This window comes from Pseudoalteromonas sp. P1-8 (assembly GCF_001399985.1).
In the GTDB taxonomy this organism is placed as follows: domain Bacteria; phylum Pseudomonadota; class Gammaproteobacteria; order Enterobacterales; family Alteromonadaceae; genus Pseudoalteromonas.
In genome coordinates, this window is sequence record NZ_LJSO01000001.1 from 603630 (window position 1) to 661300 (window position 57671).

Annotated in this window: 40 protein-coding genes (2 of these 40 cut by a window edge); 21 read left to right on the forward strand and 19 right to left on the reverse strand. The window is 41.1% G+C overall.

From position 1 onward, the window contains the following. The 3 genes in view from lpxK to AN213_RS02755 are tightly spaced (at most 59 nt apart) and all read right to left on the reverse strand, a layout consistent with a single transcriptional unit that may run on beyond the window. Positions 1–712 carry the 5' portion of a tetraacyldisaccharide 4'-kinase gene (gene lpxK, locus AN213_RS02745; RefSeq protein WP_055197257.1) on the reverse strand. Its footprint begins 266 nt before the window's first position, so 712 of the gene's 978 nt are visible here — the first part of the coding sequence; the start codon lies at positions 710–712; its stop codon lies off the left edge, out of view. Beyond that, a complete protein-coding gene (msbA, locus tag AN213_RS02750) occupies positions 712–2454 on the reverse strand; it encodes a lipid A export permease/ATP-binding protein MsbA (protein ID WP_055197259.1) in 1743 nt (580 codons plus the stop codon). Before msbA ends, lpxK begins: the two co-directional genes overlap by 1 nt. A gap of 59 nt (positions 2455–2513) precedes the next feature. Then, positions 2514–4667: a DNA internalization-related competence protein ComEC/Rec2 gene (locus tag AN213_RS02755; protein WP_055197261.1), complete on the reverse strand. Its 2154-nt coding sequence runs from the start codon at positions 4665–4667 to the stop codon at positions 2514–2516. A 96-nt stretch (positions 4668–4763) separates the two neighbouring features. Here AN213_RS02755 and AN213_RS02760 point away from each other — a divergent pair, with 96 nt between their 5' ends. After that, positions 4764–5273, forward strand: a complete 510-nt coding sequence (locus AN213_RS02760; protein ID WP_054561579.1) for a DUF2062 domain-containing protein — start codon at positions 4764–4766, stop codon at positions 5271–5273. 92 nt (positions 5274–5365) lie between these two features. On the opposite strand, the gene AN213_RS02765 is transcribed toward AN213_RS02760, so the two are convergent. The 4 genes from AN213_RS02765 to rlmKL are packed head-to-tail and all read right to left on the reverse strand — an operon-like array spanning position 5366 to position 11394. Then, positions 5366–7114, reverse strand: coding sequence for a DUF3466 family protein (locus tag AN213_RS02765; RefSeq protein WP_055197263.1), 1749 nt, complete (start codon positions 7112–7114; stop codon positions 5366–5368). 11 nt (positions 7115–7125) lie between these two features. Then, positions 7126–9036 (reverse strand): ABC transporter ATP-binding protein, encoded by a 1911-nt coding sequence (locus AN213_RS02770; protein WP_055197265.1) that lies wholly within the window; start codon positions 9034–9036, stop codon positions 7126–7128. Between the two features lie 14 nt (positions 9037–9050). After that, complete coding sequence (locus AN213_RS02775) at positions 9051–9284, reverse strand: glutaredoxin family protein (protein WP_054561582.1); 234 nt, start codon at positions 9282–9284, stop codon at positions 9051–9053. After that, a complete protein-coding gene (gene rlmKL / locus AN213_RS02780; protein WP_055197267.1) occupies positions 9277–11394 on the reverse strand; it encodes a bifunctional 23S rRNA (guanine(2069)-N(7))-methyltransferase RlmK/23S rRNA (guanine(2445)-N(2))-methyltransferase RlmL in 2118 nt (705 codons plus the stop codon). Before rlmKL ends, AN213_RS02775 begins: the two co-directional genes overlap by 8 nt. Before the next feature lie 384 nt (positions 11395–11778). On the opposite strand from rlmKL, the gene AN213_RS02785 reads away from it, so the two are divergent. The 5 genes from AN213_RS02785 to AN213_RS02805 all read left to right on the forward strand — a co-directional run bounded on the left by AN213_RS02785 (position 11779) and on the right by AN213_RS02805 (position 16255). Then, positions 11779–12198 carry a DUF3429 domain-containing protein gene (locus AN213_RS02785; protein ID WP_055197269.1) on the forward strand — a complete coding sequence of 140 codons (420 nt, stop codon included), beginning with the start codon at positions 11779–11781 and terminating at the stop codon, positions 12196–12198. A 54-nt stretch (positions 12199–12252) separates the two neighbouring features. Further along, a complete protein-coding gene (locus tag AN213_RS02790) occupies positions 12253–12624 on the forward strand; it encodes a hypothetical protein (protein ID WP_054562486.1) in 372 nt (123 codons plus the stop codon). Positions 12625–12628: 4 nt separating this feature from the next. Then, entirely contained in the window at positions 12629–13429 is an 801-nt protein-coding gene (locus AN213_RS02795; protein ID WP_054562487.1) for a class I SAM-dependent methyltransferase, read from the forward strand. Between the two features lie 2 nt (positions 13430–13431). Next, a complete protein-coding gene (locus AN213_RS02800) occupies positions 13432–14418 on the forward strand; it encodes a Gfo/Idh/MocA family protein (protein WP_054562488.1) in 987 nt (328 codons plus the stop codon). A gap of 160 nt (positions 14419–14578) precedes the next feature. Beyond that, entirely contained in the window at positions 14579–16255 is a 1677-nt protein-coding gene (locus AN213_RS02805) for a methyl-accepting chemotaxis protein (RefSeq protein ID WP_054562489.1), read from the forward strand. A gap of 32 nt (positions 16256–16287) precedes the next feature. Here AN213_RS02805 and AN213_RS02810 read toward each other — a convergent pair whose 3' ends face one another. Then, positions 16288–18303 carry a TonB-dependent receptor gene (locus AN213_RS02810; protein WP_055197455.1) on the reverse strand — a complete coding sequence of 672 codons (2016 nt, stop codon included), beginning with the start codon at positions 18301–18303 and terminating at the stop codon, positions 16288–16290. A gap of 444 nt (positions 18304–18747) precedes the next feature. Between AN213_RS02810 and AN213_RS02815 the strand changes: the two genes are divergently transcribed. The 4 genes from AN213_RS02815 (at position 18748) to AN213_RS02830 (ending at position 23923) form a co-directional block, all read left to right on the forward strand. Further along, a complete protein-coding gene (locus AN213_RS02815) occupies positions 18748–19038 on the forward strand; it encodes a hypothetical protein (protein WP_054562490.1) in 291 nt (96 codons plus the stop codon). Further along, complete coding sequence (locus AN213_RS02820) at positions 19035–20606, forward strand: PepSY domain-containing protein (RefSeq protein WP_054562491.1); 1572 nt, start codon at positions 19035–19037, stop codon at positions 20604–20606. The genes AN213_RS02815 and AN213_RS02820 overlap by 4 nt, the downstream gene beginning before the upstream one ends. A 150-nt stretch (positions 20607–20756) precedes the next feature. Then, a complete protein-coding gene (locus AN213_RS02825) occupies positions 20757–21614 on the forward strand; it encodes a DMT family transporter (RefSeq protein ID WP_055197271.1) in 858 nt (285 codons plus the stop codon). Positions 21615–21844: 230 nt separating this feature from the next. After that, positions 21845–23923: a TonB-dependent siderophore receptor gene (locus tag AN213_RS02830; protein WP_055197273.1), complete on the forward strand. Its 2079-nt coding sequence runs from the start codon at positions 21845–21847 to the stop codon at positions 23921–23923. A gap of 46 nt (positions 23924–23969) precedes the next feature. Here the strand turns inward: AN213_RS02830 and AN213_RS02835 are convergent, their stop codons facing one another. After that, complete coding sequence (locus tag AN213_RS02835) at positions 23970–26150, reverse strand: PHB depolymerase family esterase (protein ID WP_055197275.1); 2181 nt, start codon at positions 26148–26150, stop codon at positions 23970–23972. Between the two features lie 218 nt (positions 26151–26368). Beyond that, the gene (locus AN213_RS02840) at positions 26369–29323 is read right to left on the reverse strand and encodes a glycoside hydrolase family 2 (protein ID WP_055197277.1); all 2955 of its coding nucleotides are present in this window, start codon (positions 29321–29323) and stop codon (positions 26369–26371) included. 708 nt (positions 29324–30031) lie between these two features. Between AN213_RS02840 and AN213_RS02845 the strand changes: the two genes are divergently transcribed. Beyond that, positions 30032–32812 (forward strand): TonB-dependent receptor, encoded by a 2781-nt coding sequence (locus AN213_RS02845; protein WP_055197278.1) that lies wholly within the window; start codon positions 30032–30034, stop codon positions 32810–32812. A gap of 288 nt (positions 32813–33100) precedes the next feature. Further along, positions 33101–34543 carry a glucuronate isomerase gene (gene uxaC / locus AN213_RS02850; protein ID WP_055197281.1) on the forward strand — a complete coding sequence of 481 codons (1443 nt, stop codon included), beginning with the start codon at positions 33101–33103 and terminating at the stop codon, positions 34541–34543. A gap of 35 nt (positions 34544–34578) precedes the next feature. Here uxaC and AN213_RS02855 read toward each other — a convergent pair whose 3' ends face one another. From AN213_RS02855 to AN213_RS02870, 4 genes are all read right to left on the reverse strand, one after another. Beyond that, on the reverse strand, positions 34579–35595 hold the full coding sequence (locus AN213_RS02855) for a LacI family DNA-binding transcriptional regulator (RefSeq protein WP_054562498.1): 1017 nt from the start codon (positions 35593–35595) through the stop codon (positions 34579–34581). An 88-nt stretch (positions 35596–35683) separates the two neighbouring features. After that, positions 35684–36985, reverse strand: a complete 1302-nt coding sequence (locus AN213_RS02860; RefSeq protein WP_054562499.1) for a TRAP transporter large permease — start codon at positions 36983–36985, stop codon at positions 35684–35686. Further along, positions 36985–37470, reverse strand: a complete 486-nt coding sequence (locus AN213_RS02865; RefSeq protein WP_054562500.1) for a TRAP transporter small permease — start codon at positions 37468–37470, stop codon at positions 36985–36987. Before AN213_RS02865 ends, AN213_RS02860 begins: the two co-directional genes overlap by 1 nt. After that, positions 37467–38456, reverse strand: coding sequence for a TRAP transporter substrate-binding protein (locus tag AN213_RS02870; RefSeq protein ID WP_055021415.1), 990 nt, complete (start codon positions 38454–38456; stop codon positions 37467–37469). Before AN213_RS02870 ends, AN213_RS02865 begins: the two co-directional genes overlap by 4 nt. 274 nt (positions 38457–38730) lie before the next feature. On the opposite strand from AN213_RS02870, the gene AN213_RS02875 reads away from it, so the two are divergent. Genes AN213_RS02875 through AN213_RS02885 form a run of 3 tightly spaced genes read left to right on the forward strand, consistent with a single transcriptional unit; the run spans position 38731 to position 42598 of the window. Beyond that, the gene (locus AN213_RS02875; RefSeq protein ID WP_055197283.1) at positions 38731–40188 is read left to right on the forward strand and encodes a tagaturonate reductase; all 1458 of its coding nucleotides are present in this window, start codon (positions 38731–38733) and stop codon (positions 40186–40188) included. A gap of 2 nt (positions 40189–40190) precedes the next feature. Then, positions 40191–41678, forward strand: a complete 1488-nt coding sequence (locus AN213_RS02880) for a UxaA family hydrolase (protein WP_054562503.1) — start codon at positions 40191–40193, stop codon at positions 41676–41678. Beyond that, positions 41678–42598 carry a sugar kinase gene (locus tag AN213_RS02885; RefSeq protein WP_054562504.1) on the forward strand — a complete coding sequence of 307 codons (921 nt, stop codon included), beginning with the start codon at positions 41678–41680 and terminating at the stop codon, positions 42596–42598. Before AN213_RS02880 ends, AN213_RS02885 begins: the two co-directional genes overlap by 1 nt. A gap of 75 nt (positions 42599–42673) precedes the next feature. On the opposite strand, the gene AN213_RS02890 is transcribed toward AN213_RS02885, so the two are convergent. Further along, entirely contained in the window at positions 42674–44650 is a 1977-nt protein-coding gene (locus AN213_RS02890) for a ligand-gated channel protein (RefSeq protein ID WP_054562505.1), read from the reverse strand. A 118-nt stretch (positions 44651–44768) separates the two neighbouring features. Here AN213_RS02890 and AN213_RS02895 point away from each other — a divergent pair, with 118 nt between their 5' ends. Beyond that, complete coding sequence (locus tag AN213_RS02895) at positions 44769–45677, forward strand: LysR family transcriptional regulator (protein ID WP_054562506.1); 909 nt, start codon at positions 44769–44771, stop codon at positions 45675–45677. A 58-nt stretch (positions 45678–45735) separates the two neighbouring features. Here the strand turns inward: AN213_RS02895 and AN213_RS02900 are convergent, their stop codons facing one another. Next, entirely contained in the window at positions 45736–46353 is a 618-nt protein-coding gene (locus tag AN213_RS02900) for a LysE family translocator (protein ID WP_054562642.1), read from the reverse strand. A 91-nt stretch (positions 46354–46444) separates the two neighbouring features. Next, complete coding sequence (locus AN213_RS02905) at positions 46445–47203, reverse strand: SDR family NAD(P)-dependent oxidoreductase (protein ID WP_055197286.1); 759 nt, start codon at positions 47201–47203, stop codon at positions 46445–46447. A gap of 110 nt (positions 47204–47313) precedes the next feature. On the opposite strand from AN213_RS02905, the gene AN213_RS02910 reads away from it, so the two are divergent. Then, positions 47314–48219 (forward strand): LysR family transcriptional regulator, encoded by a 906-nt coding sequence (locus tag AN213_RS02910; RefSeq protein WP_095209691.1) that lies wholly within the window; start codon positions 47314–47316, stop codon positions 48217–48219. Between the two features lie 24 nt (positions 48220–48243). Here AN213_RS02910 and AN213_RS02915 read toward each other — a convergent pair whose 3' ends face one another. Then, on the reverse strand, positions 48244–49341 hold the full coding sequence (locus tag AN213_RS02915; protein WP_236702879.1) for a serine hydrolase: 1098 nt from the start codon (positions 49339–49341) through the stop codon (positions 48244–48246). Between the two features lie 142 nt (positions 49342–49483). Further along, entirely contained in the window at positions 49484–51937 is a 2454-nt protein-coding gene (locus AN213_RS02920) for a prolyl oligopeptidase family serine peptidase (protein WP_055197292.1), read from the reverse strand. A 162-nt stretch (positions 51938–52099) separates the two neighbouring features. Here AN213_RS02920 and AN213_RS02925 point away from each other — a divergent pair, with 162 nt between their 5' ends. The 4 genes from AN213_RS02925 to AN213_RS02940 all read left to right on the forward strand — a co-directional run. Continuing rightward, complete coding sequence (locus AN213_RS02925; protein WP_054562511.1) at positions 52100–53107, forward strand: LacI family DNA-binding transcriptional regulator; 1008 nt, start codon at positions 52100–52102, stop codon at positions 53105–53107. Next, positions 53104–54324, forward strand: a complete 1221-nt coding sequence (locus tag AN213_RS02930; protein ID WP_054562512.1) for a glycosyltransferase — start codon at positions 53104–53106, stop codon at positions 54322–54324. The genes AN213_RS02925 and AN213_RS02930 overlap by 4 nt, the downstream gene beginning before the upstream one ends. A gap of 149 nt (positions 54325–54473) precedes the next feature. Beyond that, complete coding sequence (locus tag AN213_RS02935; RefSeq protein WP_082401625.1) at positions 54474–55700, forward strand: threonine/serine exporter ThrE family protein; 1227 nt, start codon at positions 54474–54476, stop codon at positions 55698–55700. A 125-nt stretch (positions 55701–55825) separates the two neighbouring features. Further along, a protein-coding gene (locus AN213_RS02940; protein WP_055197294.1) for a tetratricopeptide repeat protein crosses the window boundary here: on the forward strand, positions 55826–57671 show its 5' portion. The gene runs 395 nt beyond the window's last position; the window shows 1846 of its 2241 coding nt (coding positions 1–1846); it begins with the start codon at positions 55826–55828; its stop codon lies off the right edge, out of view.

Genomic DNA, 57671 nt, shown 5'->3' on the forward strand with positions numbered 1-57671 from the left:
GGTTACCAATAGCACTGACCGCATGGCCTTTATCTTGAACTGAATTGACAAGTTCTGAATTACTTACGGTTCGAAATGGGCTTGATGCTAAATCATAGCGGCTTTGAGCGTTGCCACCATTTTCTATGACTAAATCAACCGATTTTAAGCGCGCTTTGGTTTCACGAAGTGGACCTGCAGGCATTAATAAACCGTTACCAAATTGGCGTTCACTATCAACGATACAACATTCGATATCACGCGCCATTTTATAATGCTGCATGCCATCATCAGAAATAATGACATCGATATCATGTTGCTCTAATTTTTTTATACTCGCTTGTCGGTCAGGGCCAACCATTACAACACAACCTAGGCGGCGTTTAATAAGTACAGGTTCGTCACCAGCTTGCGCTGTACTCGTATGTTCAGTCACTAACAAAGGATACGAATCAGACTGACCACCATAGCCACGACTGATCACCGCCACTTTTAAACCTTGCTGCTGTAAGTACTCAGCGAGCCAAATAACAAATGGCGTTTTGCCGTTTCCACCCACACTAATGTTACCAACAACAATGACAGGAAGATGCGCTTTAAATGCTTTTAGAATATTAAGCTTATAAAACAAAGCGCGAAGTGTTGAGATAAGCCAAAAAAGCACACTGAAAGGAAACAGTAAAACACTGATTAAACCTGGCTTTTTATACCAGCTTTTTTCAATAACACTCACTATTGCTCACCAAACTGCATTTTACATAACGCACTATAGGTACCGTCTTTTTCAAGCAGCTCGCTATGCGTGCCCTTTTCGATAACTTGACCATGGTCGATAACATAAATGCAATCACTGTTTTCTATTGTTGATAAACGGTGTGCTATCACAATCGATGTTTTTTCTTTCATTAAGCTATCAAGTGCTTGCTGGATTAGTTTTTCAGATTCAGTATCAAGTGCAGATGTCGCCTCATCTAGAATCAAAATAGGGGCATCTTTTAATATTGCACGTGCAATGGCTATTCGCTGACGCTGGCCGCCTGACAACATAACGCCGTTTTCACCCACCATGGTATCTAAACCTTCTGGTAAGTCTTTAACAAACTCCCAAACATGGGCTTGCTTGGCAACGGCCATTAAATCCTCGTTTGTTAATTCGCGGTCGAGGCCATAGCAAATGTTATTCGTTATGGTGTCATTAAATAAAACCACTTGCTGTGAAACGAGTGCAAATTGCTTACGTAAGTCTGTCAGTTTGTAATCAGCGATGTTGACGCCATCAAGCAAAATTTCACTGTCACCTTCAAGCTCATAATAACGCGGTAATAAATTTGAGATGGTCGATTTACCTGAGCCAGAACGGCCAACCAATGCGATGCTTTCGCCGGCATTAATCGAAAGTGATAAATTCTTTAATACAGGCTCATCTTTCGTTGGGTATTTAAAGGTCACATTGTTCACTTCAATTTTCCCAGTTACTTTGTCAACGCTGTAAGTGCCAGTGTCTTTTTCTACTTCTTCATCAAGTACTAAAAAGATACTTTGCGCTGCCGAAATACCACGTTGTAAATCGCTATTAACGTTAGAAAGTTGCTTCAGTGGGCGTAATAACATCATCATTGATGAAATAAGTAATACGAAGTCACCTGAACTGATGGTATCAATCATCGACGGCATAGACACAACCCATAAAATCACGGCCATCGCGCTTGCTGCCAAAATTTGGATAACAGAAACGCTTAACGCTTTAGTTGCATCCATTTTAATGCGCTGCTGACGATTATGATTATTAATAGCCGAGAATTGTGATATCTCTTGCTGTTGACCACCAAAACCATGAATCACCTTGTGACCAGATAGCATTTGCTCTGAGCTGCGAGTTACTTGTCCCATAGCAGATTGGATTTTTTTCGAAATCATACGAAAACGTTTCGATACAAAGGCAACGATCACGGCCACCAGCGGAATAATGACTAAAAATATTAGTGATAGCTTCCAACTGGTATAAAACATATTAAATAGTAAGAAAACAACAAAGGCCCCTTCTCTAACAACAATTAATAGGGCTTTAGTAATGGCTTGTTGAACCTGCTCAGTATCAAAGGTGATTTTAGAGATTAAATCGCCATTTGAATTTTTATCATGAAAGGACACCGGCAGATGTAAAATATGTTCGAATAATTGTTGGCGCAACGTTCTTACAACTTGAGAGCCTACATAACTTAAACAGTACGACGACATATAGTTAAACATGCCACGACCTAATACCAATGCAATTACAACAAATGGTGCATAAGTTAAAACATCAGTGTTACGATCATTTAAACCTTCATCAATGAAGGGCTTCATTAAATTGATAAACAATGCATCCATGGCTGAATAGCCAATCATGCCTACAATGGCGAAAAACGCGATTAACTTATAATCACCCACATAACTGATTAATCGCTTATAGATTTGGGATGTAGTTTGATCCATAACACTCTCTTATTCATAGACTTCGACTATTGTAGCCTTTAGGGGGTAAAAACAAAACGTCAATCTTGTTCGAACCAATAACTTTCCTGCTCTCGCGCAAATTCTAAGCGATATTTATCTTCGTAAAATTTTATGCGTATATGGCCATATTCTGCCGTCGATAACTGCTTTATATGGTGTTGGTTATAACGATTTACAACCTCAGGATGAGGAAAGTGCCATTGCCCTTGATAAGCAGATGAATGGATGACCACTTCAGGGTTTACTGCACCTATAAATTCATAACTTGAAGAGGTATTACTACCATGATGCGGGCTTATTAAAATAGTCGCTCCTAAATCCATCCCCTCTTCAACAAGCTTAGTTTCTGCCGCTGCAGATATATCCCCAGTCAATAACACTGAATAATTAAAACCCGTTACTTTTAATAAACACGACTGATCATTACGGCTAGCGTTTTCTATCTTTGCTGTAAAACTTCTGATATTAAGCTCATCAAGCTTGAGTGTTGTTGTTTTGCACTTATTTCCAAGCCCCTGAGGATGAAAAGTAGCTAAGGTCTGTTGATAGCCTGCCATTTGCCAACTTGTTAAACCGCCAGAATGGTCGTTATCTAAGTGGCTTATTATTGTTGCAATAATAGATAACTGTTGTTTATTGATGTTGTTGAGTAATACACGGCGTACGTAATCATAACGGCCAAAGTACTGTGGCCCTAAATCATAAATTATCGCTTTGTTTTTGTGGCTTACCATCACCATTAATCCATGCCCTACATCAAACACATCTAAGTGAAACTTAGCTTCTGGCTGTAATTCACTATCAACGGCATATACACAAACAGGAATTAAGCACACATATTTATTTGGGCTAAAGTACAACAGCAGAAGTGTTATGTAACTTATGATCAATAATGAAAAACTAAACTCATTGAGCGAGAACCAACGCCAGTCATTAGGGATAGAAAGTAGTAATTGATAGCCATAATACAGCGCACTGTCGACGAGTGATAACAAACCAGAAATATCCAGTAGGCTAGAAACCAAACTATAAAAAATTAAGAAAGGCAATAACAGCACACCAACCAAAGGCACAGCAATAAGGTTAATCAATAAACCTATGACACTAGTGCCTGAGAAGTAATATAAGGATAGAGGCAGTAAACCGACAAATAAAGCGCACTGAACTTGCAGTAGCTGTGCAAATCGCTTTAAAAAACCAAGTGACAAATTAACTGTGTTTTTAGTCAGTAGAAAGATGATCGTAACGGCCAAAAAACTGAAATAGAGCCCGGGGTTCAAAAGTGCAAATGGGTCTATAAACAACACAACACTCAAGGCGTACAAAATTGAACGCCAACGCACTGGGTTTTTCCCTAGGTTATAAATAACAAGGTAACAGCCTAACATCAGCAGCGCTCGGCTTGCGGAAACTATAAAATCACTTAAGTAGACATAGACGAACGAGCAACAGAACCCTACAAAAACAAATAACTTATTTAATTGAATTGATTGTCTTACGCGTAAATGACTCACTCTTAACAGCCACTTACTACTATAAAAGCCGACTGCAAAGATAAGTCCGATATGAAGGCCTGAAATAGCAAGCAGATGCGACAAACCTAATTCACGTAAGTGTTTTCTATCTTCATAGCTTATTTTACTTTTGTCACCGGTTAAAAGCGCATAATAAAGCCATTGTAATTGGGTGCTTGCCGTCACTTTTTCAATATATGTGCGGTAGCTCACTCGAAGGGAGTCATATCGATGATGATTTAAATAGCTTATCTCCCCTACGCTTCGGCCTTTATAAAATACTCGCTCAAGTAATGCTTGCCGTTCTCTATCAAAACTATAGAAATTTTTTACCGATCTGTAAGGTTTAAGTTTGAGTTCTGCGCTTAATTCATCTCCACTAGTAACAGGTTTATCTGAAGTAATGCTTAGCATCGCATTAGGAGCAGGTCGCATACCTGTAGAGCAAAATTCAATATTTTTTAGACTTGCTTTAATGTAATAAGGGCTTTGTTCACTGTAAGTTTCAACTACCTCAAATCGAACTAATCGGCTTTGTTGATAATCGATTTGACAGTTAGAGATAGAGTAAAAGATGATGTAATGAAAAATCACTACTAAAATAGCGCAAATAAACCCTGACAATAGAGTTAAAAAAGGCTTAAAATAGGCACCTGCTAGCAATACAGCAAAACTCATTATATAAAACGCCGCAGTGCCAAATGTATATAGGGTGAAAAAACAGCCTATGACAAAGCCGCTGCATAACCAAATAGATGTAAATGGTTGCTTTAAATGGCTAAGAAAACGATCCAACGCTTTTTACCTGATCATAACAAGGTAAAAGAACACAAGTATTTAAGAATTTTTGGTCGTTTATTGCATGATGCCAATTTATGGCACTTAAATAGACGCTCAGCACGCGGTGCATTTGCTGTTGGTTTATTTTTTGCGTTCATCCCTGTTCCTTTTCAAATGGTTCTTGCAGCCGCCCTGGCTATTCCATTTCGAGTGAATTTACCGATTTCTGTTGCAACAGTGTGGATCACTAACCCACTAACCATGCCTCCTATTTTCTATTGTTCATATATTGTAGGCACGATTGCCCTTGCTCAACCACAACAGCACTTTCAATTTGAACCAAGCTGGCAATGGTTTATAGATAGCCTTACAACAATTGGCCCAGCATTTTTAGTTGGCTCATTTATTTGTGCAACAGCTGCGGCAATCATTGGTTATTTTGGTACCGACATGCTTTGGAAACGCTCAGTCCGTAAAGCATGGATACACCGCCATAAAAAATAACTGATTTCAGTATAGACAAAAAACCCAGCTTGAAGCTGGGTTTTTTATTTTTGGTTAAAAAGCTATTTGCTTTGCATAAAGCTCTCTAATTATTACTTCTCACGAAATACACGACGTGCTGCTGCAAATGGTAATAGCAATAATGCATACCAAGGGAAGCTTGCTGATTGACGCTCGTATTGTTCAATCTCTTCTGCAGGACATTCTTCAACAGAGCCATCAATTGGTGTTAACTTAACAGCCACTGCGACACTTTCATATTCGATATTGCCATCAACATCTACCGTTACATTGCCAAATGTATCGGTCTTTTCGACTGTTTTAGTAGCAACCCCAAAAATCTCATTATCGTTATTAATAGCTTTAGCTTCAGCTATTGTGTATTTAAAACGAGTCTCACCATCGTCTTCATAACAAGGTAATAAGTCGTTTAAGTTAACAATTGAGTCTTCACCAATGGTGTACATGAAACCTTCACGACGACGTGATGATGTATTATAAATGTCAGTTTCCCCCTGACCAACTACAATACCATTATCATTAATATCATTTGCAACTGAACTAGAGCTTGAGAAGAAATCAGTTGGAAAAACTACACTTCCACTTTTTTTATCATAGTAGTAAAACTTAGTTCTGTAGCCACCTTCAATAATTTTGTTAGCGTAGCCAACTATTACATCGTCATTATTAAGAGCGAAAGCCTGACCAGAATCCCAGCCATCTTCTTGGTCTAAGAACTCTTTAATTTCACCATTCTCAAAAACAACTGGCATGGTTACTACTGTATCAGTATCCTTGTAGCGAACATCTGATGTACCGGCAATTAATCCATTTTCATTAATAAGATAAGCACTACTTCTAAATGCGATACCTTCATCATCTTCTGGTGTTAATCCAAGGCCATAAAATTCTGTATTAGTTACATTTAAATTGCTATCCAGTGACCACTTAACAGCTCGTTTGTTAAAAATACCACTGCTGTAACTTCTATTATAAACCTCGACACAATCCGATACAGGTTCATCTTCACCATCACATTTTTCTTCAATATCCTCTAAAGGATCCTCTGCAATATCCACTGAAACAGTGCCTACAACATCATAGCCACTATTTGTTTGAATTATGTCGTATGCAGCACTAAAACCACCATACTCATCAAATTCTGGTGCTAGTGGCACTTTATCACCTGATGCTGAGATCACTATTGCTCGACTGAGAAAGTCTCTTAAAAAATGAGTCTCTTCTTCATCTTCATCAGTTTGAGTAAAAGACGTTTTCTCATAAGGATCGCTTCCCCAACCAACCATAACACCATCTTCAGAAACAGCAGTTAGAAGGTTTGTCGTTGAACGTGTTAATCCATCATAATCAAGTGATTGTTCATCAAATATTACTTGTTCTGATGAGCCTTCACTCGTATATACAGTGGCAACACCATTGGATACTTTCTGATATTCAGAATCAGTTAGACGCCCAGGATTTGAACTCGTGATATAACTAAGCATAAATGCATGAGCATCAGCATTCGTATGAACCGCATCATTATTTTCAATATCATCAAGTGTAAAGGTAATTTCTTTGCCTATCCTTTCGTACGCATCTTTTGTTGCATTATAAGCACTCTCAAAAGATGAATCTGTGAAATCGAGATAAGAGATATCTATTGGGAAATTATATAACCCATTAGCTAAGCCTATAATATGACCATTCTCACTGACATCTGTTACATAATTATGTTTTGCGCCATCTAGACCACCTAATTCTTCTAATTTATAGGTTGCGCTCATCGCTGAGGTACTTAGGGTGGCTAAAATACTGGCAGCGAGTAATTTGTATTTCATTTTAATCCTTACTACTGATTCTTTAAATCTTCGAGTTCTTCCCAGCGCTCAAAAGCGACTTCAAGCTCAGACTCTAACTCGGCTAAATGGTTCAATGCTTCTGTTGTAATTGCAGCATCTTGCTTAAAAAAGTCAGGGTCATTAACCACAACTTGCTGAGCGTCTAACGCTTTTTCAAGTTGTTCCACTTTACTGGGTAATTCTTCTAATTCAAGTTTTAATTTGTAAGAGAGTTTATTACTTTTCTTTGGTGTTTTATCTTGGCTAACAACGGCCGGCTTTTCTTGCTTAATTTGTTGCTGTTGTTGTTTTTCTTGCTCAGCTAAATGAGCTGCATACGCTTCATAGTCGCTATAGCCTCCGACAATATCGGTGATCTTGCCGTTACCTTCAAATGCCCATACAGAATTACAGGTATTATCAATAAATTCACGGTCATGGCTTACAATCAGTACAGTGCCCTGATATTGGTTAATGATCTCTTCTAAAAGCTCTAAAGTTTCAATATCGAGGTCATTGGTTGGCTCATCGAGAACAATAATGTTAGATGGCTTTAAAAATAACTTTGCTAATAATAAGCGGTTTTTCTCACCACCTGAAAGCGCTTTTACTGGCGTACGCGCTCTTGCCGGTGGAAATAAGAAGTCTTGTAAGTAACCTAGTACATGACGTGAGCGCCCGCCCATCATCACTTCTTGCTTACCTTCAGCTACGTTATCTTGTACTGTGGCTTCTTCATCAAGCTTTTGACGATACTGGTCAAAATAAGCAAACTCTAAGTTAACACCTTGCTTAACACTGCCGCTATCAGGTGTTAAGTCACCAAATAAAATTTTAAGCAGTGTTGTTTTACCAATACCATTTGGCCCAACAAGGCCAACACGATCGCCACGCATAACAAGGGTTGAAAAGTCTTTTGCGATGACTTTATCTTTAAATGCATGACAGATGTTTTTCGCTTCGAATACTAATTTACCCGAACGATCCGCTGTTTCAATATTGAAATCAGTTTTACCGACTTGATCAACACGCTGCTTACGCTCTTTACGTAACTCTTTTAAAGCACGTACACGGCCTTCATTACGCGTTCTACGTGCTTTAATACCTTGGCGGATCCACGCTTCTTCTTCTGCTAAGCGCTTATCAAATAATGCGTTTTGTGTTTCTTCTACTTTTAGATCATGCGCTTTTTGTTCAAGATATGTCGCATAATCGCCAGGGTATGAAACCAGCTTACCACGGTCTAAATCAAGAATACGGGTTGCAACTGCTCGAATGAATGCACGGTCGTGAGAAATAAAAACGATGCCGCCTTTAAACTCTTTTAAAAATTGCTCAAGCCAAATAACACTACTCATATCTAAGTGGTTGGTAGGCTCATCAAGTAGCAGTAAATCAGGTTCACTAACCAAGGCTCGTGCAAGAGCAACTTTACGTAGCCAACCACCCGATAATGATTCAAGCTTGGCCTCTGGGTCTAGCTCTAAGCGAGATAAAACGAGCTGAATACGGGTATCAAAACGCCAGCCATCAACGGTTTCTAATTGATTAGATAAACGCTCTAATTTGTTAAGCAATTTATCGTTATAGTCTGTTTGCATTTGATTACTAACTTGGTGATATTCTATCAGTAAGTTAGCAATGTCAGGCATGCCCTGCGCGACATAATCAAATACTGAGCCTGCCGCCCCTTTTGGTGGATCTTGCTCTAAACGTGAAATGCGAATACCGCCTAATTGGTTGATTTCACCATCATCCAATGTCACTTGGCCATCAAGCACTTTTAATAGTGTTGATTTACCTGCACCGTTTCGACCAACGATACAAACGCGCTCACCTGACTCAATAACGGCATCGGCATCATCTAGTAGCGGATGCGTACCATAAGCGAGTTGAGCTTTGGCTATTCTGATTAAATCCATCGTGATTACTACTCTTATTCTTTATTATCAGCAATAAATTGCGCTAATTGCTCAGCATCAAAAGGCCAAAATAATTTCTTGCCTTGATGAGATTCCACAACCGGAATACTGGTTTGGTAAAGTTCAATCAGCTGTTCACTGTCCATAATATCTTTTGCTACAAACGAAGCGTTTGTAGCAATTAATAATTCATCGGCCATTTCACACAGATGACAGCCATCAGTGTGGTACAGGGTAAAGTTAGCCATGGGTAATAAGCCAGCTATTATGAATTTGCTTATTACGTTTAAAATCTGGTGATAAAGTCTTGTCAGAAATGTTTTCTGCTTTTAAACCCAGACCCATTAGCCCTACTTCATCTATGCTAAAGCCACGCTTATTATTTGAGAATATAAGCGTACCGTTAGGGCTTAAAATTTTCTTAACCCAGGTAAGTAGTTTGATATGGTCGCGCTGTACATCAAACGCATCTTTCATACGTTTTGAGTTTGAGAACGTCGGTGGATCTAAGAAAATTAAATCATATTGGCCTTGTGCATACTCAAGCCAGTTCAAGCAGTCTGCTTGCTCAAAACGATAACGGGTATTACTGATATCATTCAGAGCAAAGTTTTCTTGCGCCCACTTTAAGTAGGTTTTTGACATATCAACCGTGGTAATGGCTTTAGCACCACCCACAGCAGCATGCACAGATGCGCTGCCTGTATAAGCAAACAAGTTTAAGAAACGTTTGCCTTGTGCGTTTTGTTGGATATAACGACGAGCTAATCGGTGATCTAAGAACAAACCAGTATCTAAATAATCAAATAAGTTTACTTTGAATTTAGCGCCAAACTCTTCCACTACTTGAGTACGATTTTGTTTTGCTACCTTGGTATATTGCTCTTCACCTTTTTGCTTTTTACGCACTTTAACTGCAATATTTTCTGGTGCTATATTTAACTGCTCAGCGGTCAAGCTGATCACATCTTGCAAACGTTTTTGAGCCGTATTGTCATCGATTTCTTTCGGTGCAGCATATTCAAAAATAACCGCTGAATCATCGTATACATCTACAGCTACGTTATATTCTGGAATATCCGCATCATAAACACGGTAGCAGCTTACTTCATTTTGCTTTAACCAGTTCTTTAAATTTTGCTTATTTTTCTTTAAACGGTTTGCAAAGGCTGTTGAACCTTCAAAATTAAGAGCCGGCTTATCTTCTTTGCTAAGTTCTACTTGTTTATCGTCAAGTTGGTAAAGATTTAATACAACATCTAACGGGCCATTTTTAAACTTATAGCGTTTTAACTTAACTAACTTTAATAACTTAAATAAGCTTTCGTCAGTGCCAAGTAAAGCAAGTTTCCAATGATTAAAGTGCTTTTTGAAGCCAACACCTAAGCTACGGTGTAAGTTAACCAGCTCAGCCATTGAGCCTAAACGTTCACCATAAGGTAAGTTTGAAATCACCACACCAGGTAGTTTCGCAACTGGGGTTAACTTAGTGGCATCGCTTTGTTTAAACTTAATCACATTACCAAGGTCAGCACGCTCTGCGTTTTCTTGAGCTTTCGAAATCACACTGGCGTCAATATCATGGCCAATAAGCCAAAGTTTAGGATCTGTAATTTGTGCAGTTAGTTCTGCTTTTAATTCTTTGTATTTTTGAATTCGGAAACTAGGCAGGCGCTCAAAGGCAAAACCTTCACGGAATAAGCCCGGCGCTTCATTGCGTGCCATGCTTGCAGCTTCAATTAAAATGGTACCAGAGCCACAACATGGATCGAATAAAGGTTGCTGTACGTTTTCAAGCCAACCACTTCGTTTCACAAGGGCTGCAGCTAAATGCTCTTTAATCGGCGCTTTGCCTTGATCTTGACGATAACCACGCTCAGATAAACGCGGGCCAGAATAATCGATATAAAGCGCAACACCTTGACGGTTCAACCTTGCTACAACACGTACATTGGCATTGTATTTATCAACATCAGGACGTTGCTCGAATAAATCCGCGAAGTAATCAACAATCGCATCTTTTACAACTAGACCTGAAAATTGCGTATTTTTTAAATCGTTATTAGTACCAGTAAAATCAACAGCAAAGGTTTGTTTAGGACCAAACCACTCCTGCCAAGGCTGTAAGCGTGCAAATTGATAAAGGCTGTCTTTGTCTTTTACGCCTTCTTTTTCTTCTATCAGCATCATGATACGAGTCGCAAAACGGCTCGATAAACAAATCTTTTGTGCTAATAAGCTATCTGCTTCAAAACGTACAGAGCCCACGGTTTGTTTTGAGACTTCTGCACCGAGTGCTGTAAGCTCATCAACAAGTAAATTTTCTATTCCGATAGAAGTAAGTGCGATAAATTGCAAAGTAAAAACCCTTAAATGCTAATTGCGCAGGATTATAGCATAGCTTGGCGAACAAAAACGCCAACATTTGCAGGGATAGTAGGGCGGGTTGACTTTTTTTGATTAATTTTGCAGCAGTGTGTTTGGTATTTTGGCAAGGCAGAGCCTATGTAGTGTGATTGTTTCCCATAAATATGCGATAACGCAGCATAAATGCCAAACACGCGCTGCCCTTCGGGTTCTTCCTAGGGGCGATTAACTCTTTGTTGCTCGGTTTTTACTTAGCCCACTAGGTTACAAATCTCGCGCCGCGATTAAATCGCCCCTAGAGTGAACAAATTTTTTCAATCTACAAAGGTCAACACGCCCTATTTGCTTTTTAATTTAAGCGGTTTAAAGGTCATTATGGAAAAGTTTATTAATCACATTCAACTTGGTTACTTAGGTTTACTACCGTTTTTAGGCTGCGTAGGTTGGCCACTTATTGCAGGAAGTAATGCCGTCAACTTAGACTTTTTCACTTTTTATAGCATCGCTATTTTAGCCTTTATGGCTGGCAATTTATGGCATGCAGGACAGCAAACGCATGCTGATGCTATAAAAGCAATTGTTCCTATCTTACCGATTGGCTTTTTAAGCTTTTTACCAGCAACTTGGACACTGGCTTGGCTCGCAGCAAGTTTTTGGTTAGTGCTGTTATTTGAAAAAAGCTCACCGCAGTGGCAAACCTATCACGTTGATTATCAAAAAATGCGTTTTGTTTTAACGTCAGTGGTGTTTGTATGCCACATATTTGTAATTGGCATGAATATCTACCCTGAGTAGCCCTTTTCTTGCGTTTGCGGTAACATCCGCGGCTCAGTTTTTTAAGGACTTGCTATGATAGATCAACTGCGCGCTAAACTAGACCACCTTGGCGAAAATTACGTAGAAAAAAACGCTCACTTTAAAATAAAAGTGATCCCGTTTTTTTGTGCGATTCACATTAAAAAAGATCATAAAAACCAAGGCAATTTAAAGCTATATTCTAATCAGTTGATTGAAATATTTTTAGCTACCATGTTCTTGTTATTCGGCTTAATGCTTTTTGACACAGACGCGGGTTTTACCCATGGTCCTATTCATATCGTTATTGCCGTATTGATTAGTTTTAACTTAATCTTTAAGCAAATAGCCATTGAAGGGCTTAAAACTCGCTTAGCCCTTTGCCCTGAAATCGCGCAAGAAACAACGCCAGCACAAGGCAAATAGCAACATGTTTTTAGACCCTAGTTGGCGCATATTAACGGTTGGCGATGGTGATTTATCATTTTCACACTCTGTTGCTCGTTATATAAAACCTGCCAAGCTTGTTGCTTCAACTTATGATGATGCAAACACCATAGAACAAAAATATGCCGACAATGCACTTAGCGTCTTGCAACAACTTAACATTGAAACACTCACCGAGTTTGATGTCACAAAGCCAGACTCGTGGCAGCGCTTAGATGGCGCCTATTTCGATGTGGTTATTTTTCAATTTCCACTTATACCAGCGTTTAAAGGTGAAGCTGCATTTAAAGCACATACCCAACAAGGTGGTATGAATGTTTTAAACCGTGCTTTGTTGCATCGCTACCTAGACTACGCAAGCCAGTTCGCATTAGATAAAAACGGCCCGATGCTCTGCTACATCACCTCTAAAGATGTAAAACCATACCGCGAATGGAATATTGAAGGCAGCTTAAATCAAGGGCTGACTTGCCAATATCTAGGGCAAATGCCATTCGATATTAATTTATTCCCAGGCTATAAAATTCGCAATGTTGATCGCGATAAACACGTTAAAGACACCAGTGGCATTACCTATGTATTTAGCGAAAAAACTGACAATAGCATTACTGAAAAGCTGACTTTACCCGCTTATTTAGGTGATAAACACTGTGCATTATGCCGAGTAGGCCCTTATATGGCACAAGAAGATGAAGACAAACATTTGTTAAGCAAAAAACATAAACAAATGGAAAAGTTTGAACAGGATTGGCAAGCATGGCTTGCACAAAACAACGAGGAGTAACCATGAACTTTGTGATTGTAGGTACCAATTTTATAAGCGATACACTACTGAGTGCAGCTAAACAAATTGAACAATTCTCCTTATATGGTGTGTGCTCTCGAGAGCAGCAAACAGGCGAGGCTTTCCTTGCAAAGCACGATGCTCAAAAGGCTAAGGTGTTTACCAATATTGAGCAAGTATGCGAAGACCCATTAGTCGATGCCGTCTACATTGCTGCGCCAAATAGCTTACACAAAGACTATGCTGTAATGTGTTTAAAAGCCGGTAAACATGTTTTAGGTGAAAAGCCTTCGGCTGCTAATAGTAAAGAACTAGAGGCCATCATTCAGGCGGCCAAAACACATCAACGCTTATACATGGAAGCGATGATGACCACCCATTTACCAAACTTCGCACGCTTAAAAAATGCAATTGCAAAGATTGGCACACCCCGCAAATATATTGGTCAATATAGTCAGTACTCATCACGTTACGATAAATATAAAAATGGCGAGCGACCAAATACTTTCTTGCCAGAATTTGCTAACGGTGCATTAGTCGATTTAGGTATCTATCCGCTGTATATTTTGCTCGGATTATGGGGCGCGCCTCAGAGTGTAAAAGCCAGCGGCGTGTTACTTGAGACCGGCGTTGATGGCGCTGGCGATGTATTATTAAATTACGCAGATAAGCAAGCGGTGATCAGCTATTCGAAAATCTCGCAAGGCGATAATTTTACTGAGATCCAAGGTGAAAAAGGCCGTATTCGTATCGAAGCAGTCTCTTTATTAAAGCGTATGCAATATATCGGTAACGATGGCACGGTTGAAGAACTCTCTGAGCCATTTGATGAACACTTTATGCGCCATGAAGTAAACCACTTTATTCAAGCAGCGAATGCCGGACAAATTGAGTCATCAGTTAATACTCATACACTGTCAAAACAAGTTATGGCAGTGCTCGATGAGGCGCGAAGCCAACTTGGCGTTGTGTACCCCGCCGACCAATAAATGCATTATTCAAGGGCAGTTGACACTGCCCTTGTTTTTTTTAGCCCCCTTCATACAAGCTTAAATGACGACCTCTAATTAACTTACTTGTAATTTTTATTGAAATTAGATTTTTGTACTATGGTTAATAATATTTACTTTCAATGAGAAGGGTAATATTTTGACTATTCGCTTTTTACTCAGATCCGTTTTTGCAGCAACTATTACCCTTGCAGCAGGTCTACTCCTCATTATTCTATTTTTGCAATCAGGCCAAGATGAAAGTATGGAGTCGGCTCAACAGCGCTATGAGCTAAGTCACCTTGCTAAGTTTTCATCTTCAAATTCGATTCACCTTACAGAACTTGCTCGTCAACATGTTGTAACCTTAGAAAACCGCTATAAAGAAGAATACCAAGAGCTTGTTAACCAAATTCAAGGTAAAGCAGCTTGGCTAAATGGCGAAAAGAAAAGCTATGTGCAGCGTTTAAAGGCCTTTAATGTGGCTGCTGATGATTTAGCTCTCTTGCAAAAATCCAACGACTTATCACTCAAACTAGTTGAAACAGAAGAAAGAGCGTTTAGCTTAGTCAATGATTTACTTGGCCGTGATACAAATAACTTAACCACAAGCGAGCACAAAAGATGGGTACAAGCTATTACGCTTTTAACCAACGATGCTTACATGGCCGAAGTTGAGAAAATTCAGCAACCCGTAAAAGCATTTTTAAGTTCAATCGAGGAAAAAAGTGCTGCGGATGTTAAAAGCAATCATGATCATGTTGTCACTCTAAGTTTAATTAGCACAGCTTTAGTCCTGACAATTATTGCTACCTTGATAGTGTGTTACTGGCAATTAGAGAAAAAAGTGATTAAAGCAACTCATGCCTTAATTGATGAAGCAAAGCGTATCTCTGAAGGTGATTTATCTTGTTATATTGATCACAAAGCTGATGACGAAATAGGCCAGCTTGCGAGCAGCTTTAATATTATGGTTGATAAGCTATCTCAGCTACTTAAAGAAATACATGATCAATCAGAGCAAGCGCAAGTGGCAGCAAAAAGCCTAGATGAAATTTCACAGCAAGCTAAAACGCTAAATGATATTCAAAGCCAAGCGATTGAGGTGATTTCAAGCTCAGTCTATGAAAACTCAACGGCCGTTAAAGAAGTCTCTCAAAACTGTGCAGAAGCGGCAAGCAGTGCCACCGCAGCTAATCAGAAAACCCAAGAAGGTCTACAGGTTGTACAACAAGGAGTTAGCTCTGTTGAGTCAGTGGCCGATACACTCACCAAATCACTAACAGACCTTAACCAATTAGAAGCATCAGTAAATGAAGTCACGGTTATTTTAAGTGTTATCAGTAATATAGCCGAACAAACTAATTTATTGGCACTCAATGCCGCAATCGAAGCTGCAAGAGCAGGTGAACAAGGCCGAGGTTTTGCCGTTGTAGCTGATGAGGTAAGAACTTTAGCTAGTCGCACACAAAGCTCTACTCTTGAGATCCAAGATAAAATTGACTCATTGCAATCTGCAACCAATGCTGTAACGCAGAGGATACGCTCTAGCGATAATCAAATTAAAGAAGCGGTGATAAACTCAGAAAAAGTGGGCCTTATGCTCGATGAAATTAGCGTACAAGCAAAAGCCATTTCTGATGCCAATATGACCATAGCTTCTGCATCTGAGCAGCAATCTCAAGTGACCGAAGAAATCGCCCAGCGCTTAAACGAAGTACAAGATACCAGTCGAAAGTCGCAGCAACAAACGCAAAGCATTTCGGACTCATCGAGTAAGCTGGCTAACTTGGCGAATAACTTAAACGGGCAAATTAATCGCTTTAAATTAAGCTAGTCGCTGATCCAGCTCAGCGACTAGCGATTAGTTTAAAATCGATAAGTAACAGATGCACCGATAGTTTGCGGGTTAACCACTGCCACATAGCCTTGTGGGTAACGACCACTGACAGGTTCTTGTGAGGTATATGCTTCTTCATCTAAGGCGTTGTTGATGAAGGCACTTATCAACCATTGTTCAGTATCATAAGTTATCGATAAACGCGTAATAGTGTAATCACCCGCAACACGCTCTTCTGTGTTTGTTAAGTCACCATAAAATTCATCAACATAATTGGCACTTAAATTCACTTTTAAACTATCGGTAAACCAATGCGACAGACCTAAACTTGCCGTTAACTCCGGTGCAGAGTTTAAATCATTGCCTACGGCATCAGGAAAGGCTGATGATTCATCAATTTTAGTTTTCAATAAACCGAAACCGCCATGTAACTGCCACTGATCGCCCAGCATGCTGTAGGCTTCTACTTCTAAACCATAGCTATGAGCATCTTCAATATTAGTGATTTTACGCTCAGAGCTTAGCGCTTGATAACCGTTGAAGTTATTGTAAAACACATTAGCACTAATATTCATGTCGCCATTATTTAAAACGCTGCGCGAACCTACTTCATAGGTATTAACGGTTTCTTCGTCGTAATAGTAATAATCTTCAGCGGTAAAATCGAGTGCGCCACCACCCGCGTTGTAGCCACGACGTGCACTGGCAAATAAAGTCGTTTCGTCACTAATATCATATTGAATCGCAAGCTTTGGTAAACGTAGTGTGTGTGAATTATCAAGTTGCTCAACGAGCATATCACCACGAAATGCCATATTGAAATTACGTAATTGTTCTTCACGCTCAATACGCAGACCCGCTGTTAATGTTAATTCGCGGCTTAGGTTAAAGCTTGTTTCACCATAAACAGCGGTCGATTTACTGCTATCGTCGCCGTAATAGTTGGTTGCTCCCACACTTTCAAAGTCTTGGTCACGATCAAAGTAAGCAAGACCAACAAAGCCTGAGTAAAAATCATTGCTTAAACCAAAGTTAAGTTTGGAATCTACAGTGATATTACTCTCATCCATTGATACGTCAGATTCTGCGCTTTCAAGTGGCTCGTATGCCTCAAAGCCCCATTTGTAATCCATGTAAGCAACTAAAACATCTAACGAGAAATCATCGTTAATTTTGTAATCAACATTCACTTGCGTGGTATCAGATTCAGTATCCATAATACGTTGATAAAGCGGCTCATAATCAAATGGCTCATCCGCTAAAAAGTATTTGCGACCCGAATTACCTTCTTCACTGTAAGTTGAATAAGTTAGCTGTACAGCAAGATCTTCATTTGGTGTGTAAAGTAATTTAGCGCGTGTGCTGCTGGTATTTAACTTGTTTAATTCACGAACAGTTGGATTCGTTTCGTATACCGGTGGATTCGAAAACGTTTCGCCATCAACATACTGAGTTGATAACCGAAATGCTAATACATCTTCAACTAACGCCCCTGATACCACTGCGGCAGTATCTAGGTAGCTATCTTGGTTCCGATAACCGACGCGCACTGCCCCTTCAAATTCTTGAGTAGGTGCTTTGGTTGTCATGTAGACAGCACCCGCAATACTGTTACGACCATTACTGGTTGATTGCGGCCCTCGGTAAATTTCAATTTGTTCTACATCCCACAGACCCGTATCACCGGTTAAATCGGCTACAAACGGTTGGCTAACACCATCAATCAAGGTTGAAACACGAGCCTTTGAGCCACCACTAAATGAGTTAAAACCCGTTGCACCACCATTACCTGATACGCCTCGCATATCTGGCACCGAGCCCGTTAACACAACGACGTTCGCCATTTCTGACAGTGCTTCAGATATCGAAGCAAGTTGGCCGTTTTCTAGTAAAGACTTATCAACAACCGCCACTGACGACATGGTCTCTTTAAGTGATTTCTCTGTTTTTTCACCTGTAACAACAATGGTATCCATGGATTTTCGACTGTTTTGGTCGTCGTCAGCCCATGCTGAGCCTTGCGTAACAAGTAATGATGCAAGCATAACTTTGGTGAGTGAATTAAGTTTAAATGCAGTAGCCAATGTCCTTTCCCCGTAAGAGATTATTAGAATTAAACAAATTGAGTTTGATAGAAAAGCGCTAGGAAATTAACACAAGCTTAATGATATTGCAATTGAGTTTAGTTATCATTTACAATGAGATTTAACATCAACTACAACTATAATCTTATGCTCATTTTTACCGTTACCCTGCTTGTCGTTTTCGCTGTCAGTATTTTCTACTGCACCAGAAAGCAGCAGCGATTCTTAAAAAAACCAATTAAAAAACAATGGCGATTACTTTCAATTACGTTAACCGTTTGCGCACTAATACTTGCCCTTCAACAGTTTTCAACCACGGCAACCGTGTTCTTCATCATCTTTAGCATCATGCTAATGTTGATGCTGATCCCTTTTACTAGCCTGCTGCAAAGAAAAGGATAATTCATGACAAGCTCATCTAAACGCCAGCCGACTTGGTTAGGAAAAACCCTAGCAGGTGTATTTTTAGGGCTGGCACTCTCATTTATTTTCGTTGCTTTTTTTGCTTGGTATGGCCCAGGAGGCATTGATGCTCGCGATAAAGTGCAATTTAACATGTGGATGATCACGCCTGTTTGGCTAACCATTTTTAGTTTTAGTTATTTATTCAACTCAGCAAAACAAGCGTGGCTTGTCCTTGGCAGCTTAACTGTGCTGCTTTATGGCGTGTTTTTTATGCTAAGGAGTGCATCATGAAAGTAAGATCGGATATTCTTCGCACCTATCAAGGTGTACACACATGGACAGGCATCATTGCAGGTTTAGTGCTGTTTATTGGTTTTTATGCGGGCAGTTTGACCATGTTCAAGCATGAAATCCAGCAATGGGCAGCACCTATTCAAGCTCCTAAAATCACCAGCTCTAATTATGACTACCAAACGCTGGTAGATACTGCGATTAATGAGCGAGGCGAGCAACTTGCCAAAGGCTTTAACCTTGATTTACATACCCAAGATGCACCTCTTTCGTGGTATATCAAAGGCAATGCCCGAGGCATGGAGCTTGATAAACAACTTAACTTCGCACACCTAAATGCTGATGGCACATTAAACGTCAGCGCACAAACCGAAAACGAACTTGCCGATTTAATTGATTATTTACACCGTACAGCAGGCTTTATAGGCGAAATTGGCCATGACCAATCTGGTGTTTATATTCTTGGCATTGCCTGTGTTTTGTACTTTTTAGCTTTGGTCTCTGGGGTAATTATTTTACTGCCGACATTAGTTAAAACCTTTTTTGCACTGCGTAAGGAAAAAGGGCCTAGTCGATTCTGGCTCGATAGCCATAACCTTATCGGTATCGCCAGTTTACCATTTCACTTAGTCATTGCATTTACTGTGGTAGTGTTTGCGTTTCATGATTTTATTTATGGTGGTTTAGCGCAATTTTATGATGGTAAGCCATTGTTTCAGCGCCCTACACCTGCCGCGCAAAGTTTTCATATTGAGAACTTACCACGTATTGATGAGCAATTACTCGCAGCGAAAAGCTATGCCCCCGGCTATGAGCCAATCCACATTCGCTATAGTAATTTAAATTCAGCATCACCTTCTGCGGTGTTTATGATGAGTAACAATAATGCGGTAGTACGTGGCCCGGATACCGATTACTTATTTATGAACCCATACACGCTAGAAGTGGTTAACTCAAGCTACCCGCAAGGCGAAGATGCGGTGTGGGGTAACATGGTTGCCAGTATTTTCTCACTCCATTTTGGCACCTATGGTGGAGATTGGGGTCGTTGGGGCTACTTTATTATGGGGTTACTAGGCGCCTTCTTATTCTATTCAGGTAACTTATTATGGATAGATAAACGCTTTAAAAAAGACCCCAATAAACGCAGTACCTTGTTTATGGCTAGGCTCACTATTGGTGTTTGTTTAGGGTCTATGATAGCTGTCGCTTTCACACTCGTTGCTGCAAAATGGCTACCTACTCTTGTGAGCAACACAAACTACGCAACCCTATACAGTTATTACGCAGCTTTTTTTGTTTTTGTGATATATAGCTTCTTAAACCCTGTACAAAAGGCAACCACTGCTGGTTTTTACATACTAGCGAGCCTGTGTGCGTTAATGGTGTTATCTACACTTTTAAAACTTGCCTCAAGTGACGTTAACACTCTCTTTTACTCAAGTTATATGGTCGACATTGTCGCTGCTGTATTTGCTGCTATTTTCTTTAAAATGGGCAAACGCCAGCAACAAAAACAGACCACGCAAAACATCATGCCAGCCTTTGAACAAGCAAGTCGAGCTTAAGCATTCTGAGTATGGGTATCAAAGCAATTTGATACCCATAATTTTGCTTTATCGAAAATCTGTGTCCGTTTAACGAAAAACATTTCTTCTCCAATAAAACATCAGTAGAATCGCCGCAAACTTGAGCTATTAACTTTCATAAGGACAGTGATGCAGCGCACCATTCCACCGTTTTTTATTGCTGTTATTTGCGTGCTCCTCGCAATGGTTACCATTCAATCTGGAGCCTCTGTTGCAAAGCAATTATTCCCTTTAATTGGCCCTGAAGGCACCACAGCACTGCGCTTAGGCTTTTCAGCAGCTATTTTGTGCCTTGTGTTTAAACCTTGGCGCGCATTTCCGCCTATTGGGCAACGTATGCCGATCATCGTTTATGGCTTGAGTTTAGGAGGCATGAATATTCTGTTTTATTACGCGATTGAACGTATTCCTTTAGGGATAGGTGTAGCACTAGAGTTTACTGGCCCCCTTGCGGTTGCTCTTCTTTCGTCACGTAAAAAACGCGACCTGTTTTGGGTAGCCTGCGCCATTGCTGGCATAATTTTATTGCTCCCAGATATAAAAGGCGAAGACAGCCTTGACCCTGTAGGTGTTATTTTAGCCCTTGCGGCGGGAGCGTGTTGGGCGTTTTATATATTGTTTGGCAAAAAGACTGGAAACCAAGGCTCAGGCGGAATGACCGTTGCCATGGGTATGAGCGTCGCCGCGATTGTACTTGTGCCTTATGGTGCTGCTTCTCAAGGCGCTGCACTATTGAGTTGGGAAGTATTACCGCTCGGTATTTTAGTGGCAGTCATGTCAAGTGCACTGCCCTATACCTTAGAAATGGTGGCACTACGTAATATGCCAGCGCAAGGCTTTAGCATTATGATGAGTTTAGAGCCAGCGATTGCAGCATTAGCTGGCTTTATAATCCTAGGTGAGTTTTTAAGCGTGTGGCAATGGTTAGCTATTTTACTAGTGATAACCGCGTCCGTTGGTAGCTCGATGTCGAGTAATAATAAATAAAATTATCTAGGCGCCTCAGGGCGCCTTTTTCATACCCAATTAGTAAACTCGCCTTTTCATACAGACAAAACTCTTTGAAACAATTTGTTACATTTATTTGTATTAACATATCACTTTTGCGATGAATGGTGATGATAACTATTATCACTTGTGATAACTTACCCGCCGATTGTTTCCTTATTAAAAACAATAACCCTATAAAAATTTGCTAATAACACGCGGAGATAAAAATGAAATTCACTCAGTTGCCTATTGCAACCGCTATTCTTTGTGCACTTTACCCTCAAATCAGTTTTGCAGAGCAAACGACTGACGTAGAGGCTAATCTCGAAAAAATCGAAATTGTGGGTATTCGACAAAACCGTATTAGTGAAGGAGCGACAGGTTTAGCGCTAGAAATTGATGAAACTCCGCAATCAATCAGTGTGATTTCTGCTGAGCAACTAAAGAATTATTCCGCTTTTAACATTAATGATGCTTTACGCTTAGCACCTGGTATCAATGTTGAAGAATGGGAAACTAACCGTACCAACTACACATCACGTGGTTTTGAAATTAAGAATACACAAATCGATGGCGTTGGCTTACCGAATGACTGGGGTATCGTTACCGGCGCAATGGAAGCATACGGCTACGAAAAAATTGAAGTTATTCGTGGTGCCAATGGCTTACTCACTGGTGTAGGTAATGCATCGGGTACGCTTAACTATGTGCGCAAACGCCCTAAAAACGAAAACGGCGGCGAGATCGGCGTCTCTGTTGGTTCATGGGATTTTAAACGTTTACAAGCTGACTATTCTCTTTTACTAACCGAATCAGGTAGTTGGGCTGCTCGTTTTGTGGCTGCTGCAGAAGATAAAGAGTCATACCTAGATGGCCTTGAGAACAACCGCGAGTTTTTCTCTGCAGTGGTAGATGGTCAGCTTACAGATAACTCAACGGTTACTATTGGTTATTCATATCAAGATGCAGATACCGATGGCAATACTTGGGGCGGCCTTGTTTATAACTACACAGATGGTACGCAAGCTAAATGGGATGTCAGCGACACAACCACCCAAGAGTGGACAATGTGGGACACCATTAACACCTCTGCATTTGTTGAATACAACTATGTTTTTGCAAACGCGTGGCAACTTCAAGCGAGCTACAACTTCCGCGGTTTTGAAGAGCAAGATAAACTTTTTTATGCATATGGCACTATTGATAAAGATACTAACCTTGGCCTAAATGGTTCTCCTGGTCGTTATGATAGTGAAATTGATGCTGATTTATTTGAAATCAAAGCATTTGGTGCCTTTGAATTGTTTGGTAAAGAGCACCAAGCAAGCTTTGGGGTAAGCCATGCAAAAAGTGATGATGTGATGTATCAACACCCGTTTGATTTTGCAAATACACCGGCTTATGGACCAACGCCTGCGTTCCCGTACGATTTAGATGCGATCCCAGAACCTGAATGGTTAACGCCGGTTCTGTATTCAGATATTGAACAAAAGCTAACCCGTTACTTTGGCTCTGCTCAGTTAAATATTACGGATAAATTATTTACTGTGGTTGGTTTTAACGCTATTGAATTTGAACGCTCAGGTATGAATGCCGGTGCATCTATCGATAATGATGAGAGCGAAACTAGCCCATATATCGGTTTTACCTATAAGTTAAATGATGATTTAAACTTATATGCTAGTTACTCAGATATTTATCAGCCACAAGAGCAAGCTGATTACAACGGCCAATACTTAGCACCTACCAAAGGCACTAACTTTGAAACCGGTGTTAAGGCTTCTTGGTTTGATGATGCCCTAATGACAACATTTGCTTATTTTACTGCTGAGCAAGATAACTTTGCGCAATACGCAGGCCTGACAGAAGATGGCATTTATTACTATGAAGGCGTGTCTATTGAATCAGAAGGCTATGAATTTGAAGTCACAGGTAAAATCACCGACGCTATGAATATCGTCGCATCTTGTACGCATATTGATGTAACAGATGAAAATGGTGATGACACCAATAAATGGGCACCTCGCGATGTTGTTGGTGTAACAGTAGACTATGCATTAACAGATGCAGTGGTTGTTGGTTTAAATGGCCGTTGGCAATCTAAAATCGAAAGCACTGATTACAATGTTAAGCAAGGTAGTTACGCGCTGCTAAACGCCTTCGCGCGTTGGAATATTAATGACCAAGTTGCAGTACAGGCAAACGTTAATAATATTACTGATGAGCAATACATCAATAGCTTACAAACTGTGGGTTATTATGGCGCGCCAACAAACGGTAGCCTAACTCTGACTTATAAGTTCTAAACGCTGTTTAGAAAAAAGTGTCGCCCGAATGGGCGACACACATCTATTAATTAGGGCAATTACCTAATTCATAATACCCAGCACTAGTTTGCGCTAAGGTACTGGTATAAAAAGTGTTATAAAGACCTAGGTTATCACCTGAACCCACCGCATAGGCGTAAGAACCATTCGTGGTTGCGCGATTTGCTTGCACATGTGCATAGTTGCTTGAAGTAGTTTCGCTGCATTGGTAATCACTATTCGGTGTTGAGTCACACGCATCACCCACACCATCTGCATCACTATCCAGTTGATCACTATTGGCCACCAGCGGGCAGTTATCTAGGCTATCACTAACACCATCGCTGTCAGAGTCACTCGTTTCACCATCAGGAGTGCTGTCACACACATTACCAATCCCGTCATTATCGTTATCAGCTTGATCAGCATTCGCTACATTCGGGCAATTATCTGCGCCGTCGAGCACACCGTCGTTGTCTGCGTCATTGGTCGGTTCAGTGGTGGTTTTGCATGCTTGTAATGGCCCTGCACAACTTGAATCATCATCAGCAATCCACTGACATTGATTTGTGCCCGCTGAATACTCGCGCATAGTAAATGCGGCGGTACCAAACGCTAAATAACAGGCAGAGTAACCTTCGCCCCAGCTAATATGGCCTTCGTTGATATGAAGATTGTAATCGCCTGTCACGCCTGCATCGATGACAAAACTAATGCTATCTGTTGATGTAAGCGCAGTATCATCTGTTGCGGTGATCACTGCGCTATTATTGCCGCCAGCTAGATTGCATTGCTCAGCAAAATACTCAAGCCCATTCACTGTAGCTGTCACATCACCATTGCTAAAACTGACCACGACAGTACTTAAGTTTTGATTATTATCAATCACCGTTCCCGTCACTGTAGCGCACTGCCCGTTTACACTAGCCGCAGTATCACTCAGTAGTGGTGCTGTAGCTGCAGGCTCTGGTCCAACGCGTACCGTAAGATTAGCTTCATCACCTTGTTTCGCTTCATTATCTGTGGCACTGACACGCACTTCATAAAGTCCATCGCTGAGTGCACTTGTCACCCCGCTAAAGGTATTATTCGCATCGACTTGCACGTTCAGTGACTCAATTAAGCTTGCCGCGCCACTGACTAGGCTATACACGTTAATATCAACATTGGTTACACTGCCTTCTGGGTCGACTGCACTGCCTGTAATGGTGAGCTGATTATTACTGTCTGTGGCAGTTAAATTAGTAATTTCAGGGCCTGCATTACGATCAACTCGTTTATTATTAGCCGCAAAGTACCCACCGAGATAGGTTGCAAAATTAATACTGTTTGCCGCCACATAATCGCCAGACGCACCTTGCCCGCCCGACCACGAATGATCCAAATTATTAAACCACAGCATAGCAACCCGATTCTCTTGCCAAAGTGACTGCTCAGCGTTACGCGTTGCATCATCACTTATTGTCGTTGTGCCTGAAAGTTGATTAACCCCATAAAGGGCAGCAAAGCCATCTGCGTTTTGCTGGTTGTAACAGGTATTCACTGTGGTATCGGCAGTACCATGACCAATTGCCGCTATTTGTGTGGCAAAATGATCTTTATAACTGCCAGCATAGCTTTCACAGCGGGATACAAAGGTGTTTTCAGACACTGTTTCACAGGTCGAAATTGCCCCACTTGAACTTGTGCCGATGGTTGGCCCAGCGCTTGGTGCAACCCCAGCAAATACATCAGGCGCTACACAAGCCGTTTGTGCAGCCATTGCGGCTCCAGATGATAAGCCTGCAATATACACTTGTTTAGGGTCAATATTACGCGTTGCATCAGCGCTCAATGTATTGGCTAAATTAACCAGATTTTTATAATCGCCAGAGCTGCGATTGATTGCTCCTTGCCAATATGACCAGCAGCTATAGCCTGCTTTATTCATAGCATCAGGAACGGCTATTACCATGCCATGGGCTTCGGCTGCATCTTCGAGATTCGCAGTTAAGTAGTTATTAATGGGTTGCACGCAGCCATGCAGTACAAGCATCAAAGAATGGCCATTGCCTATGCTTGATTGCGTATCAGGAGTGTAAATATGAACATTATTAAAACCGCCAATGCTGACATTTTGCTGCCAACTCCCTGCAAAACTTGGCTGTGAGAAAATAGCAGCACAGAGCACTGCGAGCGGAGTAAACGACGCTGATTTTCGTTTACATAATTGTGTTACTTTTTGCATATATCGCCTTTATAGTCGTTATCATTGTTGTCTGTCAGTTAATGACTAACTCAATGTAGTAGAACTATTTAAAAAGCGACCTATAACTATAGTGCTACACCACTAATAAATTTTAAGCCTAAATAACCACTCTTTATTAATGCACTTTAGTGTATTAAAACAAAAAAGCGCTGCAGGTTTCTGCAGCGCTTTTACTAAAACGAGTAACTTTTTGTAAATTAGTATATCGTTAGCTTGATATTGTTTATTCCTCTTTCTGCCACAGGTCGACCTTGTGGGCCAAGGTGGTGGGCTGCATGGAACTTAGACCCTATTGCACTAATTCTGTGTAAGAAGCTAATTTCTTCATCATATTTAAGTGCTAATGTATTATCAGGGCGCTCACCATCATCAGGCTGCATAACTCGCGCATAAAGATCTGGAGTTGCAGTAGAGAAAGTGATTTCACTTTGCTGAGAGCTTAATGTAAGCCACTGAATATCCGAGAAGTATCCTTTAAACTCTGGTAATTCCCAGCGCTCGCCAGCAACACCTTCATTATAATCATTTTCCCAAACAGAGTAGTTTACACCCTCTAAGCGGTTAGCCCATACACGGTAAGGGCCATCACCTAACCAACGTTTATGCTCAATTGCTTTTTTCGGATAATTAAAACCAACGCCATGAAGGATGTATTCACCGTCAAGCCAGTAATCAACATCCATTGATAAATGACCTTCAGGGTGAACAGTCCAAGTTAGCTTTGTAATGCCTGCTGGCGGGTTCATCACTTCAATCACTAAATCATTAGTAATAATTTCAGACTTTAATTCTGTCGGTTTTTTATCTTGTTGCGCTTCTTTCTCAGCATTTGGATCATGAGTTAGCCATGAACCAATACCATTATAAACCCCTTTATTTAGTGAGTTATCAGAACGAAGTAACCTAGGACCATTTGTCAACGCCGCAGTTTGACCTTGCTTACTGTATGACTTTAATAGACCTGTTGTTGCATCAAAAATAATTGTTCTATCAGCAGCCTTAACCGCTAACTCAGATTCGTTTTGACTAACAATTTGAGCTGGTTTAGTTGCTGATGCCTGATTTTCAAATTGCTCTTGAGTTAATTTTGCAAGTTTAGCCGCACTCTGGATAGGCCAAGCATCTGTCCAAATTGAATTCTGCTGCTGGTCAAAAAATTCAACCTCTAACCACCCATTTTGCTGCCAATTGTCAGGTAAGTTCAATTGTACTGTTCCTGTCGAGTCAGGCTTAATAGCAGGGAGTGTGGCTTTATTGCTCGCTACAAGCTGCTTTTTATCAGAAAACGCTGTCACTGGCTGATATAAACGCCATTCGAGCGACATAGTTGATAGATCAAGAAAGTCATACAGGTTTTTAACTTGCAACTGACCGTCAAAAGAACCGGCAAGTAACTGGCCATTCTTTAAGTTTTCAACTTGGATTGGTGACCAAATTTCTTTAATTGTAAAAAAGCTCGCTTCTTTTTCACCATAAGGTCCAACAATACCATCTGGCGCATGGTTAAAGTCGGTATCAACACGGCCATTTTGATCTGTACGCTCAACACCCTCATCAGCAAACACCCATAGGAAACCACCGGCACCAACAGGAGTTGACATCATGAAGTCCCAAAAATCTCTCAAACCTGCACCATGGCCACCATCATACAAACCATGTAAGAATTCGGTTGGGAAAAATACTTCATTACGGGCTTTTTTAGCTACTAGTTCCGAGTACGTTGGGTAATGATCAGTATCGATATTACGGAACAACTCCCAAGGATGAAGAATTGGACGGTTTTGAATGTCATAAAGGTGATAATCATCATCAACATCGGTATTAAAACCGCCTTCATTACCGTTCGCCCAGAATAAAATACTTGGGTGTGCTTGGTCGCGTTTAACAAGCTGTGCAACGAGGCGTCTCGCTGATGGCGTATCAATAACTGGCTTTTGCCATGTGCCTAACTCATTAATAACATAAATACCAAGACGATCTGCCGCTTCTAAAAAGTGCACATCGGGTGGGTAATGCGACATTCTAACAGCATTCATGTTCATGCTTTTCATCGTCTTAATGTCATCGATGCTGGCTTGTTTAGTCATAGTACGTCCAGTTGCTGGACGGAAGCTGTGACGGTTAACCCCTTTAAGGATAATTTTTTCGCCATTTAAATATAAGCCGTCATGTGGGCGTAATTCAAAAGTTCTAAAGCCAAAGGTTTTATCGAAACTATGTAGAGTTTTAGAGCCTTCTTTTAAATCAATAAGTACTTGATATAAATTAGGCGTTTCGGCACTCCAAAGCTCAGGAGAGTCAACATTAGTGGCTAAGTGCACTTTGTTACCATCAAGTTTGGCATTAAACGTTTCACTTACTGGGTTGCCATCTAAATCTAAAATTTGTGCTTCAACTGCAGAAGCATTTGATTTATCTAGTCCTTCAAGATAAACATCCATTTTAAATTCACCAGACGCTTTTGCATCTAATGAAACCCAGTCAATATGAGATTGTGGCAAAGACTGTAAAAAGACTTGACGATAGATACCACCGAACACCCAATAGTCTGCAGCGCGTTCTGCAGCTTCAATACTTTTGTTAGCCGAAACTTTATCTACCACAACCTTTAGCTCATTAGCTTCACCTCTTTTTAAAAATGGCGTTATGTCATAGCTGAATCGATAAAAACCACCTTGGTGGGTTGGCCCCACTTGTTGTTGGTTCACAAACACAGTGGCATCTGTCATCACACCATCAAAAACAATTTCAATTTTGCGACCAGACCAATCAGCAGGTAGGCTAAAATCACGACGATAAATACCTTGTTCGCTATGTTTATCTGGGATGTAGCCGTAATCATAGTTACCGAAGCCTTGTTGCTCCCAGTTAGAAGGAACATCTATTTTGCTCCATTGACCACAGTTTTGCCCTTCACTACAGTAAAAGTCCCATTTCACCGCATCATCACTGCCAGTCCCACTTAACATCATTATGTCTGTTTTAGCGTCATCATTAGGCTGAATGTCAACACTTTGCTGACTATTACAGGCTACAACCAAGAAGCTCAAGCAAGCGATAAACGCATTTCTTAATATACTGGTTTCAAACCATGCTGGTTTGCTTATTAACCTTAGCTTTTTTTCAAGCCGGCCAAAATAATCCTTCCTCATATGTGTTCCTCTAACTGTTGAAATTATAATGTTTTTAGAAAATTTTTAGTCTACACAAGCTAATATTACCATTAAGTATATACATATCATAATACAATTGCCACCGGTAGCATTTTGAGGTTTCATCCACCTTGTTCGCGTGTTTTACTCATCATATTTGACGCTAAAAAACGACCTACTGCATTAATTCTAATAAATAAATTAACAATTATGTCATTTGTTTTTTGTCTTGCACCAAAAAGAAATCAAACCTTGCACTACAACTGAACCCTCTCTTTATGAAGCATAAAAATAATACGAATTGCTATGTAACTACATTCTCATGCTCTTTTTTCGAAATTCCACCGAAAAAAATAAACACCTGATAAAAAACAACTTATTTTAGAAAATAAGCAGAAACATGTAACAAAATATTAAAAAGAATATAATAATACTTAAACATCTAAATTTTCTGTGTTATAAAATTTAGGAGCGTGGTTAGGGGGATGAAGACAACACAACAAGCCTGGCATGCTTACTTGCGGTGCAACTATTTGGCTAAAAATGCCACCGATGGCAAAAATGCAGGAAAAATACACTTAATAAAAAAACACACGATATCAGCACCTTGTCGAACATTAGAGGTTTTTCTAATGATGCTGATTTAACACTGAATCAAATAACTTCTGTTATTGATTCGCATTAAAATAATTTTGGAGGTTATTTTAAATGTTTAAGAAAACGACATTAGCCAGCACAATTTGTATGGCCCTTTTTGGGCAATGTGTTTATGCAGCAGATGACGCCGCAGAGCAAACACAAAACGCTCAAGCAAATGACAACAATGATTCCCTTGAAATAATTGAAGTTGTTGGGATCCGAAGCAGCTTAAATAAAGCCGTTAATATCAAGCGCCAATCAATTCAGGTTGTTGATGCGATTGTTGCCGAAGATATTGGTAAGTTTCCTGATAATAACCTTGTTGAGGCTCTGCAACGTGTAACGGGTGTACAGGTAACAGACCGCGCATCGGGTGAAGTAAATACTGTTACAATCCGTGGCTTAACCGATGTTACAACTACAATTAATGGCCGCGAAATGTTCACCGCAGCAGGGCGTCAACTTGCTGTTGCAGACATACCTGCGGCACTACTTGAAAGTGTAGAGGTATACAAAACACGAAATGCCAGCCAATTAGCGAGCGGTATTGCGGGTCAGCTTAATGTTCGCACCCAACGCCCATTTAATTTTGAAGGCTCAAAGGTTGTGGTCAATGCCCGTGGCGTTTATCAAGATCAATCTGAAGAAACCGATCCTATCGTAAGTGTGCTTGCCAGCAATCGTTGGGAATCATCAGTCGGTGATGTAGGCGCATTAATTAACCTTTCATTTGCTAGCACCAGCTACCGAGATGAAAATAGTGCGCCAGGTGGTTTCGTGCCATTTAGAGCTGATAACTTAAATCGCATTTACCCATGGCCAACTGGCCTTGAACACGGTATGGACAGAACGCCAGGGGCAACCATGTATGACCCTGCAACTGACAGTGAGGTTGAGTACTACCTAAGTCGTGACGCACTAAATCAGTCAGATCTAACTGGTAAACGTGAACGCCCAGCAGTAAATCTGTCTTTTCAATGGGCACCAAATGATACATCAGAGTATATTTTCGAAGCATTTTACAATGGCTACCGCAACGAAAGTAATAACCACCTACTATTCTCATACGCAGATTCTTCACGGGTAGAAACCGTGACACAGCCAGTCTTGTTTGAAGGCACAAATGTCATCAAATCACGTGCTTGGGGTGACTCAGGTGCATTTACCAGCGGCGATTTTTCTAAGAGCCAAACTGATAGCTACATGTTTGCATTAGGTGGTAAATGGGCGCTATCTGAAGATGCAACACTAAAATCTGAGCTAGTCTATCAAACAAGTAAATATGAACGTGAGTTTGTTGCTATGCAGGCAAATACTCGTTTTCCATTTGTCATGGCAGACTTCAATCATGAAGACGGCATCATGGCATGGACTGTTTACGATGAAGAGTTTGGTACTCCACTTGATTTAACCGATCCAAGCTTATGGACCACCAGTACCATGTTCGACAACGGCGGTGAAGATAATGGTGATGGCTTAACATTCACGCTTGACCTCGACTTCTATGTTGACTGGGGTATCTTTACAAAAGCTAAAGCAGGTGTTCGTTATGATAAACGTACAGCTGATAGCAGTAGTCGTGATTCTAATCGATTTAACCCTATTCCATTAGCATCTCTAGGCTCAGAAGCGCACTACGTAAATAGTGATTTCTTTGATGGGAAAAGTGATTTGCCGAGATCATGGGTTGCCTTTAATGCAAAAAACTTATGGCAAAACCGTGCAGAGTATCGTGATACGTTTAATTTCTACGATAGCGCCGATGGCGAGCGTCGAATGACGCTACAAAAGAACTTCGATATCGACCAAACTTCATGGGCTGCATATGTGCAAAGCCAATTTGAAACACAACTTTTTGGTAATCGATTAGACGGTGATATTGGTCTTCGCTATACCTACGCAGGCGCTGACATGGACTTTTACCACTGGGATGGAGAAGTTGGTGGCATAGTACAGAGTACTGGCCGAAATAGTAGCGCAAAGTTCTTACCTAATTTAACGCTACGCTATCATTTAAGCGATGATTTAATTACTCGTTTTGCTTATACACAAACCTTACGCCGCCCAGAGTTTGGTCAATTAAATAGTTTTATTAATTTACGTCCAGACACTACAAATGTTGGCTACGGCAACGCAAGCGGTGGTAATCAAAGCCTACGCCCAGTTGAATCTACGAACTATGACTTCTCACTAGAATACTACTTTAATGAAGGTAGCTCAGCGTATGCGACCTACTTCTACAGAGATATTGAAGGGTTTGTTTTTGATTCATTACGCCAAGCTCAATTTCCAAACCCAGAAACAGGTGAGATGGAAGATTATATACTTTCTCAACCTGGCAACACCTCCAATGGTGTTCTGAAAGGCGTTGAAGTTGGCTTAGTTTACTTCCCTGAATCTGTTCCACAGTGGTTAGATGGCATTGGCCTTCAAGCAAGTGGTACCTTCTTAGATTCGGATCAAGACATTCCAATCTTTAGCAACGAAGGTGAGTTAACAGGATACACAAACAGAAGCGTATTTGGTGTTTCAGATACCTCTTACAGCGGTGTATTAATTTATGAACGAGAAAATTTCAGCACTCGCCTCTCTTACGTTTGGCGTGACTCATTCTTAAATCGCTATGGCTCAGGTCGTTTCGCACATCCACGAGGTGTTTATCGTCGACCAGAACAAAGTTTAGACTTCCAAGTAAGTTACGATGTCACTGAAGACTTAGTTGTGACATTTGATGCGACAAACCTTACAGATGAGGTTTATCGTCAATACTACGAACTACCAACTGTTCTAAACGACTCAGCCTCTATTTATAGTCGTACATTCGGCTTAGGGTTCCGCTATAGCTTCTAACTAAGTTTAGCAAAACCAAGGAAGGTTTATTTGATTTCCCCATCAAGTTAGAAAATAAAGCACTGTACCCTTAGGGTCAGTGCTTTTTTCATTTTAGATAGACTAGATTTATCTACGCGTAACAACATTGCCACCGGTGGCAATGTTTGCTAAAGTTGATTGCATAAATAACAGCCTTAGGCCATTAAAAAACAACTAACGTGCCTAAGTTACTCACTGCTAATTAAGTTTAGTCATTACATATTTAAATTTTGCCACCGCTGGCAACGCAAGATTTTGAGGAACCTTATGTCAATTAAATCACAGCCGCTTTCACTTCACCCTGATAGGCTATTTTCGAGTGACCCGGCAATTGTTAGTGTTGCCCGAGAACTTTATGAAGAAATAAAAGATCTTCCAATAGTCAGCCCACATGGCCATACAGACCCAAAGTGGTTTAATAAAAACCCTAACTTTGGTAACGCCACTGAACTCTTTATAAAACCAGATCACTATGTATTTAGAATGCTTTACAGCCAAGGTATTGATTTAACCGAGCTTGGTATTCCTGAGCATGGTATCGATGGCGATTTAACACGATCAAAAAATGCAGATCCAAAAAAAGCTTGGCAGATTTTTGCGGATAACTATTACCTATTTGCAGGTACCCCAAGTGGCTACTGGTTAGATGCCGTTTTTTGTGATGTATTTGGTTTTAAAGAAAAACTTAACTCTGAAAACGCACAACAATACTACGATAAAATCACCGCTGAACTTGCAACAGATGCTTATAAACCGCAAGCATTAATGGACCGCTTTAACATTGAGCTCATAGCAACTACTGAAGGTGCATTAGATTCACTTGAACACCATAAAGAAATGGCTGATACAGCTATGGCCAAACGAGTGATAACCACATTTAGGCCTGATGATGTTGTGGATGCGAGCCGAGAAGACTTTACTGACAATCTCGCTAAGCTTGGTGAGTTAACAGATCAAGATACCAGTACTTGGCAAGGTTATCTAGAAGCAGTTCGCATTCGTCGCGCTTACTTTAAAAAGGAAGGTCGAGCAACTGCAACCGACCATGGTCACCCAAGTGCGATTACTGCTGATTTATCACTATCTGAATGTGAAGCATTATTTAAAAAATGCCGCACAGGTAACGCAACAGAACAAGAGCAAGAACTATTTCGTGGCCAAATGCTAACGGAGCTGGCAGGTATGAGTATTGAAGATGACCTTGTGATGCAAATTCATCCTGGTGCACATCGTAATCATAACCAGCCAATTTTCAATCAATTTGGACGTGATAAAGGCGCAGATATTCCAAGCCAAACCGAGTATGTTAATGCGCTTAAGCCTCTTTTAAGTAAATATGGTAATCATCCAAAGTTAAAAATCATTTTATTTACCCTAGATGAAACGACTTACAGTCGTGAGCTGGCACCGCTTGCTGGTCATTACCCTAGTTTAAAACTAGGTCCGGCATGGTGGTTTCATGATAGCCCTGCAGGTATGCTGCGTTTTCGTCAGCAAACAACTGAAACCGCAGGTTTCTATAATACCGTCGGTTTTAATGATGACACGCGAGCTTTTCTATCGATTCCAGCAAGGCATGATGTAGCACGTCGAGTTGATTGCCGCTACTTAGCAGAGCTTGTTACAAATCATCAAATAACGATTGAAACAGCCCACCAGCTTGCTTATCAACTGACTTATGGGTTGGTTAAAAAGGCGTATAACTTATAAAAATCTAGCACGGCATTACTGCCATAATGTCGTGCTTACTCAGGAACTCGAGATGTTGATTCGCGTGTCACCAAATGTGGCGTTACTGTTTTTGGCATAGGTAGTTTGTCTTGATTACCACGAGAGCGATTAATCAACTTTTGTACGGCTAAGCATGCCATATTAAATACAGGTCGGCGTATTGTTGTCAGCGATGGAATGATCCGAGATGCAAGAATATTGTCATCGAACCCCGCGACCGATAACTGTTCCGGCACTTTAATACCTTGGTTGTTAGCCACACGGAGCACAGCTGCAGCCATCTCATCATTATTAGCAACGATTGCTGTTGGCCTAGGTTGTTTGCTTAACAACTCCCTAGCGCACTCTAAACCACTGTCGTAACTATTTTTGCCTTCAACAATATATTCTGAGGGTAAATTTACATCATAAACCTGCAATTCAGCTAAAAAGCCAGCTAAACGCTCTATTGATGAACGATAATTTTGTGGGCCAGAAATAAAGCCAATGTCCTGATGGCCTAATTCGACTAAATGGTCTGCCATATCACGCATTGCTGCACGCTCGTCAGATACAACAATATTATCAGCGTCATCCAAATCAACTGATGCAAGCCTTACGTATGGACAATCAACATCTCTTAAAGCTGCAGCGAGCTCTTTGTTTTCTGATACCGGAGGCAAGATAATGACGCCATCTAATTTTGAACGAGCGATAAAACGTAAGCAGTCATCAACAAAATCTTCGCGTTTTGCAGAACCTGGGTGTACTACTAACTCGTAGCCTAATTCAGCACAGACACTCAATGCACCTCGTTGCACTTCATCAATATAGAGTGCATCAGGGTTATCATAAATTAGCCCTAACAAATACGAACGGCTTGAGGCTAAACCCCTGGCTTGCTTATCTGGCGAGAAGCCTGTTTGCTTTATTATCTCAAGCACTTTTTCACGTGTTGCTTCACCTACCGCAGGTGAGCTATTTATTACACGAGAAACGGTACGTTTTGATACCCCCGATAAGCGGGCAATATCATTAATTGTCACTGACATAGAAGATCCCGAAATAACTAACTTAGCTATAGTAGCACCAAGCTTTTATCCATAAAAGCTGTTAACTCTAGCAAAGCAATTGTTTTTATTAATCAATCAACCCTAGTAAGCGAGGTAAAAACTCACTTATGGCAGGTAAATAGGTCACCAACATAAGCACCATAAACATCACACAATACAAAGGCAGCATTGGCTTAATGATTTTATGAAGCGAAGTTTTTGCTACTGCGCAGCTGACAAACAATACACTACCAACCGGCGGCGATACCAAACCGATTGATAAATTAAGCACTATCATTACCCCAAATTGCACTGGTGACATGCCAAACTGTGCTGCAACGGGCAAAAAGATCGGAGTAAATATAAGCACTGCAGGTGTCATATCGATAAAGGCACCCACTAATATCAAAATGAGATTGATTAATAACAAAATCAGTAATGGGTTATCACTTAAGGTTAAGAAAAATTGACTCACTATTTGCGGAATGTGTGAATAAGATAAAACCCACGACATCGCACTAGAAGCGGCAATAATAAGCATCACGATTGCCGTTGTTTCACAAGCTTTTAGCAGTAGTTTAGGTAACTCATCTAGCGATAATTCTTTATACACAAAAACAGCTAAAACCAGTGCATATAATACAGCGACAGCTCCTGCTTCTGTGGCAGTGAATACACCTCCTATGATACCGCCAATAACGATTATGATGAGTAGCAAACTAGGGATGGCTGCAATCACTTTTTCTAAAACCAAAGCAAGTGGTAAACGTGCTGCTACGGGGTAGTTGTTTTTTAAAGAATAGATGGCACAAACCAACATCAGTGTTAATCCCAGTAAAATACCTGGTAAATACCCAGCAACAAACAGTGCCGCGATCGACACTCCGCCACTTGCTATAGCATAAATAATTAAGATGTTACTTGGCGGTATTAGCATACCCGTGGTTGCTGCGCTGGCCGTAACTGCGGCGGCGAAATTTTCACTATAACCGTGCTTTTTCATTTCTGGCACCATAAAGCTGCCTATCGCCGATGTGGCCGCCACTGCAGAACCAGAAATTGCGCCAAACATCATACAAGACATCACATTGACCAGCGCTAATCCGCCCGGTAAAAAACCGACCATAGCCATAGCAGATTCAATTAAACGCCTAGCTATGCCCCCCTGCCCCATGATCAGACCCGATAAAATAAAAAACGGAATGGCCAGTAGTGCAAAGCTGTCTATTCCCCCTATCATTTGCTGCGCAATTGTCGTTGCCGCTGGGGTAAAATCCATGTGTAAAACCAGTGCTAACAACGTCGACAGAGCAATACTAATCGATATCGGCACATTGATTAGCAGCAGTGTGAAAAAACAAACAAGCAACAAGATGGCTGTCATTTCCATTATTCTTGCTCCTGTGTTTGTCTAAAAAAATAAATGATATTTTCAATGCAATTGAATGTGATGAGTACGCCACTAATTGGCAAAGCAGCGTAAATAAACCCCATATTGATCCCAAGAGCAGCTGAACGTTGATCTAATGCAAAGCTTAAGTTCATCAACATACCGCCTCCATAAACTAATAGGCTGAGCGCGGTAATCAGTACTGAAAACTCAATTAAAAATGAACACTTACGACGTATCGTTGGAATCATCTTTTGATAGAAAAGATCAAGCCCTAAGTGTGCTCGGGTACGATAGGCATACGAAGCACCTAAAACGCCAATCCACATAAGTAAAAAACGAGCAAGTTCTTCAGTGTAAGAGTTAGGGGACCGCAAAATAAAGCGTGAGAACACCTGCCAACTAACGACTGCAACAATGGCAAACATCGCAACAATTAATACCCATTCAATGAGCTGATTTATTTTCGCATTAAACTCTTTCATAACGCCTCCTGCATCGCTTTTATTGCCGCAATTTGTGCGGCGATAGGCGTGCCTTTAAATGAGGCATGAAAAGGGGCTACTTTCTCTTGAAACACTTGTTTATCTGGGTAAATAACCTCAACACCCGCATCAACAACGGCCTGTAATGCCTGATCAGATGCTGATTGCCACAAACTACGTTGATAGGTAACAGAATCTTGCATTGCCAACTTCAGCCAGTGTTGCTGCTGAGTCGTTAATTGCTGCCAAACCTTTTGACTAGCAACTACGATGTCAGGCACAAAAGTGTGTTCATCTAGGGTGTAGTACTTCGCAATTTCATAATGACGAGATAGGTAATAGCTAGGCGGGTTATTTTCTGCACCATCGACAACACCTTGTTGCAGCGCAGAATAAAGTTCACCCCACGCAATGGGAGTGGCAGCGCCACCTAAAGACTGCACAGTAGCAATAGCCATTGGGCTAGTTACAACTCTAATTTTGCTACCAATTAAGTCATCGGGCGTTCTAATAGCTGCATCTGTTGTGTAAAAGCTGCGACTACCCGCATCATAATAGCCAAGCCCTTTAAGGCGAGCTACAGCTAGGTCATCAAGCAATTTTTGCCCAAGCTGACTATTGAGTACTTTCCAAAAGTGCTCACTATCGTTAAATAAATAAGGCACTCCAAATACTTTCATTTGAGGCACAAAGCCTTCAAGTGGGCTTGACGATACTTTTGTCATCGACAAACTACCGATTTGTAATAGCTCTATTAACTCTCTTTCCGTGCCTAATTGTGCTGCGGGATAAATCACAATTTCCATTTGATTATCAGAGTAATAAGCTAAACGCTCTGCCATATACTCCATGGCTTGATGGGTAACATGACGGGTATCTAATGTATGCGCCATTGTTAGGCGAATAACCTTGTTGTCGTCACTGCAAGCACTGATAAAAAATAAACAGCAGCAGAGAAATAGCGTGCTCAGAAGAATTTTATGCATTGTTGTGTCTTCTTTGTGTGTTCATGTTGTCTTATATAATCCTTTATATTTCATTAAGGTACACGGCAATCCAAGCTATGACCTGCGTATCCATTTAAAAAATTTTGTGAGTTTTAAATGGAAAGCTATAAACAAACGTTAATTGTATTACTTATTTGTTAAAGGCCAGTTTTGACTACCGGTAGCAAATTGTCAAATCTTATTTGCCACCGGTGGCAAAATTAACTACTATGTTCTGCAATACACTGTAACAATGCTAAGAGCGGGCACAAAAATGCAAACTTTAAATCGTAAAAACTTTAATAAAAACAAATATCCAACGAGTATAATGCAGTTTGGAGAAGGCAATTTTTTACGTGCATTTGTCGATTGGCAAATAGATAAGCTTAACGAACAAACAGGTTTAAATGCCGGTGTTGCTATCATCAGACCCATCGACTACGACTCGCTGCCGCTTCTTAATACACAGGATGGCTTATATACCTGTATTATTCGTGGTATCAATGAGCAAAACAAAGCTGTTTCTGAGCAGCGTATTATCAGTTGCGTTAACGAAGAAATCCCTGTTTACAAAGAGTTTGATAACTATTTAAAGCTTGCTGAGAACAGCGACCTTAAAGTCATTTTTTCGAATACGACAGAAGCCGGCATTGAATACATTCCCGAGGACAAGTTATCTGATACACCTGCAAAAGCATTTCCAGCAAAACTAACGCAATGGTTATTTCACCGCTTCAAGCACTTCAATGGTGCAAGTAGTAGTGGCATGATCATAATTCCTTGTGAACTTATTGATTATAATGGCGAAAAGCTTAAAGAGATTGTATTGCAGTACAGTCAGTTATGGGATTTACCAAGCGAGTTTGTGAACTGGCTTAACGAGCACAATCATTTTTGTTCATCTCTCGTTGACCGTATTGTGACGGGCTTTCCGCGCGATGAACATCAAGCTTTACAGCAACAATGCGGTTATTACGACAACTTCATGGTAACAGCAGAATACTTTCATTTATTTGTGATCCAAGGACCACAGCATTTAGCTGATGTATTACACCTTAAAGGCAGTGACTTAAACATTAAGGTTGTTGACGATATTGCGCCTTATAAGCAGCGTAAAGTGGCTATTTTGAACGGTGCGCATACCGCTATGGTTCCACTTGCCTATATGGCAAATATTGATTCAGTTGGCGAGGCTCTCGCTTCACCTCTTCTTGAAAAATATGTTACTAAACTGATATTTGATGAAATCATCCCTACTCTATCCTTGCCTAAAGAAGAGTTACAGGTTTTCGCTAATGACGTTTTAAACCGCTTTAGAAACCCTTATATATGTCACCTACTGATGTCTATTTCATTAAATAGCATGACTAAATTCAAAACACGCCTGTTACCTCAATTAGAGCAATATATTAGCGACAACGAAACTGTACCACTACTCATCGCAACAGCTTTAGCTGGGCAAATATTGTTTTATCGTGGCGAGCGAAATGACGACAAAATTGAATTAGCCGACAATCCAAAGTGGTTGGCTTTATTCAACGAGCAATGGCAACAACATCAGCAAGGATCAATAACAACCAATGAGCTAGTAAGCTCTGTGTTAGCTGCTAAGTGGCATTGGGATAAAGACTTAAATGAAATTGCAGGCCTTACAGATAAAGTGACTGAGCAACTAAATCTAATGCTATCAAGCTCAGTTGAACAAACGCTTGTTAACTTATTGGAGTCATAAGCATGAGCAGACTATTACGACTTCATAATACTGATGATGTGGCCATTGCCTTACAGCCAATCAATGCAAATGAAAGAATCGAATTTGAAGGCTTTTCTTTTACAACGTTAGAAGATATAGATAAGGGTCATAAAGTTGCGCTTAAGCCGATTGCTAAGGGTGAGCGAGTCATTAAATATGGCGCCCCAATTGGTTTTGCACTTGAAGATATTAATCCTGGCGCATGGGTACACACACATTGCATCAAAACAACGTTGCATGATGAATTAACATACCAATATCAGCCAGAGTTCGTTGCACAAGCCCCCGAGGAGCCATCACCTGAGGTTAATATTTATCGTCGTGCCAATGGTGAGATTGGTATTCGTAACGAGATATGGTTGATCCCCACCGTTGGCTGCGTGAATGGCATGATCAAACAAATGAAAGATGAGTTTTTACGTAACCATGCTGAACTTGAAATTGATGGCGTACACATATTTCCACATCAATTTGGCTGCTCTCAGTTAGGCGATGATTTAGCAACCACAAAAGTTTTATTGCAAGATATGGCCTTACACCCTAATGCCGGTGGCGCGTTAATCGTTGGTCTAGGTTGCGAAAATAACCAATTAGCAGCGTTTAAAGCGGGTTTAGGTGAAATAGACGAATCACGAATTAAGTTTTTAATTTCACAGCACTCTGATGATGAAGTTGAAGATGGCGTAGCTCTGCTTGAACAAATCTACAACGTCGTTAAACACGATAAGCGAGAAACCGGCAAGCTCAGTGAAGTAAAATTTGGCCTTGAGTGTGGAGGCAGTGATGGCCTATCTGGGATCACAGCCAACCCCATGCTTGGCTACTTCTCTGATTACTTAATTGCTCAAGGAGGCACGACAGTCCTAACGGAAGTCCCCGAGATGTTTGGTGCAGAGACATTACTCATGTCTCGCTGTAAAGATGAAGAAACCTTTAATCAACTTGTCAGCATGGTTAATAACTTTAAAGGTTATTACAAAGCACACAATCAACCTATTTACGAAAACCCTTCTCCTGGCAATAAAAAAGGCGGAATTAGTACATTAGAAGATAAGTCGTTGGGTTGTACACAAAAGGCTGGCACAAGCAAAGTACAGGCTGTGCTTGAGTATGGTGAACGCTTAAGTGTCGCTGGTTTAAATTTACTTAATGCACCGGGTAATGATCCCATTGCCACCAGCGCACTTGCCGCTGCAGGCTGTCATATTGTGCTATTCACAACCGGTCGAGGTACGCCTTATGGTGGCTTTGTGCCGACTTTAAAAATTGCTACGAACTCAGAGCTGGCAAATAAGAAAACGCGCTGGATAGACTTCGATGCCGGTGTGCTAGTCGGCGGTAAAAGCATGCCTGAAGTGCATCAGGAATTTGTCGATTTATTAGTTGAGATAGTAAATGGTAAGCCAACTTGTAACGAAGTTAATGATATTCGTGAAGTCGCCATTTGGAAAAAAGGAGTCACTCTGTAATGCAGGCTAAAAAAGTCGCCATTATTGGAGAGTGTATGGTGGAATTGTCTGGCGAGCTGTTCACAGCCATGCAACAAAACTTTGGTGGTGACACCATGAATACCGCAATTTACCTAAAGAAATTAGCGGGCGAAAAAGTCGATGTCTGTTATATAACTGCCATGGGTGAAGATGCATTAAGCCAAGCTATGATAGCTCGTTGGCAGGATTATCAAATAAATTGCGACTTTGTTCTCAAAGATAAGCAAAGACACGCTGGCCTTTATATGATTCATACAGACCAACATGGCGAGCGTTCTTTTCAATATTGGCGCAATAATTCTGCAGCAAAGCACCTTGTTCAGCAGCCCAAATTTTATAATATCATCAATAAATTAACTGAGTTTGATGCTATTTATTTATCAGGCATTAGTTTGGCAATTTTGCCCCCAGATGATTGCTATGCATTACTTAACGAGCTGACAAACTTAAAACGCGCAGGTGTAAAAATTATTTATGATAGCAATCACAGGCCTTCGTTATGGCATTCGATGCAATACTGTCAGGATATTAATAAGCGGATGGCGCAATTAGCCGACCTGGCTTTGGTAACGTTTGATGATGAAGCAATGATTTGGAGTTGCAAAGATATTTCAGCTTGTAAAGTGTGGCTTCATGAATTAGGCGTTAAAGAACTTGTAATTAAAGATGGTGGAAATGGTTGCCAATACAGTACTTTAGAGCAGCAAAATGCAACGCATTATCCTACCAATAAAATTAATAAAGTCATTGATACAACAGCGGCAGGAGATGCATTTAATGCTGGTTTTTTGTCGGCTTGGCTGCAGGATCAGGCTATTGAAAAATGCGCAAAACAAGGAAATTATATTGCAGGGCAAGTCATTCAGCACTACGGCGCTATCGTTGAGATAACAACCTAAGTTTTACTAAAATAAGGTTTAACCACCAATTAACTTAGTGGTTAAACCTGCAAATACGAATAACTTAATAATTATTTAAAAGTTAAAGCCTAGAGAAACCCAATAACGTCGACCATCTTCAACATATCCGTATTCATCTTCAGTGATTTCTTTATCAAACAGATTATAAACACCAAATCCTAACTTAATGCTGCGGCTTAAATCGTAGTTACCACCAATATCAGCCAAGGTGTAATCTGGCGCAATTAAGCTGTCTTGCGACGGGCCTGTTGTCGGCTGGCTTTCTTCGCCGCGGTAATGAACACGCAGCCAGGTACCTAGCTTATCAACCGGGCGCCAATTAAGTGAAGTTTGTAAAATATGCTTAGGTAATTGATTAAGTGGGCTGCCTTTGTATTCACCGGTTTTTTGCTCAGAGTCGGTGTAGGTATAGTTGGCACTGACATCAAGCTCACTGGTAATGTCGTAAGATACTGATAACTCAAAGCCTTGTGTAACGGCTTCATCTACATTGACATAGGTCGTTGGCATCGAACCGAACTGGTTTGGCCCATCAGTACACTGGGTGAGTGGGCACGAAATACGGGTAATTTTATCTTCAAATTCGTTGTAAAAAACCGTACTTGAAAGTGATAAATCACGGTTAGCATCATAGTAGATACCCATTTCGTAGTTTACTGATTTTTCAGGGCTTAAATCTGGGTTACCGTAAATATTACCACCTCGGCTCACTTGCCCCCACGCTGCGGTAGATTGACGAATATTCGGCGCTCTAAAGCCTGTTGAGATACCGCCTTTCACCGTCAACGACTTAGTTGCTGTATACACACCATATAAACGCGGGCTGAAATGGCCTGAAAAATTGCCATCATGGTCATAACGAAGACCGGTAGTGAGTTTAAATTGCTTGGTTGCTGCCCACTCATCTTCTGCAAATACTGACCACTGCTCGTTCTCAACATGCGTTAAGTCACTAATGCGGTTACTGGTGTAATCGTCCAGCTCTTCTTTTAAATATGACGCCCCAAATGCAGCATTATGATTGGTAAAAGGTAAAGTCCAGCTTGTTTGCGCATCAGTATTTTCGACGTACATTTCACGAGAGGTATTATCGAATTTATCGTACTTTAAGTAACTGCGTGATGAACCAAAATCATAAAAACCATTATGACTTAGTGAGTAGCTTTCTTGGTCATACTCTGTAGTGGATGACTCTGGGCAACCATTACGGCCACAGCTTTCACCTTCAGCTAAAGGAGCAACTGTTTTGCCTAATGTTTCGTCGAGTTTTTGTTTTGCAGAGCCTACTTCAAGCATAATTTCATGGCTATCAGAGGGCGTTAAGATAAACTTAGCTTTTATATTGCTTTGCTCTTTACCACGAAAACCAGCTTCAAAATCGTCTTCGTCACGCTTTGAAAACTGACCTGATAACTGCATACCTAATAACTCAGGAATTAAGCCACCCGCAGTAAAGAAACTGCCTTGGTTGATATTACCCGAGTCACTTGATTCTTGAATCGTGCTGTCTAAACGCAGTTCGCCGTACCATTTTTCTGGTGTTTTACGGGTAATAATATTGATAACACCACCGATTGCATCTGAGCCATATAGTGAAGACATAGGACCGCGAATAACCTCGATACGCTCAATTGCTGAAATAGGTGGAGTCCATGCTCCTTCTACACCTGGGCCATCACTGTTTGGACGAGTTTCGCGTGAGGTTTGGCGCTGGCCGTCAATTAAAATCAAAGTATATTGACTTGCCATCCCGCGAAGACTGATATCTTTTCTGTCGCCACCACCTGTGACAACCACACCGGGAACATCGGTCATTGCATCGGTTAGATCACGGTAAAAACGCTTTTCAAGCTGCTCACGGTCAATAACACTGATACTGGCTGGCGCCTCTTTTAGCATTTGCTCGTAACCAGAAGCTGATACAACGATTACTTCCATGTCTTGTTTTTTGTCATCAGCGTATGCAAAATGGGAAAGACCTGCTAACACAGCAGCGGTGAGTGGTAAAACAGAAGAAACAACCCTCGTCATAATAATACTCCGTGACTTTTTGTTTATAAATGATAATAATTAGCGTTTGCATACTAATGAGAAGTCCCAATTTTCACAATTTACGATTTCTTAAAACTGAATTAAGAAGGCCTGAACCATGAATTCCAAGCTGATAAAAACATTACGTGTATTTTCTCGTACTGTTGAAACAGGCAACATGAGCAGTGCAGCTGCAGAGTTATCGATGACCACATCGGCTGTCAGTCAACACATTAAGCAATTAGAACAAGAAATCGGATTGAGCCTATTTAACCGCAGCCCACGCGAACTCACGTTAACCGAGGCGGGCCATCTGTATTATCAAAGCTGTTTAAAAATACTGGCACTGGCGGATCAGGCCAGTACGCAATTGCAACAATTACAAAATAAGCCCAGTGGCGAGCTCAAATTAGTTGCGCCAGTGGGGTTTGGCGGTGGCCTATTAAGCGAGCCATTAGATCGCTTAATTAACGAGTTTGATGATTTACGTATTCAGTTAATTTTGACTGATGAGCCAATTGATATGATCAAATGCGGTGCTGACCTAGCGATTGCGATTGGCCCATTAACTGACTCTAACCTCGTTGCTCGTAAATTAGCTACTTGGCCGTTAAAGCTATGCGCTCATAAAGACCATGCAATTAGCAAACTCGATAAAGCAAGTTGGGATGACCTTGGCAACTTTGCCCGTATCGCTCATAGCAACGCCGACAGTAATGCGTTTAACCCATTGACGCTGGCAAGCAAGCCATTACCAAAAGCGAAGATCACCGTAAATAATATGCAAAGCTTAATTAAATTAGTGTGTGATGGTGTTGGCTATGGCGTGCTACCAGAGCCAGAAGTCAGGCATTTATTAAAATCGAAAGAGCTGGTTGAAATTGCACCCGAATGGGCAATGCCAAATTACACTGTTTATGCCGTAACACCTGCAAGAGACAGCTTAGCGGCAAAAACAAAAACTGCCATTGATACGTTAAAACTGTGCTTTAACCATGTGTCTAAGCAAGTTGAGTTAGTTGATTAAGACGCTACAAGGATAATACCCATTTGCCGTATCCGGATGGGTATCATCCAAATTAGTATTAGCCTAGCGCCAGCCAAACGCCCACACACATCATTAACGCGCCAGCAATACGGTTTAACCACTTCACATTATCGCCTTTATCCAAAAACAGCCTTAAGCTTTTACCGCCTGTTGCGTAAATCAACATACAGATAAATTCGCTCAGCATAATAATGCTCACTAATACCGCAAGTTGTGGGGCAACCGCCAAATCAACATTAATAAACGGAGGGAGTAAAGAAATCATAAATGCCCACCCTTTTGGGTTTGCAATGGCAGTAATATAACCCTGCGAAAACAATTGCCCACGGCCAATTTGTTGCTGTGTATCATCGTTAGGTTTAAAGCTGGTTTTAGCGCGCCACATATTAACCCCTAGGTAAATTAAGTACGCTCCACCTAAGTATTTTAAAAAGGCAAATAACTCAGGGTAATTAAGCATAATACTGGCAACCCCAATCACCGCAGCAATGGCTACCGTGGCAACGCCTAACACCTCGCCGACCATCATCCACAGCGTACGTCTGACGCCTACACTCATTCCTAACGTCATGGCGAGCGTCATACACATACCAGGTGTAATAGAAACAAAGAAAAAAGTCGGAATAAAAACCGCGAGTACTGCTAAATCGAGCATAAATGCAATCACATGTTTATTGCGTAAAAAGAGAAAGCGATTAAATCACATTCACTTAAATAAGCAAACAAACACGCGATTGCTAACAGGGTTATAAAAACATACCACCCGATGCTTCTATGCGTTGCCCGGTTACCCAACGGTTTTCATCACCGAGTAATTGCGCAATCATAGGGCCAATATCATCAGCTTGACCAACGCGCCCCATAGCTGTAAATGAACTCACTAATTGCGCAACATGCTCATTATCACGGACAGCACCACCGCCAAAATCAGTGGCAATTGCGCCTGGAGCGACGACATTCACGGCAATATTGCGACCAGCAAGTTCTTTTGCCATGTATTTGGTTAATACCTCAACGGCCCCTTTCATGGTGGCGTAGGCCGCTTTTCCTGGTAATGCAAAGCGTGTCAGCCCAGAAGATAAGTTAATAATACGCCCGCCATCATTGATCATCTCATGCAATGCTTGCGTTAAGAAAAACACACCTTTTACATGTACATTCATCAAATTATCAAACATAGCTTCGCTGGTATCAGCAAATGCACTGTCACTGCCATGGCCTGCGTTATTAATTAAATAATCAAATCGAGACGTTTGCCATTGTGTTGCTAAGGTACTTTCAAGTGTTTGTTTAAATTCAGCAAAACCTAAAATATCGCTCACATCAAGTTGAATGGCGACGGCTTTTGCCCCCAGTGCGGCTACTTCCTCTACAACTTGCTGCGCTTCATCTTTATGGCTTCTGTAAGTAAATACACAATCAATGTTTTTACGTGCCAAACTTAAAACTGTATTTTTACCTAATCCGCGATTACCACCTGTGATCACTGCAATTTTGTTGCTCATCGTGTTTACCCTTTTGCTTTGAAGTAATTGTGAGCAACCAGTATATTTACACTGCAAATTCAGATAAACCATGTAAAATTGAATTAACTGTTCGCAAATAACAAACAATCATGAATGAACTGAATGCCATGAAAACCTTTGTTCAGGTTGCAGAGCAAAAAAGCTTTTCGGCTGCAGCACTTGCACTGAGCATGCCTAAATCATCTGTTTCGCAGTTGGTCAAACAACTCGAAGATACGTTAGGTGCTCGGCTTCTAAACCGCACAACAAGACGAGTTACGCTTACTAACGAAGGCACGGTTTTTTATCAGCGCTGCAAAGATATGCTTGCTGATATAGACGAACTACAAACCCTATTTCATAAAAAAGACGAAGCGTTATCAGGTCGTCTTAGAGTAGATATGCCACAGCCAATTAGCAGACGTTTAGTGCTGCCGAATCTAGACAGCTTTTTATCTGCACACCCGCAATTAGAGATTGAGCTGAGTAGTTCAGACAGACGAGTTAACCTAATTGAAGAAGGCTTTGATTGTGTAGTGCGAGTCGGTAATTTAGAAGATTCATCGCTGATTGCGAAAAAAATTGGCCACTGCCCGATGATTAACTGTGTAAGCCCAGGTTATATTAAAAGCTATGGCAACATCACAGAACTTAGCGATTTAGCCAAGCACTACATTGTTCGCTATAGCCAAACACTCGGTCAACTTGACCCCGGCTTTGAATACCAAGATACACAAGGCGATTGGCAAACCCTCACCATGAAATCACAACTTACAGTTAACAATACAGATGCCTATAAAGCAGCGTGCTTAGCTGGGCTTGGTCTTATTCAAGTGCCACGTCATGGTGTTCTCGACGAGCTTAGTCGTGGTGAACTTATCCAAGTTTTACCTGACTATAATTTGCCGCCCATGCCTATGAATATCGTCTACCCAAATCGACGTCATTTACCAAGGCGCACCCGAGTGTTTATTGATTGGTTAAGCGAGCAATTAAAACCGATTACGCAGAGCTAAGATGCTTGCTATGTGCGCTTCAGTTTAACTACCTTTAATTACAGATAGCAGAAGTTGATCAATTTCATTATTCACTCCACCAACGCTACTATTGTTTAAAATTACGTAACCAATATTTTTATCTGTCACAGAGCGAGTTAATGATGTCCAGCCTCTATTAAACCCTGCAAAACCTAGACTGTTATTCTCAGAGTCTACGACATAACTCATACTCCATCGCCCTCCTGTGTGAGGCTGAGCTTGAATCATATTTGCAATAAGCTGATTTGATAAAATATTTGAACCAATATAATTACCTTGCTCATTTTTTAGCACTGCCTGATTAAGCTTAGCTAAATCATCTGCAGTTGTTATAAAGCCAGCGGCAGCAGTTTCTGTAAAATACACCATGGCTGTTTTGTTACCATTCTCATCGTAAGGACTAGCCAGCATTGCCGGAGAAATACTATTAATATCAAACGAAGAGTTCGTCATTCCAAGGGGTAAAAGAACGTTTTCAGTCATAAAATTACTGAAAGATTGATTAGTCAGGTCTTCAATTAACAGCTGAACTATCGTGTAACCACCACCTGAATATGACCATTTAGTGTCAGGTTCATGAATAATTTTAACAGCTCCATCACCCGTGTTATCGCCTTCTAATGACTCTACAAGAGTAGGTAATGGATCTTCAGCGCCCCATCCATTGTACCCACTTAATGAAAGCCCTGCAGTATGAGAGAGAATATTGCGTAAAGTTACCTTGTTAGCATCAAACTGAGAATTCGGTATTTTCCAGCTTTTTAAGTAATCATTAATTGGTTTATCAAGTTCAACTTTACCTTGTTCAACTAGTTTCATTGCGCCCCAAGCTGTAATCACTTTAGAAATGGAGCCAACATTGAATAAAGTTTTGTGTGTGATTGGGGTTCTATTTTCAGCGTCAGCATAGCCATAAGAATATGAACCAAGCACCTCTTTCCCTTGCACAATCGATATAGCAATACCACGCGCTTTGCTTTTTTCAAGAATTAAAGGGATCTCCTTATCTAGCACTTTAGAAAATTCTAAACTTTTGGTTTGTTTTGCATGTAATGAGCAAGACGATATTAAAAATAATATTAGAATTATAAACTTATTCATGAGCATCCTTGTAATTATAACTGCCACTTTAATGGCTTAAATTAATTGACTAACCGCTTATCACTTAATAAAAATATAAAAGTAGGCAATATAAAAATCCCCGCTAAAAGGGCGGGGATTCCTAATATAACCATTTCACAAATTACTGAGTAACGCCTTCCGCGGCAACTGGCTCTGCGGGTTTTTCGTCACTTAGTAAGTATTTATCTAACCACTGCTCTTGCTCCCAAAGTACATGCAGCAAGCTCTTACGAGCGCGATAGCCATGCGCCTCATAAGGTAACATCACTAAACGGGCTTCTTTACCTAAGCCTTTTAATGCAGCATACATACGCTCACTTTGCATTGGGAATGTACCCGAGTTTGGATCTTCTTGACCGTGGATCATCAGCATAGGCTCATTGATTTTCTCAGCGTGGAAAAACGGTGACATTGCCGCGTACACATCTTGTGCTTGCCAAAAATCACGTTCTTCACCTTGGAAACCAAATGGCGTTAGGGTGCGGTTGTATGCACCACTGCGGGCAATACCGGTTTTAAATAAGTCGCTGTGCGCTAATAAATTCGCCACCATAAAGGCACCATAAGAGTGACCTGCAATGGCAATGTTATCTTTATCTGCCACCCCTTTTTCAACAAGTACATCTACTGCAGCCTTAGCACTTGCCACCAGCTGCTTACGGAATAAGTCGTTTGGCTCTTTACCATCAACACCCACAATTGGCATTTTCGGATCGTCAAATACCGCAATACCTTTTGCCAGATAAGGCATTGGCCCCCAATAACCGATATAGGTAAATTCATACGGCGACTCACGCATTTGTGACGCAACGGCTTTATCTTTATATTCAAGCGGATAAGCCCACATTAGAACCGGTAACGGGCCTTGAGTTGAATCATAGCCCGGCGGTAAATAAAGCGTACCACTAAGTTCAACACCATCATCACGCTTGTATCGAATTAGCTCTTTAGTCACCCCTTTAAACTCTGGATAAGGGTGCTCAAAAGTCGTAAGTTGAGTCAGGGTTTTATCGTCTAAATCACGAATAAAGAAGTTAGGTTGCTCAGTTTTAGATTCGCGAATCGTAATTAAACGCTCGCCTTCATCATCAAGCATTGCACGCACACGCTCATAATATGGCGCTTCTGATTGCCAAATGCGTGTTGTGGTATTGGTTTTTACATCATAACGGTCTAAAAACGGAATATTGCCCTTTTCAGATGCACCATTACCGCGTAAGAAAAGATAACGTCCACCAACGACTTTTAATACATCAGCGCCCAAATCATTTTTTTCATAAATTGGGTAACCTGGGTTTTTGTAGGCATCGTTATAGCTGCGCTCAGAAAATAACACGCGATTTTTATCTGCATTACGAGGTTGAATAACAAATGTGCGAACTTGTCGGTCGCTAAAGCGCCATTCAGATAACAAAGCAACATTACCGTTGCCCCAAGTTATTGAGTCAAAACGGCGTTCAACTTTAGCAAATAACTTAGCATCACGTTTAAATGGTGCTCTTAGGCTATAAAGGTAATCGTGATGAGGCACGTCGGTTTTCATATCACCGCCGTCTTGTGCTTCTGCCCAAATAACTTCAGCACCTTGATCTGCTCGCCATTGAAATTCGCGGCGACCAGTACGCACACTGTCATAACCTTGTGGAATGTTATCTGCTAAAGGCTGCTTCGCAAGCTCTGCAAGCGTATAGCCACGCATTCCCCAAATTTGCCAAGTCGCAGCAAATCGGCTGTAAGGCACTTGATAAGAAAAAGGCTCATCAATCATGCCAACCAAAATATTGGTTGAATCAGGTGAGACCGAAAACGATTTAATTAAGCCCGGTTGACCAATTGGTTGGCCTTGACCACTAAGCGGAATATAAGTCAGCTGGCTTTGTGCAAAAAACTTAAATTGTGCTTCATCATATGGGCTAGTTAACAAGTTTTGATAAGTACGCGCAGGCGCTTTTTCACCACTACTTTGCTGAATAACTGGCACAATCTGCGAGCTGTCGTTGCTGATACGTGCTTTACCAATATTAACTGCTGCATTAGCTACAATGGCGCTGCTATCTGGCAACCAAGTATAAGGCGTGCGCGTTAGCACTGAATTAAGTGGTGTATCACTTAACTGGCGAGCTTGCTTTGTACTTACATTATAAACCCATAAGTTAGCACTCGATGCTTGTTCAACCACAAACGCCAAGTATTGACTGTCGCTTGACCAACTTGGTGAACGTAAAATGCCGTTTGGCAAACCAGATACAACAATTTCAGAACCGGTTTCAACATGCTTAAGCACTAAAGATGTGAATTTATTACGCACTCGTGAGCGCGAAAAATTAGCAGGATTAAGCTTAATACCCGCAAGTTTCAACTCTTCTTTGGCTAAGTCTTGTAAGGTATCGATGCGTTTTCTATCAAATAACGCCAGCCACTGGCCATCATTCGATAAATAACTACTCGGTGCAAGCTTAGCATCAACCACAGCAGCCAGTGCGGGCGATGGAGTTTGATAACCTTGATTAGCAAAACTGGGTGTGCAAACAGCTGCGCCAATAACTAGCGCAAAAAGCAGTTTAAATGCTTTCATGTTCGTTCCTTTTTCGTTTTTATTTTCGATTCTGTAAACAAGTAGAACATGTTTGCAGCATTTCATAAAGAGTTTAGGCCCTTTTGGCAGCCAATCAGTGACTTAAACAGCTAAATTACGCTAAAATAAAAGCACTCTATTCGCCACTTTTTGCTAATAAAAATGAAAAAATCGACAGGCAAAGTCACAATTTGGGATGTTGCTGAACAAGCACAGGTTTCAAAATCAACGGTGTCTTTGGTCCTTACCAACAGTGATAAGGTCAGTAAAAAAAGTAAAGAAAAAGTACTGGCTGCCATTGATAAGCTTGGCTATGTGTATAACCGCGATGCTGCAGCACTACGCAGCAAGCGCTCAAACCTAGTCGCGTTGGTTATAAACGACTTAACCAACCCGTATTCAGCTCAGCTTGCTGTTGGCCTCGAAAAACACATCTTTGAGCTTGGCATGCTGCCAATGCTGGTGAATATTGCGGAGTGTGTCGAAAGGCAAACTCAAGTGGTGAAAACCCTAAAAGAATACAACGTATCGGCGTTTATTATGTGTCCGGCACCGGGGACTGAGCAACAGTGGCAAGATGATTTAATAAATAGTGGTTTTCCGGTTATTAATATCATGCGTGAAATTCCGTTTTCAGCAGCGCCGTGTATTTTGCCTGATAACAAAAAAGGCACGCATATTTCGACCAGCCATATTTTATCGCAAGGCATAGAAGAAATTGCCTTTTTAGGTGGCACGGCAGAAATATCTGATTATCATGAGCGTTTAAGTGGCTTTTTAGCTGCGCTTGAGCAATTTAATATCACTGACGAAAAACCGGTTATTCAAGCGCCGACAAACCGCCAAGGTGGCCGAGAAGCCTTCAATACCCTTATAAAACAAGCACCAAATACCAAAGCCATTGTCTGTTTTAATGATGTGATTGCTTATGGCGCGATTGAAGCTATGCGCCAACACGGTCTAGAGCCGGGTAAAGACATTAAAGTTATTGGTTTTGATGACCTAGAAGATTCGCGCTTAATGCTGCCATCTCTTTCAACCATCGCCATTAATGCCGATGAAATCGGTAAACGCACCTGTCAGGTGCTAAAAGAACTATTAGATAAATCAACACCACCCGTTCGCACCTTGGTGGATGTTAACTTAAAAATACGAGATTCAAGTCAATGAAAAAAGTGTTAGTGATCGGCTATGTATGGCCTGAGCCTAATTCGTCGGCAGCCGGCACCCACATGATGTCACTCTTGCGCGCCTTTCGTGCAGAAAACTGGCAAGTTGAATTTGCAAGCCCAGCGCAAAAAACCGAACACATGGTGGATCTCAGCGAAGATGGCATTACCACACAGGTCATTGCATTAAACTGCTCAAGCTTTGATGAGTACGTGCAAGCGTATAACCCTGATATTGTGATGTTTGACCGCTTTATGATGGAAGAACAGTTTGGTTGGCGAGTCGACAAATACTGCCCTAATGCACTTAAAGTTCTCGATACAGAAGATTTACAGTGTCTAAGAAATGCCCGTCACGACGCTCATAAAGCAGGTAGAGAATTCAGCTATGGTGATTTACACAGCGATATTGCCAAGCGAGAAATCGCCGCTATTTTACGCTCAGACATCAGCTTAATTATCTCGCATTACGAGATGCAGCTACTCAATGACGTTTTCAAAGTCGATAACGCCCTACTTCACCACCTACCATTTTTGGTTGATTTACAGCATATCCCCACCAGCACCAAAGCATTTTCAGAACGTAAACACTTTATGACCATTGGTAATTTTCGTCATGCGCCAAACTGGGATGCAGTGCTGTACTTACAACAGATTTGGCCGCTGATCCGCAAACAATTACCCGATGCCGAACTCCACATTTATGGCTCTTACCCACCACCTAAGGCTACAGCGCTTAACAATCCAAAAACCGGCTTCTTGATCAAAGGCTGGGCTGATGATGCTTATCAAGTGATGGAAGATGCCCGAGTATGTTTATCGCCACTGCGTTTTGGGGCTGGTATTAAGGGTAAGTTACTCGAAGCGATGATCATGCAAACGCCGAGCGTAACAACTCCTATTGGCAGTGAAGGCATGCATCAAGATGAGCCTTGGTCAGGCGCAATCTGTGAAGATGCACAGCAATTTGCAGACGCAGCAGTGGCACTTTATCAAGATGAAGCGTTATTTACTCAGGCACAGCAAAATGGCCAGCAGTTATTGCAAAAATATTATGATAAATCAAAACTTCAGTCGCAGTTAATCGCTAAAATCACCGCCATTAGTGAGTCATTAGCGCAGCATAGACAGCAAAATTTTACCGGCCAAATGCTCAAACATCATACCATGCGTTCGACCCAATACATGGCGCAGTGGATTGAAGCAAAAAATAAGTAATTTTGCCGTAAATAACACTAGACATAGCGGCTTTTGTCGCTAAAATCGCGCTGGTCAATTTAAGCGATATAGCCTAGCTATTGGACTATATCTTATTGAATTTTGGTCTATCCTTAACTGAACAATTTAACCTTTGGTTCAAAACGCCTTTGAAAACCGCAACGTTTACTGAAAAACGAAAATTTATCGTGAAGCTTGGCAAAATGCTTCATAAATACGGTACACCTGCATACCGACTAGAAGCACACTTAATGGAAGTTGCGACTTACCTCGGTTTGAAATCATCTTTTGTTATGTCGCCAACATCAGTGACATTTGTTATTTGGACAGATGGGCACGAAGAAGAGTACACCCATGTTGCGCGTGTTGATCCGGGCGATCATGACTTAGGCTCGCTGGCAGATACCGATGACTTAGTAAACAAAATGCTTAATGGTGAGCTGACGCTACAAGAAGTCGATAAACAGCTCGATATTATTTACACCATGCCAAACCCATATAATAAATTTATGACTGGCGTTGCGTTTGCAACCTCAGGTGGTGCATTTGCCATGTTGATGGGTACTAGCTGGAATGATGTATTTTGGTCAGCACTTATTACCTTAGTGGTGTATTTATTTGTACTTTGGTCAACACGCTCTAAACGTGTTGCACATATGCTTGAGCCATTAGTAGCCATTGTATCGGCGATTATAGCCTGTGCTATTAGTGTCTATATTGATGCCCAAATTAACATACGACTGGTGGTACTTTCAGCCATCATTGTGTTTATACCCGGCTTAGCATTAGCCCTAGGTTTAGCAGAGTTAGCGGCAAGGCATTTAGTGTCTGGTACCGCTCGGGTGATGGACTCATTCATGCTGCTGTTTAAGCTGTATTTTGGTGCTTTTATTGGTATTGGTATTGGTTTTGCTATTTTTGGCCAAAGTGACTTTGTGCAACCTGAGCCTTTACCTAAATGGACGGCTTGGCTAGCTATATTCATGCTATGTAGCAGCCTAATCGTGATTTTTAGAACCAAGCTAAAGCATGCTGTTTGGTCTATTGCATCTGGCTTTATAGCGTATGGTACAAGTATTGGTTCAGCTATGTACCTAGACTACACATTAGGCACATTTGTAGGCGCATTAGCCGTGGGCGTTTTTAGCAACTTATTCAACCGCGTTGTCAATGCACCCGCCTCTATTGTAGCTATGCAAGGACTGATCGTATTGGTACCTGGTAGTAAAACCTATATTGGCTTGAACTCACTTATTGAAGGCCAAGATTTCGTTTATGCAGACCATATTGGCCAGCAAACATTTTTGATTTTCATGTCATTAGTAGCGGGGCTTATCTTTGCTAACGTCGCGCTGCCACCGAAGAAAAGTTTATAACTTACTAAGCCCGAGTTTCTCGGGCTTTTTTACATCCTCGTTTTAATAAGCCGACTTTGCTTATCAGCAACAAACTGATATAACTCTAAGTGCATGTGGTAAAAATAAAAAGGATTTATTCAGTGATGAGATTGGCTTGGCTGTTATGCAGCTTTTTCGCATTTAGTGCATTTGCAGAACCTCAGTGTGTGAACTGTCATCAAAGCCAAGTTGAAGACTGGCAAACATCCCATCATTTTCATGCTATGGAACAAGCCACTCCCGCTTCGGTGCTTGGTAATTTCAACGAACAAACCCTCGACTATCAAGGCCAGCAAGCGCGCTTTTATCAACAAGACCAACAACTATTTATAAGCATGCCAAACCTTGAGGGCAAGCTCACTGACTACCCCGTTTTATATACATTTGGCTATGAGCCATTGCAGCAATACATGTTTGATATGGGTCAAGGCCACATTCAGCTGTTTCCATTTGCATGGGACTCACGCAGTAAAGCAGACGGCGGTCAGCGCTGGTTTGTACTGCACCCTGAGCAGAAAAAACACGACCTATTTCATTGGTCTCAAAAAGGCCAAAACTGGAATCACATGTGTGCCGATTGCCATTCAACAGATTTCAAAAAGCAATTTGACCTTAAAACGAATAGCTTTGATTCAACTTATTCAAGCATTAACGTGAGCTGTAAAGCGTGCCATGGTGATACACAAGCTCATTTAAAATGGGCTGATGGCGATAGCAGTATTGCCGATAAGGGCTTTACCCATAATATTAAAAAGCAAACCCCACTGTTTACTCAACACGCTGATGGCAGTATGCAAAGCGTGCAGCCACTGGTAAAAAGCGAGCAAGTGCAAATGTGTGCAACCTGTCATGCTCGTCGCTCACAACTTGATGACCGCAAAGACCCACATAGTTTTTTACAACGCTTTCAAGGCTCTTTACTCACTCCTGAGCTTTATCACGTTGATGGTCAAGTGTGGGATGAAGACTATGTATGGGGCTCATTTTTACAAAGTAAAATGTACAACGCGGGGGTTACCTGTAGTAACTGTCATAACCCTCATTCGGGTAAATTAAAGATTCCAGGGAATCAAACTTGTACGCAATGTCACAGCCAAGAGGTGTTCGATACGCCGAAACATCACGGTCACAAAGTGGCAAGTACAGGCAGCCAATGTGTTGATTGTCATATGCCTGTCACCACCTATATGCAAGTTGATGCAAGGCGCGACCACAGCTTTCGGGTACCACGCCCAGATTTAACATTAAAAACAAATGCTCCAAATGCCTGTAATAGCTGCCATGAAGACAAGACGCCGCAGTGGGCGGTTAGCAAAATAAAAGACTGGCATCCAAATTCAAAACACCTTGGCACTGCGCATTTTTCTGAGGCGTTTTATACCGCCGATAACCGTTTACCTAATGCCTCAACCATGCTGACCCAGATCGTGCAAGATAAAGGCTTTCCTGACATTATTCGCGCTTCAGCATTAAGCCGTTTAGCCGCAAGCCCAGATAACAACGCTGTCGTTGCGATTGCTCGCTCAGTAAAAGACAGCGAGCCATTAAAACGCCAAGCAGCCATTGAAGCGGCCATGCCTTTTGATATTAACCAGCGCTGGCGCTTATTAAACCCGCTTTTAGATGATGAGCATTTACCTATCAGAGCGGAAGCTGCAAGAGCACTTGCAGGTATGTTAATTCAACCGTTCCCTACGGGGCTCAACGAGCAAGACAGCAAACGTTTAAATTCAGCCCTTGATGAGTACAAAGGCATTCAAGAGTACCAAGCAGAGCGTGGCTATTCCCATACCAATTTAGGTAATCTGGCGCTCACACTTCAAAAGCCCGCGCAAGCTAAAGCACATTACCTACAAGCAATCAGTATTGAGCCTATTTTTGCTCCCGCTTATGTCAATTTAGCTGATTTATACCGAAATCAAGGCGATGAAAAAGCAGCACAAGCTATTT

Excerpts from the sequence above, each read along its gene's own strand:
- msbA (WP_055197259.1), bottom strand. The coding sequence starts at position 2,454 with ATGGATCAAACTACATCCCAAATCTATAAGCGATTAATCAGTTATGTG.
- AN213_RS02755 (WP_055197261.1), bottom strand. The coding sequence starts at position 4,667 with ATGAGTTTTGCTGTATTGCTAGCAGGTGCCTATTTTAAGCCTTTTTTA.
- AN213_RS02760 (WP_054561579.1), top strand. The coding sequence starts at position 4,764 with ATGGCTAAGAAAACGATCCAACGCTTTTTACCTGATCATAACAAGGTA.
- AN213_RS02765 (WP_055197263.1), bottom strand. The coding sequence starts at position 7,114 with ATGAAATACAAATTACTCGCTGCCAGTATTTTAGCCACCCTAAGTACC.
- AN213_RS02770 (WP_055197265.1), bottom strand. The coding sequence starts at position 9,036 with ATGGATTTAATCAGAATAGCCAAAGCTCAACTCGCTTATGGTACGCAT.
- AN213_RS02775 (WP_054561582.1), bottom strand. The coding sequence starts at position 9,284 with ATGGCTAACTTTACCCTGTACCACACTGATGGCTGTCATCTGTGTGAA.
- AN213_RS02785 (WP_055197269.1), top strand. The coding sequence starts at position 11,779 with ATGGAAAAGTTTATTAATCACATTCAACTTGGTTACTTAGGTTTACTA.
- AN213_RS02790 (WP_054562486.1), top strand. The coding sequence starts at position 12,253 with ATGATAGATCAACTGCGCGCTAAACTAGACCACCTTGGCGAAAATTAC.
- AN213_RS02795 (WP_054562487.1), top strand. The coding sequence starts at position 12,629 with ATGTTTTTAGACCCTAGTTGGCGCATATTAACGGTTGGCGATGGTGAT.
- AN213_RS02800 (WP_054562488.1), top strand. The coding sequence starts at position 13,432 with ATGAACTTTGTGATTGTAGGTACCAATTTTATAAGCGATACACTACTG.
- AN213_RS02810 (WP_055197455.1), bottom strand. The coding sequence starts at position 18,303 with ATGCTTGCATCATTACTTGTTACGCAAGGCTCAGCATGGGCTGACGAC.
- AN213_RS02815 (WP_054562490.1), top strand. The coding sequence starts at position 18,748 with ATGACAAGCTCATCTAAACGCCAGCCGACTTGGTTAGGAAAAACCCTA.
- AN213_RS02820 (WP_054562491.1), top strand. The coding sequence starts at position 19,035 with ATGAAAGTAAGATCGGATATTCTTCGCACCTATCAAGGTGTACACACA.
- AN213_RS02825 (WP_055197271.1), top strand. The coding sequence starts at position 20,757 with ATGCAGCGCACCATTCCACCGTTTTTTATTGCTGTTATTTGCGTGCTC.
- AN213_RS02830 (WP_055197273.1), top strand. The coding sequence starts at position 21,845 with ATGAAATTCACTCAGTTGCCTATTGCAACCGCTATTCTTTGTGCACTT.
- AN213_RS02835 (WP_055197275.1), bottom strand. The coding sequence starts at position 26,150 with ATGCAAAAAGTAACACAATTATGTAAACGAAAATCAGCGTCGTTTACT.
- AN213_RS02840 (WP_055197277.1), bottom strand. The coding sequence starts at position 29,323 with ATGAGGAAGGATTATTTTGGCCGGCTTGAAAAAAAGCTAAGGTTAATA.
- AN213_RS02845 (WP_055197278.1), top strand. The coding sequence starts at position 30,032 with ATGTTTAAGAAAACGACATTAGCCAGCACAATTTGTATGGCCCTTTTT.
- uxaC (WP_055197281.1), top strand. The coding sequence starts at position 33,101 with ATGTCAATTAAATCACAGCCGCTTTCACTTCACCCTGATAGGCTATTT.
- AN213_RS02855 (WP_054562498.1), bottom strand. The coding sequence starts at position 35,595 with ATGTCAGTGACAATTAATGATATTGCCCGCTTATCGGGGGTATCAAAA.
- AN213_RS02860 (WP_054562499.1), bottom strand. The coding sequence starts at position 36,985 with ATGGAAATGACAGCCATCTTGTTGCTTGTTTGTTTTTTCACACTGCTG.
- AN213_RS02865 (WP_054562500.1), bottom strand. The coding sequence starts at position 37,470 with ATGAAAGAGTTTAATGCGAAAATAAATCAGCTCATTGAATGGGTATTA.
- AN213_RS02870 (WP_055021415.1), bottom strand. The coding sequence starts at position 38,456 with ATGCATAAAATTCTTCTGAGCACGCTATTTCTCTGCTGCTGTTTATTT.
- AN213_RS02875 (WP_055197283.1), top strand. The coding sequence starts at position 38,731 with ATGCAAACTTTAAATCGTAAAAACTTTAATAAAAACAAATATCCAACG.
- AN213_RS02880 (WP_054562503.1), top strand. The coding sequence starts at position 40,191 with ATGAGCAGACTATTACGACTTCATAATACTGATGATGTGGCCATTGCC.
- AN213_RS02885 (WP_054562504.1), top strand. The coding sequence starts at position 41,678 with ATGCAGGCTAAAAAAGTCGCCATTATTGGAGAGTGTATGGTGGAATTG.
- AN213_RS02890 (WP_054562505.1), bottom strand. The coding sequence starts at position 44,650 with ATGACGAGGGTTGTTTCTTCTGTTTTACCACTCACCGCTGCTGTGTTA.
- AN213_RS02895 (WP_054562506.1), top strand. The coding sequence starts at position 44,769 with ATGAATTCCAAGCTGATAAAAACATTACGTGTATTTTCTCGTACTGTT.
- AN213_RS02900 (WP_054562642.1), bottom strand. The coding sequence starts at position 46,353 with ATGCTCGATTTAGCAGTACTCGCGGTTTTTATTCCGACTTTTTTCTTT.
- AN213_RS02905 (WP_055197286.1), bottom strand. The coding sequence starts at position 47,203 with ATGAGCAACAAAATTGCAGTGATCACAGGTGGTAATCGCGGATTAGGT.
- AN213_RS02910 (WP_095209691.1), top strand. The coding sequence starts at position 47,314 with ATGAATGAACTGAATGCCATGAAAACCTTTGTTCAGGTTGCAGAGCAA.
- AN213_RS02915 (WP_236702879.1), bottom strand. The coding sequence starts at position 49,341 with ATGAATAAGTTTATAATTCTAATATTATTTTTAATATCGTCTTGCTCA.
- AN213_RS02920 (WP_055197292.1), bottom strand. The coding sequence starts at position 51,937 with ATGAAAGCATTTAAACTGCTTTTTGCGCTAGTTATTGGCGCAGCTGTT.
- AN213_RS02925 (WP_054562511.1), top strand. The coding sequence starts at position 52,100 with ATGAAAAAATCGACAGGCAAAGTCACAATTTGGGATGTTGCTGAACAA.
- AN213_RS02930 (WP_054562512.1), top strand. The coding sequence starts at position 53,104 with ATGAAAAAAGTGTTAGTGATCGGCTATGTATGGCCTGAGCCTAATTCG.